This window comes from Priestia sp. JV24, assembly GCF_025910025.1.
GTDB classification, from domain to species: Bacteria; Bacillota; Bacilli; order Bacillales; family Bacillaceae_H; genus Priestia; species Priestia megaterium.
Map to the genome: position 1 here is coordinate 1 of NZ_JAPCIN010000003.1, position 55,556 is coordinate 55,556.

Here is a 55,556-nt window from a genome sequence, read left to right on the forward strand (position 1 = left end):
TTTTAGCTAGTCCTTTTTTGTTTACAATTTATTTGTTTTATGAAAAAGTATAGTAAGGACAATAAAATTCACGATTTGCAGGTTTTGAAATAAATTTTAGTGGCAACGATAAAAGTAAAGAATAAACTTTAATAGTACATAGTTGAAAATTTTTTCGTTTCCTTTTATATTTAAATTAAGGTCAAATATAGTCAAAGTCAGAAGGAGGGGGCAGTGTGCCAAATATCTCTGACATTATCGAACAGTATTTAAAACAAGTACTTGAATTAAGTGAAAGAGAAATTGTTGAAATAAGGCGCAGTGAGATTGCTGATAAATTTCAATGCGTTCCGTCGCAAATTAATTACGTTATCAATACCCGTTTTACAGTTGAGAGAGGTTATCTTGTAGAAAGTAAGCGAGGCGGCGGCGGTTTTATTCGTATTGCAAAAGTAAAAATGCATGATGCAGCGGATTTGTTTCAGCAAGTAATTGAGATGATTCAAAATGAAATTTCACAAGTAAGTGCTGAAAACGTCATTATTAGGTTAGTTGAAGAAAAAGTCATCACAGAACGAGAAGCAAAAATCATGTTGAGTGTTATCAATCGTTCAGTTATTAATATTGAACTTCCTTATCGTGATGAGCTAAGGTCTAATCTTTTAAAAGCAATGCTTAATTCATTACGCTACCGATAAGCTCATGATCTATTTTATTTAGAACAGGGAGTGATGACAGGATGATTTGTCAGCAATGTGAAACGAGACCTGCAACTCTTCACTTCACAAAAATCATTAATGGTGAAAAGACGGAGATGCATGTATGTGAACAATGCGCTTCAGAAAATGGAGATGCATTTTCTTTTTCAAATCAGCAAGGTTTTTCAATCAATAACTTACTAGCTGGCCTACTTAACCTAGATCCAGCAGTAACTGAAAATTATAAGCAACAAAGTCAGGAGATTCTTTCTTGTCCTACTTGTGGCATGACATATCAAAAATTTGCTAAAATCGGCAGGTTTGGATGTGCAGATTGCTACAAAACATTCGAGCGACCTCTTATTCCTTTCTTGAAGAGGCTGCATGGAGGTAATTATCTGCATCATGGAAAAATACCAGCAAGAATTGCAAGTAATCTTCATTTAAAAAAGGAATTACAGGCATTAAGATTGAACTTAAAAGAGTATATCGAAAAAGAGGAGTTTGAGAAAGCAGCCGAACTCCGAGATCACATTCGGTTACTAGAAAAGAAGATGAACGAATCGAGAGAGGAGGAAGCGTAATTCATGTCCCAGGATTTGTTCTTTTCCCAGCCTGTTAGCTCTTGGATGCGTCAAGAAGCTTCGAATTCAGATATTGTTCTAAGCAGTCGAATCAGGCTGGCTCGAAATTTAACTCATTATCTTTTTCCAACTCTCTTTTCTAAAGAACAAGCAGTTGAAGTGGTTCGAGTATTCGAGCAAGTTTTTCAAAAAAGTGAAAACACCAATCAGTGGAATTTGCATTTACTAAAGATGAACGAATTACAACCTCTTCAAAAGCAAGTGTTGGTTGAAAAGCATCTTATCAGTCCTAACTTGGCTGAAGGAGATAACAACGGAGCTTGTTTTTTATCAGAAAAAGAAGATTTGAGTATTATGGTTAATGAAGAAGATCATTTACGCATACAATGTTTATTTCCAGGTCTTCAATTATCTGAAGCTTTAAGCACAGCGAATAAAGTAGATAATTGGATTGAGAAATACGTAGATTATGCGTTTGATGAAAATAGAGGGTATTTAACCAGCTGTCCCACAAATGTGGGTACTGGGCTACGTGCATCTGTGATGATGCATCTGCCGGCTTTAGTGATGACCCGTCAAATTCATCGTATTATTCCCGCTATTAACCAGCTTGGCTTAGTGGTGAGAGGAATTTATGGAGAAGGTAGCGAAGCCTTAGGGAATATCTTTCAAATTTCTAATCAGATAACCTTAGGGAAATCTGAAGAAGATATTGTGGCAGATTTAAATAGTGTCGTACAGCAGTTGATTACACAAGAGCACTCTGCAAGAGACGCGCTGTTTAAAACATCTCATGTAGAGTTAGAAGATCGAGTGTATCGTTCATATGGAGTATTGGCCAATAGCCGTATTATTGAGTCAAAAGAAGCTTCGCAATGTTTATCAGATGTTCGATTAGGAATCGATTTAGGGTATATAAAAGGACTGAGTCAAAATATATTGAATGAACTTATCATTATGACGCAGCCAGGCTTTTTACAAAAGTATTCGGGAGGTCCTCTAAAGCCTCAAGAACGTGACATTAAAAGAGCCACCTTAATTCGAGAACGTCTCACTATAAATAAAAACACAAATTAAACGTGGAGGGTGACGATTATATGATGTTTGGTAGATTTACAGAGCGCGCACAAAAAGTATTAGCTTTAGCACAGGAAGAAGCACTACGCCTAGGTCACAACAACATTGGAACGGAGCATATTTTATTAGGTATCGTTCGTGAAGGTGAAGGAATTGCAGCAAAAGCTCTTTCTGCTCTAGGCCTAAGCACTGAAAAAATTCAAAAAGAAGTGGAAGCATTAATTGGCAGAGGCCAAGAATTAACGCAGACCATTCATTATACACCTCGAGCGAAAAAAGTCATTGAACTTTCAATGGATGAAGCCCGAAAGCTTGGTCATTCTTATGTAGGAACAGAACATATCTTACTAGGCTTAATTCGTGAAGGTGAAGGCGTTGCAGCACGCGTTTTAAATAATTTAGGTGTCAGCCTAAATAAAGCTCGTCAGCAAGTGCTTCATTTATTAGGTAGTAATGAAGCTGCTTCAAGTCATCAAGGCGGAGGCTCTTCAAACGCTAATACACCTACGCTAGACAGCTTAGCACGCGATTTAACAGTTGTAGCGCGCGAAGGAAGCTTAGACCCTGTTATCGGACGTGGGAAAGAAATTCAGCGTGTTATTGAAGTGTTAAGCCGACGTACAAAAAACAATCCTGTATTAATTGGGGAGCCAGGTGTCGGTAAAACGGCAATCGCTGAAGGTTTGGCTCAGCAAATCGTCAACAATGAAGTTCCAGAAATTTTACGTGACAAACGCGTTATGACTTTGGATATGGGAACGGTCGTTGCTGGTACAAAATACCGCGGAGAATTTGAAGACCGCTTGAAGAAAGTAATGGATGAAATTCGTCAAGCAGGTAATATCATTCTCTTTATCGATGAGTTACACACATTAATTGGCGCTGGTGGCGCAGAAGGTGCTATCGATGCTTCTAATATTTTAAAACCGTCTCTTGCTCGTGGAGAACTTCAGTGTATCGGTGCTACGACTTTAGATGAATACAGAAAGTACATTGAAAAAGATGCAGCGTTAGAGCGTCGCTTCCAGCCAATTCAAGTGGATGAACCAACGTTGGAAGAGTCTGTTCAAATCTTAAAAGGGCTTCGTGACCGTTATGAAGCGCATCACCGAGTATCTATTTCTGATGAGGCAATCGAGCAAGCGGTGAAACTATCAGATCGCTACATTTCCGATCGTTTCTTACCGGATAAAGCAATCGATTTAATTGATGAAGCTGGTTCAAAAGTGCGTTTACGTTCATTTACAACGCCGCCAAATTTAAAGGAATTAGAGCAAAAATTAGAATCAGTACGCAATGAAAAAGATGCGTCTGTTCAAAGTCAAGAATTTGAAAAAGCAGCATCTTTACGAGATACAGAGCAACGCCTACGCGAAGAATTAGAAGACACAAAGAAAATTTGGAAAGAGCAGCAAGGTAAAGAAAACTCAGCTGTAACCGTAGAAGATATTGCGATGGTGGTATCTAGCTGGACGGGTGTACCGGTCTCTAAACTGGCACAGGAAGAGACAGAAAGACTGCTGAACATGGAAGAGATTCTTCACTCTCGTGTAATTGGGCAAGAAGAAGCGGTAAAAGCAGTTGCAAAAGCTGTGCGCCGTGCTAGAGCAGGCTTGAAAGATCCAAAACGTCCAATTGGTTCATTCATTTTCTTAGGACCAACAGGGGTTGGTAAAACAGAGCTTGCACGTGCATTAGCGGAGTCAATCTTCGGGGATGAAGATGCAATGATTCGTATCGATATGTCTGAGTACATGGAGAAACATTCTACTTCCCGATTAGTAGGTTCACCTCCAGGATATGTTGGATACGAAGAAGGCGGCCAGTTAACGGAAAAAGTAAGAAGAAAACCTTACTCAGTTGTTCTTTTAGACGAAATTGAAAAAGCGCATCCGGATGTATTTAACATTTTATTACAAGTGTTAGAAGATGGACGCTTAACAGATTCAAAAGGCCGTACAGTTGATTTCCGTAATACGATTTTAATTATGACATCAAACGTAGGTGCTGATACATTAAAACGAAGCAAGCACTTAGGGTTCACAGTAGAAGCAGAAGGGCAAGACTACAAAGATATGAAAGGAAAAGTAATGGCGGAAATGAAGCGCGCTTTCCGTCCGGAGTTCCTAAACCGTATCGATGAAATTATCGTCTTCCATTCATTAGAGAAACCTCACTTAGCTGAAATCGTTAAATTAATGGCGGATCAGTTAACAAAACGCTTAAAAGAGCAAGAAATTGATCTTGAGTTAACAAAAGAGGCAATTGATAAGATTGCAGAGGAAGGTTTTGATCCAGAATACGGTGCTCGTCCACTTCGTAGAGCAATTCAAAAACATATTGAAGACCGTTTATCTGAAGAGCTGCTAAAAGGAGTTGTTCAAAAAGGTCAGAAAGTGACGCTAGATGTAGACAAAGGAGAATTTGTTGTTAAATCCTCCGCTCCAAGCAGCATCAGCTAAATTTACTCAAACCAAGACGAGGCATACGAAAAAACACGTATGCCTCCCTTTTTATTTTAGCTTAGGAAATAGTGTACAATAGAGATAGAAATCGATTGAATGAACGGAGAGATTGATAACATAATGGCGAAACGAAAAACAAAATTTGCATGTCAGCATTGCGGATATGAATCAGCAAAATGGATGGGGAAATGTCCTGGATGCGGAAGCTGGAATTCTATGGTAGAAGAAATGGAAGAAACGAAATCATCACGCCGAGGAGCTTTTTCCGGAGCTACTGCTTCTAAAGTTCAAAAACCTCAGCCAATTACAGCGATTGAATCTACAACAGAACCACGAATTTTTACACCTTCTGCAGAGTTAAATCGTGTATTAGGTGGAGGTATTGTCCGAGGCTCACTCGTTTTAATAGGGGGAGATCCGGGTATCGGAAAGTCTACTTTACTTTTGCAAACCTCTGCGCAGTTAGCAATGAAACAAAATAAAGTACTATATATTTCGGGAGAGGAATCAACCAAGCAAACGAAGTTAAGAGCGGACAGGTTAGGTGTAAAAGCTGAAGAGCTTTATGTTCACGCAGAAACAAACTTAGAATTAATACTAGAGGCCATCTCAAGCATGCAGCCTGATTTTGTGGTGATTGATTCAATTCAAACCATTTACCATGCTGATGTCACATCAGCGCCAGGAAGCGTCTCACAGGTGCGAGAGTGTACGGCTGAACTAATGCGTGTTGCTAAAACGAATGGAATTGCCATCTTTATTGTGGGGCATGTAACGAAAGAAGGGGCCATTGCAGGTCCAAGACTTCTTGAACATATGGTGGATACGGTTCTTTATTTTGAAGGAGAGCGTCATCATACGTATCGTATATTAAGAGCGGTTAAGAACCGGTTTGGGTCTACAAATGAAATGGGCATTTTTGAAATGAAAGAAAGTGGGCTAGAAGAAGTATTGAATCCGTCTGAAATCTTTCTAGAAGAACGGTCTCAGGGAGCAGCAGGGTCGGTTGTTGTCGCTTCAATGGAGGGGACAAGACCTGTATTAGTAGAGCTGCAGGCGCTAATCAGTCCAACGAGCTTTGGAAACCCTAGAAGAATGGCGACGGGAGTAGATCATAATCGCGTTTCGCTTATCATGGCTGTTTTAGAAAAGCGTGTAGGAATGCTGCTGCAGAATCAAGATGCTTATTTAAAAGTAGCAGGTGGAGTGAAATTAGATGAACCAGCAATTGATTTAGCTGTAGCCGTTAGCATTGCTTCAAGTTTCAGAGATGCTGCTTCTAGCGCTACAGATGTTATTGTAGGAGAGGTAGGATTAACAGGTGAAGTACGCCGAGTATCTAGAATTGAACAGCGCGTTCAAGAAGCGGTAAAATTAGGGTTCCAACGAATTATTATCCCAGAGAAAAATTTAGGAGGATGGAAAGTCCCAGATGGTATTGATGTGATTGGGGTATCAACAGTAGCGGAGGCTCTGCAATATACATTAGGAGGATAAGCAGTGGAAGGAGAAAAAACAACAGTTAGTCAAAAACAAATATCAGAAATTCTGCAGTTTGTAGCACCAGGAACCCCTATTCGTGACGGTATCGATAACGTCTTGCGGGCAAAGACGGGCGGCTTAATTGTTATGGGCTACAATGAACAAGTCAAAAAGATGGTAGATGGAGGATTTTCGATTAATTGTGCATTTACACCTGCGCATTTATACGAGTTAGCCAAAATGGATGGAGCGCTTATTTTAAACGACAGTGGAAGCAAGATATTATTTGCTAATGCTCAGCTCATGCCAGACCCCTCTACTCCTTCTTCACAGACAGGAATGCGACACCGTACAGCAGAGCGCGTAGCTAAGCAGTCAGGTGTATTGGTGATAGCCATTTCACAAAGAAGAAATGTGATTACGCTTTACAAAGGGTCTCTGCAGTATGTATTGAAAGACATTAGCGTTATTTTAGCAAAAGCGAATCAAGCGCTTGGAACACTTGAGAAGTACAAGGCGGTATTAGACGAATCGATTACAAGTCTCAGTGCATTAGAGTTTGAAGAGCAAGTAACTCATACAGACGTGCTGCAGTCGCTTCATCGTACAGAAATGGTTCTGCGTATTAAAAATGAAATTTTGAGCTATATTAGCGAGTTAGGAACAGAAGGAAGACTAATCCGTCTCCAAATGAATGAACTACTTTCCCACTTAGAGGAAGAAGCAACTTTATTAATCAAAGATTATATGTATGACCTCAGCTTTGACCCTTACCGAGTAATTGAACGCATGCAGCAGCCATCAAATAATGTTCTTCTCGATGACCAGACGCTTCTTCGCTTAATGGGATATCCCATGTATACAAGCTTTGAAGACAGCGTTATTCCTAGAGGGTATCGAATGCTTCATAAAATTCCAAGACTTCCATCGATTATTATTGAAAATCTCATTGATGAATTAGGGGATTTAAAAACGATAGCAGATGCGTCGGTAGAAGAATTGGATGAGGTAGAAGGCATCGGTGAAATTCGAGCACGGAAAATCAGAGAAGGCCTAAAAAGACTAAAAGAGCAGCATCTTACAAACCGTCAGCTATAGGATATTAATTGACATTAAATGTTTGATTCATTAAGATATTGTGAAAATACAAAAAAAGTGACAGTTTGTTTACAAATTCTGTTTTTTGGTAAAATAACAGGTTTCAATCATTGTAAACTGTTTATAATGATAAAAGGAGGTGAAGGCGTGTTAAAACGTTTTGTACAGTTATTTTTTATTATTACAGGTGGTACATTGGGCGTCTTTTTTATACCTGAACTTATTCAATTATTAAATCTGCAAGATGTAGCATTTCTAGAAAAGCCTTACGTCGATGCAATACTGGGAGCCATTTTGTTTTTCCTTGTCACGTTTTGGATTGTTGATTATATAGTTGAATTAATTCGCCGAGTGGAAGAGGCGTTACTGAAGGCGCCTGTAACGGATGTGCTTTTTGGGAGCTTAGGATTGATTTTAGGGCTTATTGTAGCCTACTTGGTCGGAGCTTTTTTAGGCAGAATTCAACTTCAAGTAGTAAGTACCATTTTACCAATCTTTCTAAGTATTCTTTTAGGTTACTTAGGGTTTCAAGTCGGATTTAAAAAACGTGATGAACTTGTAAGCGTGTTTTCGATGCCAGCTCGAATTGGGAAGAAAAAAGGACAAGAAGAAGAAACAGATAACGAAGAATCATTAAAGTCTCTTAAGATTTTAGATACAAGCGTTATTATTGACGGCCGTATCGCAGATATTTGTCAAACAGGATTTTTAGACGGAACGATTGTTATTCCGCGCTTTGTGCTTGAGGAACTTCAGCATATTGCTGATTCGTCGGATGTTCTAAAACGAAACAGAGGTAGACGAGGTCTAGATATTCTAAACCGTATTCAAAAAGAACTGGCAATGAAGGTAGAAATTTATGAAGGCGATTTCGAGGACATTCAAGAAGTAGACAGCAAGCTGGTTAAACTAGCAAAGCTGACTTCCGGTTTGGTCGTGACAAACGATTTTAATTTAAATAAAGTATGTGAACTTCAAAATGTTGGCGTTTTAAATATCAATGACTTAGCAAATGCCGTCAAGCCAATTGTACTTCCAGGAGAAGAAATGAACGTATTGGTTATAAAAGACGGTAAAGAGCACAATCAAGGTATTGCCTATCTTGATGACGGTACAATGATCGTGGTAGAAGAAGGAAGAAATTATATTGGAAAGCAAATTGATGTACTGGTGACGAGCGTACTCCAAACCTCAGCAGGCCGTATGATTTTTGCGAAACCTAAGTTATTAGAAAAAGCACTGTGACGTAACAGGTAAAGGGAGTATACCTATGAAGTATGAAATTATCGTGTTAGCTGCAGGTCAGGGGAAGCGAATGAAAGCGGGGCGGAACAAACAATTTTTAACTATTCAAAACGTTCCGCTTATCATTCATACGCTGCAAAAATTCGAACAAGATCCTTGGTGCAGTGGAATTGCACTAGTCGTAAACGAAAAAGAAGTAGAGATTTTTGAAGAGTTATTAATCGAATATCCAATTCAAAAGGTTCAATCATTGACAGTTGGAGGCGATGAACGTCAACATAGCGTTTATAACGGTCTTAAAAGTTTAAAGCAGGCTCAGATGGTATTAATTCATGATGGCGCTCGTCCATTTGTTCAACAAAACACAATCCATGAGTTAGTAGAAAAAGCTGCTAGTGATAAGGCTGCTGTGCTGGCTGTTCCAGTAAAAGACACAATTAAGCGTGTGGAACAGGGTACTGTCATTGAAACAGTTGAGCGCTCTAGCTTGTGGGCTATTCAAACGCCGCAGGCTTTTCTTTTTGATGTAGTAATGGATGCACACGAAAAAGCAAAAACAAATGAATACTTAGGCACCGATGATGCAAGCTTAGTAGAAAAAGCGGGGCAAAAAGTATCGATTGTAGAGGGGAATTACGATAATATAAAACTAACAACACCAGAAGATTTGTTATATGCAGAAGCTATATTAACAAAGCTAAACAGGACTGAAGGAGTGGAAAAATGAACATTCGAGTAGGACAAGGTTTCGACGTACATGAATTTGCAGAAGGAAGACCTTTAATCATCGGCGGTTTAGAAATTCCGTATGAAAAAGGATTATTAGGCCATTCAGATGCAGATGTGCTGTTACATACAATCGCAGATGCCTTATTAGGAGCGGCGGCTAAAGGAGATATCGGAAAGCATTTTCCAGATACAGACCCTGAATTTAAAGATGCTGATTCAGCAAAGCTTCTTCAACATGTATGGAAACTACTAAAAGATGAAGGTTATGAATTAAGCAATGTAGATTGCACGATTATTGCGCAAAAACCTAAAATGGCTCCTTACATTGAACCAATGAGAGAGCGTATTGCGCAGCTGTTAGAAGCAAGCATTTCTCAAATTAACGTCAAGGCAACAACAACAGAAAAGTTAGGCTTCACGGGACGTGAAGAAGGAATTGCCGCCCAAGCAGCCGTTTTAGTTTATCAAAAATAAAAACAGTTGACTTTGACAGATACCTATTTGGTGATAAAATTAGAACATGTCTAAAACATATAAATACATACTATAAGTAATATTAAATTGGAGGTCATCTTAGTTATGTCAAGCGAAGTAAGAGTTCGTTATGCCCCGAGTCCAACTGGACATCTTCATATAGGGAATGCAAGAACAGCACTATTTAATTATTTATTTGCACGAAATCAAAACGGTAAATTTATTATCCGTATTGAAGATACAGATCAAAAGCGTAATATCGAAGGCGGAGAAGAAAGTCAGCTGCGCTATTTAAAATGGTTAGGTATTGAATGGGATGAGAGTATCGACGTAGGCGGCGAGTACGGTCCTTACCGCCAGTCTGAACGTACGGAAATCTATCAAAAATATACGGAAGAACTTCTTGAAAAAGGATTAGCTTATCACTGTTACTGTACGTCAGAAGAGCTTGAAAAAGAGCGTGAAGAACAGCAGGCGAACAGTCAAATGCCGCGCTATTCAGGTAAGTGCCGTAACTTAACAGCTGAACAGCGTGCTGAACTAGAAGGAGAAGGCCGCGAGCCAAGCATTCGCTTCCGTGTTCCTAGTAACACAGAAATTAAATGGAATGATATTGTCAAAGATGAAGTATCATTTGAGTCTGAAGGCATTGGTGACTTCGTTATTGTGAAAAAAGACGGTACACCCACATATAATTACGCTGTAGCCATTGATGATTATCTAATGAAGATGACACATGTTCTACGCGGAGATGACCATATCTCTAATACACCGAAGCAAATTCTTGTGTATGAAGCTTTAGGCTGGACGCCTCCTGTATTTGGTCATATGACATTAATCGTAAATGAAAATCGCCGTAAGCTAAGTAAACGTGATGAGTCAATCATTCAGTTTATTGAGCAATATAAAGAATTAGGCTACTTGCCGGAAGCACTGTTTAATTTTATTACAATGCTTGGTTGGTCACCTGTGGGAGAAGAAGAAATCTTCTCTAAAGAACAGTTCATTGAAATTTTTGACCCAGCTCGTTTATCAAAATCTCCAGCACTATTTGATACAAGCAAATTACGTTGGATGAACAACCAATACATGAAAAAATTGGATTTAGACGAGGTAGTAGCTTTATCAGTTCCGCACTTAGTGAAAGCTGGAAAAGTTGAAGAAGCGCGCGATGCAGAAACAGAACAATGGGTACGTGACTTAGTTGCTCTATACCAAGAACAAATGAGCTTTGGCGCTGAGATTGTTGAACTTACTGAAATGTTCTTTAAGAAAGAAATTGATTACAGTGAAGAAGCAAAAGCAGTGCTTGCTGAAGAACAAGTACCGGAAGTGTTAAAAGCATTTGCTGAAGAGATTTCTTCCTTAGAAGAATTCAGCGCTGATGAAATTAAGGCAGCAACAAAGGCTGTACAAAAAGCAACAGGTCAAAAAGGTAAAAAACTATTTATGCCAATTCGTGTAGCAACAACAGGCGAAACACATGGTCCTGAGCTTCCAAAAGCTATTTCTCTTTTAGGAAAAGAAACAGTTTTAGCTCGTTTAGAAAGCATTTATAGTTAACAAATTTCTATTTTGCCCATATGATAAAATAATCAAATATGGATATCGTTGAGAAGGAAGAGTAGGCAAGTTCATTGCATATCAGAGAGGGTTATCACCGGCTGAAAGTAACCTATGACAAAACTTGTTGAAGTGCGCCTTTGAGTCTTTTGTTGAATGCTACTAAGTAAGTAGGCAAAAGCGGGTACTTTCACGTTATGAGAGAAGAGTTGGGATCGTTTGTTGATCCAAACAGAGTGGAACCGCGTATATACGTCTCTGTGTCATTTGACATAGGGGCGTTTTTTTATACAATCAATGAGTAGATAGAGAAATAGCGGAATTGGGGTGAGATGATGCTAAAGTTGTTAAAGGAAGACATTGAGGCCATATTTGAACAAGATCCTGCAGCAAGAAGTTATATTGAAGTGATATTAACCTATTCAGGGTTGCATGCTATTTGGGCACATAGATTAGCTCATGGGCTTTTTAAAAGAAAGTGGTTTTTTCTGGCACGTGTAATCTCACAAATTAGCCGATTCTTCACAGGGATTGAAATTCATCCGGGTGCGAAAATTGGCCGCCGATTTTTTATTGACCACGGGATGGGAATTGTTATTGGGGAAACGTGCGAAATTGGAGATAATGTAACAGTATATCAAGGAGTAACACTCGGAGGAACAGGGAAAGAAAAAGGAAAGCGTCACCCGACGATCGAAGACAATGTCTTAATTGCAACAGGTGCTAAAGTGCTAGGGTCGATTACGATTCATGCGCACTCCAAAATTGGAGCGGGCTCAGTTGTGTTAAATGACGTCCCAGAAAACTCAACGGTTGTTGGTATCCCTGGCCGAGTCGTCATTCAAAATGGCGTCCGGATTCCAAAAGATTTGAATCATCAAGATTTGCCAGATCCAGATGCAGAGCGTTTTAAACAGCTAGAGAAAGAAATTTTACACCTGCAAAATCAATTAAAGGAATTAAAAGAAGGGAAGATTCACCATGGCAATTAAGCTATATAACACGTTAACACGTCAAAAAGAGACGTTTGTACCGCTGGAAGAAAACAAAGTCAAAATGTACGTGTGCGGACCGACCGTGTATAACTATATTCATATTGGAAATGCGCGTCCTGCAATCGTATTTGATACGGTGCGCCGCTATTTAGAATTTAGAGGTTACGATGTAGAGTATGTCTCAAACTTCACAGATGTGGATGATAAATTAATTAAGGCAGCAAAAGAGTTAGGAGAAGATGTTCCAACGATCGCAAACCGCTTTATCGATGCCTACTTTGAAGATACGTCAGCTCTTGGATGCAAGCATGCCGATGTGCATCCACGCGTAACTGAAAATATGGATATCATTATTGAGTTCATTGATGAACTGGTGAAAAAAGGATATGCATATGAGTCAGAGGGTGATGTATACTATCGTACACGTAAGTTTGAAGGATACGGAAAATTATCACATCAATCTATTGATGAATTGCAATCCGGTGCTCGTATCGAAGTTGGAGAAAAGAAAGAAGATCCATTAGACTTTACTCTTTGGAAAGCAACCAAAGATGGGGAGATCGCATGGGATAGCCCTTGGGGTCAAGGAAGACCAGGCTGGCATATCGAGTGCTCTGCGATGGCACGCAAGTATTTAGGTGATACAATTGATATCCACGCAGGCGGTCAGGATTTAGCTTTCCCTCATCATGAAAATGAAATCGCCCAATCAGAAGCGCTCACTGGGAAATCGTTTGCGAAATACTGGCTTCATAACGGATATATCAATATTGATAATGAAAAGATGTCTAAATCACTAGGGAACTTCGTGTTAGTTCATGACATTATTAAAAAGCATGATCCGTCCCTACTTCGATTCTTTATTTTATCTGTTCACTATCGTCACCCGATTAACTATAACGAAGAAATTTTAGAGAATACGCGCAAAGGGTTTGAGCGTCTGCAAACAGCTTACGGCAACTTAACTCACCGTCTAGAGGCAGCAACAAATCTTCAAGAAGATGCTTCAGAATGGTTCGAAAAGCTAAAAGAGCTTCGCGAAACGTTTGTTGAAGAGATGGATGATGATTTTAATACGGCAAATGCCATTTCTGTTCTGTTCGAGCTAGCAAAGCAAGCTAACTTGTATTTATTAGAACAAACAACGTCTACAGATGTAATTGAAGCCTTTATTAAAGAGTTTAAAGAATTAGGTGCTGCAATAGGCATTACGTTTGGAGAAGCTGAACTTCTAGACGAAGAAATTGATCAATTGATCCAAGATCGTATTCAGGCTCGTAAAGATCGTAATTTCCAATTAGCAGATCAAATTCGAGATGAATTAAAGGCTAAAAATATTATTTTAGAAGATACCGCACAAGGAACAAGATGGAAAAGAGGATAATAGTGTTATGAGCAGCAGTAAATTAGATGTAAAACAGCTAAATAGCTTAGCTCTTGCTTATATGGGTGATGCGGTGTTTGATTTACATGTTCGCCGCCACCTGCTGGTGTTAGGGACAGTGCGCCCTAACCAGCTTCATAATAAAGCTAAAAAATATGTATCAGCAAAAGCACAAGCGCAAATCGTATATTATTTTAAAAATGAAAACTTTTTTACTGAAGAAGAAGAAGGTGTACTGCGCCGAGGACGCAATGCAAAGTCCGGTACAGTCCCTAAAAACACAGATGTGCAAACGTATCGCTACAGTACAGCATTTGAAGCGGTCGTAGGCTATTTGTATCTTTTAGGTGAAGAAGAAAGAATGATGGAACTTATTACTAAAGCTATCTCTTTCGTCGATGAAGGAGAGGGAGGAATGAATCATGGAACATGAATTTATTATTGGACGTAATCCGGTCCTAGAAGCCCTAAAGTCTGGGCGTGACATTAACAAACTATGGATTGCCGAAGGATCGCAAGGCGGTTCTATGGGGCAAATCACGCAGTTAGCAAAACGTAATGGTGTATTAGTGCAGTTTGTACCGAAAAAGAAAATTGAACAAATGGTAGACGGTATTCATCAAGGAGTAGCTGCACAAGTTGCTGCTTATCAATATGCAGAGTTAGATGATTTATTTAACTTAGCGGAAAAACGTAATGAAAGTCCGTTTTTTCTTCTGCTAGATGAGCTTGAAGATCCCCATAATTTAGGTTCTATTATGCGAACAGCCGATGCCGTTGGCGCACACGGTATTATTATTCCAAAGCGCCGTTCAGTTGGATTAACGGCCACTGTAGCTAAGGCCTCTACAGGAGCGATTGAACATGTTCCCGTAGCAAGGGTAACAAACCTATCAAGGACGATTGATGAATTAAAAGATCGAGGCGTATGGATTGTTGGAACAGATGCGAAAGAAAGCGATGATTATCGCAACTTAGATGGAGGTATGCCGCTTACGTTAGTGATTGGAAGCGAAGGAAAAGGCATGAGTCGTTTGATTCGTGAAAAATGCGACTTCCTTGTACAACTTCCAATGGTTGGGCATGTTACATCGTTAAATGCATCTGTAGCAGCTAGTCTTCTCATGTATGAGGTTTACCGAAAACGCCATCCTCTAGGTGAATAAGAATGGATATTCTACTGGTGGATGGTTATAACATGATAGGTGCGTGGCCCGACCTAAGAAAGCTTAGAGATAATGATTTAGCCGGTGCTCGAGACCTGTTAATCGAAAAGATGGCAGAGTATCAAGCATATATGGGGTACCGTGTCATTATTGTCTTCGATGCTCATATGGTCGAAGGAATTGAAAAGAAGGCAAAAAATCATAAGGTTGACGTTGTATTTACAAGAGAAAATGAAACAGCGGATGAGTACATTGAAAAGCTGGCTCAAGAGCTAAGCAATGTAAAGACACAGATTCATGTTGCTACATCTGATTTCACGGAGCAGTGGGCAATCTTTGGACAAGGTGCGCTCAGAATTTCTGCTCGAGAATTGTACAACGAAATTGAGCAGATTGAGAAACATATTAATCTTGATGTGAAGTCTATTCAAAATCAAAAGCCAGCGGCACGCATTCAACTTTCCAATCAAGTAGCCGAAATTTTCGAAAAATGGCGTCGGGGACAGCGGTGAGGTTATTGACGGTACGGAATTAGCTACTGTATAATATTTCTATCTACTGTGCGGTCGGGGGGATCGATATGGGCGATAATTATGGGAGAAAACTGCATGCTCATTTCGAACAACAAGAGGATGAAACAGTTGTCGATCTTGTGCATAAAGGCGATATTGACGCATTAGAGTATTTGATTCATAAATACAAAAACTTTGTGCGAGCAAAGGCGCGGTCATATTTTTTAATTGGGGCAGACCGTGAAGATATTGTACAAGAAGGTATGATAGGGTTATATAAGGCAATTAGAGATTTTAGAGAAGATAAGCTAACTTCGTTTAAAGCTTTTGCTGAACTTTGCATTACCAGGCAAATTATTACCGCTATTAAAACCGCAACAAGGCAAAAACATATTCCATTAAACTCTTATGTATCATTGGACAAGCCAATATATGATGAAGAGTCCGACCGAACCTTAATGGATGTTATTTCGGGGACAAAAGTAGCAAATCCAGAAGAGTTGCTCATTAATCGAGAGAAGTTTGATGATATTGAATTAAAGATGGCTGAACTTTTAAGTGATCTTGAGCGAAAAGTTCTCGTTCTTTATTTAGATGGTCAATCTTATCAAGAGATTTCAGAAGAGTTAAACCGCCACGTCAAATCCATCGATAATGCACTTCAGCGTGTGAAAAGGAAATTAGAGCGCTACCTCGAGATTCGTGAAATCACAATGTAGCCTTCTATCCTCATATTGACATGCTAAGAAAGTCTGTGATACTTTTTTATAGACATTATCACTCTATAGGTGGTTGACATTATGCGTAAAAAAGTTGTACTTGCGTGTGTGCAATGCGCTAGTCGTAACTATACGACTATGAAAAACACACAGCAAAACGAAGAGCGTTTAGAAATGAAGAAGTTTTGCAAAACGTGTAACGCACATACGATTCATCGTGAAACAAAGTAGATCAATAATCTGCACAGACTAATACCCCTTTTAATTTATTGGAGGTTACAAACATGAACCGTGTAGGAAATTTCTTACGTGATGTTGGGCGTGAGATGAAGAAGGTAAGTTGGCCTAAAAAAAATGAGCTAACTCGTTATACAATTACTGTTATTTCTACAGTTGTATTTATGACACTCTTTTTTGTAGTAGTTGATTACGGAATTTCGTCACTTATTCGTTTAATCCCTTGAATAAATTGACTTAAATCATGGTATAATAAAGCTAAATTATGTTTTTTTCAGAAAAGCCCGGAGACGGGTTTTTTAATTTGCTTTAAGAATGATTGTGCTAGGAGTCAACTATTTTCCTAGTGCGTTGTCTGTGCAATAGATTAGGACATCTTATTTTATAGTGAGCTGGGAGGGAAGGACGTATAGTCCTCAGAAATGGAGAAAAATTGGTATGTAGTCCATACTTATTCTGGATATGAAAATAAAGTAAAAACAAATTTAGAAAAGCGCGTAGAAACAATGGGTATGCAAGATAAAATTTTCCGCGTTGTTGTTCCTGAAGAAGAAGAAAGAGAAATTAAGAACAACAAAGAAAAGATTACAAAGAAAAAAGTATTTCCAGGGTACGTGTTAGTTGAAATCATCATGACGGATGATTCATGGTATGTAGTTCGTAATACACCTGGCGTTACAGGCTTTGTAGGTTCAGCAGGTTCTGGCTCAAAGCCAACTGCTCTTCTACCAGAAGAAGTAGAAATGATCTTAAAACAAATGGGCATGGACGAGAAGCATGCTGACTTTGACTTTGAACTAAAAGAAACAGTATTGGTTCAAGAAGGTCCGTTTGCAAACTTCGAAGGTACCATTGAAGAAATCGATACAGATAAACGTAAAGTTAAGGTTCATGTGGATATGTTCGGAAGACAAACGCCAGTAGAGCTAGACTTTACACAAATTGAAAAAATATAATCTGTAAGACCTTGCAATTCATGAAGTTTAATGTTAATATTTCATAAGTCAGTATGTCTCAAAACTAGAGACTAAAACAACTATTTCTTTATTTTATATATAAAGAACATTGAGTGGGAGGGCATCGCCCTATTACCACATCACGGACTTAAGGAGGTGTGTCTCGTGGCTAAAAAAGTAATTAAACTTGTTAAGTTACAAATTCCTGCAGGTAAAGCAAATCCAGCGCCACCAGTTGGTCCTGCATTAGGTCAAGCCGGTGTTAACATCATGGGTTTCTGTAAGGAGTTTAACGCTCGCACAGCTGATCAAGCTGGTCTTATCATTCCTGTTGAAATCACGGTATTTGAAGACCGTTCATTTACATTTATTACGAAAACTCCACCTGCTGCTGTACTACTTAAGAAAGCGGCTGGTATTGAGTCTGGTTCTGGTGAACCAAACCGTAATAAAGTTGCAACAGTCAAGCGTGACAAAGTGCGTGAGATTGCTGAAACTAAAATGCCTGACTTAAACGCTGCTAGCGTTGAATCTGCAATGCGCATGGTAGAAGGTACAGCGCGCAGTATGGGAATCGTAGTTGAAGACTAATTCCATTTGATTGGGTGTTAGAAGGTTGCGAGAAATGGAAGTTTTCCTATGCTCGCAACCTTTATTAGTGGGAGGTTATTCCGTTAAAACCACATAAGGAGGAAACAAAAATGGCTAAAAAAGGTAAAAAGTACGTTGAAGCTGCTAAGCTTGTAGATCGTACACAAACTTATTCAGTACAAGAAGCGATTGAATTAGTAAAGAAAACAAACACAACTAAATTTGATGCAACTGTAGAAGTAGCATTCCGTTTAGGAGTTGACCCTAAGAAAGCTGACCAACAAATTCGTGGTGCAGTAGTACTACCAAACGGTACAGGTAAAACTCAACGTGTATTAGTATTCGCTAAAGGCGAAAAAGCTAAAGAAGCTGAAGCTGCAGGCGCTGACTACGTTGGCGATGCTGACTACATCAACAAAATCCAACAAGGTTGGTTCGAGTTCGATGTAATCGTAGCTACTCCAGATATGATGGGTGAAGTTGGTAAACTTGGTCGTGTATTAGGACCTAAAGGTTTAATGCCAAACCCTAAAACTGGTACAGTAACATTTGATGTTCAAAAAGCAGTTAACGAAATCAAAGCTGGTAAAGTAGAATACCGCGTTGATAAAGCTGGTAACATCCACGTACCAATCGGTAAAGTATCTTTCGAAGAGAGCAAGTTAGTTGAAAACTTCACTACAATCTTCGAAACTATGGTAAAAGCTAAGCCGGCAGCAGCAAAAGGCACATACATGAAGAACGTAGCTGTTACTTCAACAATGGGCCCTGGTATCAAAGTTGATACTGCTTCATTCTCTGCTTAATAAATTTGGAAATAAATCGGTGTTGACTTTTTGAAAGTCCCTGATTATAATAGATAATGTTGTTAAAAAGAATAACATTTGTACCGTAGACAGTAGGTGCTGCAAAGCTTAATTTCCTACCGAGGTGTGTGAGATAAATTAGTGAAACGTTATGGTTCGCTTACTACACCTCCATGTCTTTATTGTCATGGGGGTTTTTTATTGCACCTTGTCTGAGTGTACGGAAGGAAATCTACAGGAGGTGTAAAGATGAGCAACGTAATTGAACAAAAGAAACAAGTCGTAGACGAAATTGCTGAAAAACTTCAAGCGAGTAACTCAATAGTTGTCGTTGACTACCGTGGTTTGAATGTTGCTGAAGTTACTGAACTTCGTAAGCAATTACGTGAAGCAGGCATTGAGTTCAAAGTTTACAAAAACACTTTAACTCGCCGTGCTGTAGAAAAACTTGAACTAACAGATCTTAATGATGCGTTAGTAGGTCCAAATGCAATCGCATTTGGTGGAGAAGATGTTGTTGCTCCAGCTAAAATTCTAAACAACTTCGCGAAAGAACACGAAGCGTTAGAAATCAAAGCTGGTGTAATTGAAGGTAATGTTGCATCTGTTGAAGAAATTAAAGCACTTGCAGAACTACCATCTCGCGAAGGCTTACTTTCTATGTTGCTTAGCGTGCTTCAAGCTCCAATTCGCAACCTTGCTCTTGCTACAAAAGCTGTGGCAGATCAAAAAGAAGAACAAGGTGCATAATCTAGTCTGTTATATATAACACAATCACAAGGAGGAAATTAACAATGACTCAAGAACAAATCATTGAAGCAGTTAAAAATATGACTGTTTTAGAACTTAACGATTTAGTAAAAGCAATCGAAGAAGAATTTGGCGTAACTGCTGCTGCTCCTGTAGCTGTAGCTGGCGGTGCTGCTGGTGAAGCTGCTGCTGAGAAAACTGAATTTGACCTAGTACTTGAAAGTGCTGGCGGACAAAAAATCAAAGTTATCAAAGTAGTACGTGAAATCACTGGTCTTGGCTTAAAAGAAGCTAAAGAAATCGTTGATAACGCTCCAAAAGCTCTTAAAGAAGGTATTTCTAAAGAAGAAGCTGAAGAAGCAAAAGCTAAACTTGAAGAAGTTGGCGCTTCTGTAGAAGTTAAGTAATTATTGCTTAACAACTGATATAAAAAAGCTCGCTTGTACAAGCGAGCTTTTTTGCTTCTGTCATCCTTTTCATTTATAGTAAAGAAGAACATATTGATTAGGAGGTTCTATTTTGACAGAACATTATTTTTCTAATACACCATCGTCTGCAAGTAATGAAGAGCGCTTTTCATTTGAATTGAGAGGAACCTCTTTTTCATTTACGAGTGACCGCGGTGTTTTTTCAAAAAAAGAGATCGATTTTGGATCGCGTCTGTTAATTGAAACGTTTCAAATGCCCGAGAGTCCCGGCCCGCTTCTGGATGTTGGATGCGGATATGGCCCAATTGGGTTGGCACTTGCAAAAGAGGACAGCCAAAGAAACGTCCATATGGTTGATGTTAATGAACGTGCATTAGCACTAGCTCAAAAAAATGCTGAAGTTAATTCAGTATCAAATGTTTCAATCTATCAAAGCTCTTGCTATGAAAATGTGAAGGAAACGAATTTTGCAGCTATTCTTAGTAATCCGCCGATCCGTGCGGGTAAAAAAGTTGTTCATGAAATTCTAGAAAAATCATTAGATCACCTTGCTGACCAAGGAGAACTTTGGATTGTGATTCAGAAAAAGCAAGGAGCGCCATCTGCTCTTGCGAAATTAGAATCTCTATTTAATGAAGTAGAAGTAGTAGAAAAGAAAAAAGGGTATTATATCATATGTGCTAAAAAATGTTGACTAATATTTTTTAGTATGTTAGCATTATAAAATGCCAATATATAAATATTCCATATAAGCTCGGGTTATACATAAAATAAAAGGTATAATTTTGAATTATATGGGAAAAACTAATAAAATCAATAGTACGTTTTTATGAAATTGTGGTTTTCTATTTAAAGAGACCATTTTTCTTTTGTTCAATAATAAACATATGGTTTATTATATATTTTGAATAATAACGCTTGATTTGAGGGGTGAATCAGTTGACAGGTCAACTAGTTCAGTATGGACGCCACCGCCAACGCAGAAGTTATGCTCGTATTAGTGAAGTTTTAGAGTTACCGAACTTAATCGAGATTCAAACGGCTTCATACCAATGGTTTTTAGATGAAGGTTTACGAGAAATGTTCCAAGATATTTCTCCGATTGATGATTTTACAGGTAACTTATCACTAGAATTTATTGATTACAGCTTAGGTGAGCCAAAGTATTCAGTAGGAGAGTCCAAAGAACGTGATGTAACTTATGCAGCACCTCTTCGTGTTAAGGTGCGGTTAATTAATAAAGAAACAGGTGAAGTAAAAGACCAAGATGTGTTCATGGGAGATTTCCCATTGATGACCGAAACAGGTACCTTTGTGATTAATGGTGCTGAGCGTGTTATCGTATCACAGTTGGTTCGTTCACCAAGTGTTTACTATAGTGGAAAGCTTGATAAAAACGGTAAAAAAGGATATACAGCAACTGTTATCCCTAACCGTGGTGCATGGCTAGAATATGAAACTGATGCAAAAGATGTAGTATACGTGCGTATTGATCGTACTCGTAAACTGCCAGTAACAGTGCTGTTACGCGCGCTAGGTTTCGGTTCTGACCAAGAGATTATCGATTTAATCGGTGATAATGAATACATCCGTAATACGCTTGAAAAAGATAATACGGAAACAACGGAAAAAGCGCTATTAGAAATCTATGAGCGTTTACGTCCGGGTGAACCACCGACAGTTGAGAATGCGAAGTCTCTATTAGTATCTCGCTTCTTTGATCCAAAACGATATGACTTAGCGAACGTAGGTCGCTATAAAATTAATAAAAAGCTTCATATCAAACATCGCTTATTTAATCAAAAGCTAGCTGAAACATTAGTTGATCCTGAAACAGGTGAAATTATTGCAGAAAAAGGCGCAATGATTGACCGCCGTCTGCTAGATCGCTTGATTCCGATGCTTGAAGGTGGAGTAAACTTCAAAACTTATAGTCCGGTTGGTGGAGTAGTAGAAGACGATGTTACATTACAATCTATTAAGATTTATGCGCCAAATGATCCAGAAGGTGAAAAAATCATCACTGTATCAGGTAACGCATATGTAACAGAAGAAGTTAAAAATATCACACCTGCTGATATTTTAGCATCAATCAGTTACTTCTTTAACTTGCTTCATCAAGTAGGAGACACAGATGATATCGACCACTTAGGTAACCGTCGTCTGCGTTCTGTAGGTGAATTGTTACAAAACCAATTCCGTATCGGTTTATCTCGTATGGAACGTGTTGTTCGTGAAAGAATGTCAATTCAAGACACGAATACAATCACACCTCAACAATTAATTAATATTCGCCCAGTTATTGCGGCGATTAAAGAGTTCTTTGGAAGTTCTCAATTATCACAGTTCATGGATCAAACGAATCCATTAGGCGAATTGACGCACAAACGTCGTCTTTCAGCTCTAGGACCTGGTGGTTTAACGCGTGAGCGCGCTGGTTTTGAAGTGCGTGACGTTCACTACTCCCACTATGGCCGTATGTGTCCGATTGAAACGCCAGAGGGTCCGAATATCGGGTTAATCAACTCACTATCTTCTTATGCAAAAGTAAACAAATTCGGTTTCATCGAAACACCTTACCGTCGTATCGATCCTGAAACAGGTAAAGTGACAGAGCGAATTGACTACTTAACAGCTGATGAAGAAGATAACTATGTTGTAGCCCAAGCGAACGCTCGTCTAGGTGATGATGGTTCATTCTTAGATGAAAATGTCGTTGCACGTTTCCGTGGAGAAAACACGGTTATCCGTCGCGATCGTTTAGATTATATGGATGTATCACCAAAACAAGTTGTATCTGCCGCTACAGCATGTATCCCATTCTTAGAGAACGATGACTCTAACCGTGCATTAATGGGTGCGAACATGCAACGTCAAGCAGTACCTTTATTAAATCCTGAAGCACCAATCGTAGGTACAGGTATGGAATACGTATCTGGTAAAGACTCTGGTGCAGCCGTGATTTGTAAATATCCTGGCGTTGTAGAGCGCGTAGAAGCAAAACAAATTTTTGTTCGCCGCTATGAAGAAGTAGACGGACAAAAAGTTAAAGGTAACTTAGATCAATACAAATTATTAAAATTTGTTCGTTCTAACCAAGGTACTTGTTACAACCAGCGTCCAATTGTTTCAGTTGGCGACGAAGTAGTAAAAGGTGAGATCTTAGCCGACGGTCCTTCAATGGAAAAAGGTGAGCTTGCTTTAGGACGAAACGTAATGGTTGGTTTCATGACATGGGATGGTTACAACTATGAGGATGCCATCATCATGAGTGAACGCCTTGTGAAAGATGATGTATATACGTCTGTTCATATTGAAGAATATGAATCTGAGTCTCGTGATACGAAGCTTGGACCTGAAGAAATTACGCGTGACATTCCAAACGTAGGTGAAGATGCGCTTCGCAACTTAGATGAGCGTGGAATCATCCGCATTGGTGCAGAAGTAAAAGACGGAGATCTTTTAGTTGGTAAAGTAACGCCAAAAGGTGTAACAGAACTAACAGCTGAAGAACGTCTTCTACACGCTATTTTCGGTGAAAAAGCGCGTGAAGTTCGTGATACTTCTCTTCGTGTACCGCACGGCGGCGGTGGAATCATTCTTGATGTTAAAGTCTTCAACCGTGAAGATGGCGACGAATTACCACCAGGTGTAAACCAATTAGTCCGTGTATATATTGTTCAGAAGCGTAAAATTTCTGAAGGTGACAAAATGGCCGGTCGTCACGGTAACAAAGGTGTAATTTCACGTATTTTACCTGAAGAAGATATGCCTTATCTACCAGACGGTACGCCAATTGACATCATGTTAAACCCATTAGGGGTACCATCTCGTATGAACATCGGTCAGGTGCTAGAGCTTCATTTAGGTATGGCTGCTCGTAAGCTTGGCATTCACGTTGCGTCTCCAGTATTTGATGGTGCGCGTGAGGAAGATGTGTGGGCAACAATCGAAGAAGCTGGCATGTCTCGTGATGCTAAAACAGTTCTATATGATGGTCGAACAGGTGAACCATTCGATAACCGTGTATCAGTAGGAATCATGTACATGATCAAACTTGCTCACATGGTAGACGATAAACTTCACGCTCGTTCTACTGGACCATACTCACTTGTTACACAACAACCACTTGGTGGTAAAGCGCAGTTCGGTGGACAGCGTTTTGGTGAGATGGAGGTATGGGCACTTGAAGCATACGGTGCTGCTTACACATTACAAGAGATCTTAACAGTGAAATCAGATGACGTAGTAGGTCGTGTGAAAACATACGAAGCAATTGTTAAAGGTGAAAACATTCCAGAACCTGGCATACCTGAATCGTTCAAAGTATTAATTAAAGAACTACAAAGTTTAGGTATGGATGTGAAGATGCTTTCTGCTGACGAGCAAGAAATTGATATCATGGACTCAGAAGAGGACCATGAGCAACCAACAGAATCAATTATTGCTGATAACGAAGAAAGCCTTTCTGAAGGACAAAAAGATCCTGTCACAAAAGAGTAAGGAATTACTTTCATATAAACGTTAAGGGAAAAAACCTGTAGATTAAAAGGGAGGTAGGCTCCTTGCTAGATGTAAATAACTTTGAGTATATGAAAATCGGTCTAGCTTCGCCAGATAAAATTCGTTCTTGGTCGTACGGTGAGGTAAAAAAACCTGAAACGATCAACTATCGTACGTTAAAACCTGAAAAAGACGGCTTATTCTGTGAGCGTATTTTTGGTCCACAAAAGGACTGGGAATGTCACTGCGGAAAATATAAGCGCGTTCGTTATAAAGGTGTTGTATGTGATCGTTGCGGCGTAGAAGTTACGCGCGCAAAAGTTCGTCGTGAACGCATGGGTCATATCGAACTAGCTGCACCTGTTTCTCATATTTGGTACTTTAAAGGTATTCCTAGCCGCATGGGACTTGTCTTAGACATGTCCCCTCGTGCGCTAGAGGAAATCATTTATTTTGCTTCTTATGTAGTAACAGATGCTGGTGATACACCACTTGAAAAGAAACAGCTTTTATCAGAGAAAGAATACCGTGCGTATCGTGAGAAGTACGGACAAACTTTCCATGCAGCAATGGGTGCTGAAGCTGTTAAGAAATTATTGCATGACATCGATCTTGATAAAGAAGTAGATGCTTTGAAAGAAGAATTGAAAACTGCTCAAGGTCAACGTCGTACACGTGCCATTAAACGTTTAGAAGTACTAGAGGCTTTCCGTCATTCTGGTAACGAACCTTCTTGGATGATTTTAGACGTTCTACCGGTTATTCCGCCAGAACTTCGTCCAATGGTTCAATTAGATGGTGGACGCTTTGCTACGTCTGATCTAAATGATTTATATCGCCGTGTAATTAACCGTAACAACCGCTTAAAGCGTTTATTAGACCTTGGAGCTCCTAGCATTATCGTTCAAAACGAAAAGCGTATGCTTCAAGAAGCTGTAGATGCATTAATCGATAATGGTCGTCGCGGACGTCCGGTAACAGGACCAGGTAACCGTCCATTAAAATCTCTTTCTCACATGTTAAAAGGTAAGCAAGGTCGCTTCCGTCAAAACTTATTAGGTAAACGTGTTGACTACTCTGGCCGTTCGGTAATCGTTGTAGGTCCGAACTTAAAGATGTATCAATGTGGTCTTCCAAAAGAAATGGCGTTAGAGCTTTTCAAACCTTTCGTAATGAAAGAGCTTGTTGAACGCGGTTTAGCTCATAACATCAAGAGTGCAAAACGTAAAATTGAACGCGTGCAACCTGAAGTATGGGACGTATTAGAATCGGTTATTAAAGAGCATCCAGTTCTTTTAAACCGTGCACCAACGCTACACAGACTAGGTATTCAAGCATTTGAACCTACGCTTGTAGAAGGTCGCGCTATCCGTCTTCACCCGCTTGTATGTACAGCATATAACGCTGACTTTGACGGTGACCAAATGGCGGTTCATGTTCCATTATCTGCAGAAGCACAAGCAGAAGCACGTATCTTAATGCTTGCTGCTCAAAATATCTTGAACCCTAAAGATGGTAAACCAGTTGTTACACCTTCACAGGATATGGTATTAGGTAACTACTACTTAACGCTTGAGCGTGAAGAGGCAGTTGGAGAAGGTATGGTATTCAAGGATACAAATGAAGCACTATTAGCGTACCAAAACGGTTATGTGCATCTTCATACACGTGTAGGTGTGTATGCAGGTTCTTTAAACAACGAAACGTTTACAGAAGCACAAAATCAACAGTTGCTTGTTACAACGGTTGGTAAATTAGTTTTCAACGAAATTTTACCAAAATCGTTCCCATACATTAACGAACCAACAAGAGAAAACTTAGAAGTGAAAACTCCTGAGAAGTACTTTGTTGAAAAAGGTGCAGATGTGAAGGAATTCATCAAGAATCAACCGGCTATCGCACCGTTTAAGAAAAAAATCTTAGGTAATATTATCGCTGAAGTATTTAAACGTTTCAAAATTACTGAGACTTCTAAAATGCTTGACCGTATGAAAGACCTAGGTTTCAAATATTCTACTAAAGCCGGTATTACAGTTGGTGTAGCTGATATCGTGGTTTTAGGAGAAAAAGAAGTTATCTTAACAGAAGCGCAAGCTAAAGTAGATAACGTACTAAAACAATTCCGTCGCGGTTTAATTACTGAAGATGAGCGTTATGAGCGTGTTATCTCTGTATGGAGTAGCGCGAAAGACGTTATCCAAGGTAAATTAATGGCGTCATTGGACAAACGCAATCCAATCTTCATGATGAGTGACTCTGGTGCCCGTGGTAATGCATCTAACTTCACTCAGCTTGCAGGTATGCGTGGACTAATGGCCAACCCGTCTGGTCGTATCATTGAGTTACCAATCAAATCTAGTTTCCGTGAAGGTTTAACAGTATTAGAGTACTTTATCTCTACCCATGGTGCACGTAAAGGTCTTGCCGATACGGCTCTTAAAACAGCTGACTCAGGTTACCTTACTCGTCGTTTGGTTGACGTGGCACAAGACGTTATCGTACGTGATGACGACTGTGGTACAGACCGCGGTATTCTGGCTGTTGCAATCAAAGAAGGAACAGAAGAAATTGAGAAACTTGATGAGCGTCTAATTGGACGTTATGCAAGAAAAACACTACTTCACCCAGGAACAAACGAAGTGTTAGTGAAAGAAAACGAACTAATTACAGAAGACCTAGCTGAAACAATTGTGGATGCTGGTGTTGAAGAAGTATGGATTCGTTCTGCATTCACTTGTAACACTCGCCACGGTGTATGTAAAAAATGTTACGGTCGTAACCTTGCAACTGGTTCAGAAGTTGAAGTGGGTGAAGCAGTTGGTATCATCGCTGCTCAATCTATCGGTGAGCCAGGTACACAGTTAACGATGCGTACATTCCATACAGGTGGGGTTGCTGGAGACGATATCACTCAAGGTTTACCGCGTATCCAAGAGATCTTCGAAGCGCGTAACCCTAAAGGTCAAGCCGTTATTTCTGAAATTGAAGGTACAATTGCCGGCATTTCTGAAGGACGCGATCGTCAACATGAAATTACTGTTCAAGGAGAGATTGAAACTCGTTCTTACACAGCTCCGTACAGTGCACGTCTGAAAGTTATTGAAGGACAGCGCATTGCACGTGGTCAAGAATTAACAGAAGGTTCAATTGATCCTAAAGAATTACTAAAAGTAAAAGATATCACGGCTGTACAAGAGTACTTGCTTCGTGAGGTGCAAAAAGTATACCGTATGCAAGGGGTAGAAATTGGAGATAAACACGTAGAGGTAATGGTTCGCCAAATGCTTCGTAAAGTGCGTGTAATGGATTCAGGAGATACAGATGTATTACCAGGTTCATTACTTGATATTCACCAATTCACTGATGCAAATGAAAAAGTATTACTTGAAGGCAATCGTCCAGCGACGGGCCGTCCTGTATTACTTGGTATTACAAAAGCATCTCTTGAAACTGATTCCTTCTTATCTGCTGCGTCATTCCAAGAAACAACGCGTGTTCTTACGGATGCTGCAATTAAAGGAAAACGTGATGAGTTGCTTGGACTTAAAGAGAATGTTATCATTGGTAAGCTAGTTCCGGCTGGTACAGGTATGACGAGATATCGTAATGCTGAACCGATCAAAAACCAAGCTGAAGAAACGGTAACAATCGACTAATTATAAAATCATTACTCTAGAATGGATGTTTTTTTAAAAAACTACAAAACGTTAGTTGACATCCATTCTAGGGAATGATACTATATCAAAGGTGCTCCTATAAACTACCTGTTACTTTGGAGGATATGATAATGTCTTATGAAAAAGTATTACAGGCTGATCATATTATTGTAGGAACAAAGCAGACGGTGAAAGCATTAAAAAAAGGTACAGTAAAGGAAGTCATCATTGCTGAAGACGCTGATTTTTATGTCACATACATTGTGGCAAAAACGGCACAGCAAGAAAACGTTCCGTATACGTATGTCCCTTCTATGCGAAAGCTTGGTCAAGCTTGTAGGATAGAAGTTAACGCTGCAACTGTTGCAATTATTAGTTAACACGTTTTTGAACTTTTAGTTTCAAAGACTTTGTTTTTTGCTAAAAAATGAACCACCTGGATGTGTGGTCTTACAAAAGGCGAAAGGAGGAAAATTTAAATGCCTACTATTAACCAATTAATCCGTAATGGTCGTGTGAGTAAAGGTAAAAAATCTGACTCACCTGCTTTAAACAGAGGTTACAACAGCTTCAAAAAAGCTCAAACTAATCAATCTTCTCCACAAAAACGTGGTGTATGTACACGTGTGGGTACTATGACACCGAAGAAACCGAACTCGGCTCTTCGTAAATATGCTCGTGTACGTTTAACAAACGGTATCGAGGTAACAGCTTATATCCCAGGTATTGGTCACAACTTACAAGAACACAGCGTGGTACTTATCCGCGGTGGACGTGTAAAAGATTTACCAGGGGTACGTTACCATATCGTACGTGGTGCACTTGATACTGCTGGTGTGGATGGCCGTATGCAAGGTCGTTCTAAATATGGTACTAAGCGACCAAAAGCAGCTAAAAAATAATAGCTTAACAATTAATAGATAAACTTTTAAAAGTGAAAGGAGGAAGTAGAATGCCACGTAAGGGACCTGTTGCAAAAAGAGACGTATTACCAGATCCGATTTACAATTCTAAGCTTGTATCTCGCTTAATCAACAAAATGATGCTTGATGGAAAGCGCGGTAAGTCACAAGCTATTCTTTATAGAGCATTCGATTTAGTACAAGAGCGCAGTGGTAAAGAAGCTATGGAAGTATTCGACCAAGCTCTTAAAAACATCATGCCTGTACTAGAAGTTAGAGCACGCCGTGTAGGGGGTTCTAACTACCAAGTTCCTGTAGAAGTACGTCCAGAGCGTCGTACTACTTTAGGTCTTCGTTGGTTAGTAAACTATGCTCGTCTTCGTGGAGAAAAAACGATGGAAGAGCGTTTAGCTAACGAAATCCTTGATGCAGCTAACAACACTGGTGCTGCAGTTAAGAAACGTGAAGATACTCACAAAATGGCAGAAGCTAACAAAGCATTTGCTCATTACCGTTGGTAATCTTTTAACGAAACTTTTTAAAAAACAAATTATAATATGGAAGGAGAAATACCTAAGATGGCAAGAGAGTTCTCCTTAGAAAACACTCGTAATATTGGAATCATGGCTCACATTGATGCTGGTAAAACAACAACAACTGAGCGTGTTCTTTATTATACTGGCCGTATCCATAAAATTGGTGAAACTCATGAAGGAGCTTCACAAATGGACTGGATGGAGCAAGAGCAAGAACGTGGTATCACTATCACGTCTGCTGCGACAACTGCTGCTTGGAAAGGTCACCGCGTTAACATCATCGATACTCCTGGACACGTAGACTTCACTGTTGAAGTTGAGCGTTCATTACGTGTACTTGATGGCGCTGTGGCAGTTCTTGATGCTCAATCTGGTGTTGAGCCTCAAACAGAAACAGTATGGCGTCAAGCGACTACGTACGGTGTTCCCCGTGTCGTATTCGTTAACAAAATGGACAAAATTGGTGCTGACTTCTTGTACTCTGTAAAAACGATCCACGATCGTTTAGGTGCAAATGCTCACCCAATTCAGTTGCCAATTGGTGCTGAAGATGAGTTCGAAGCAATCATTGACCTAGTGGAAATGAAAGCATACTTCTACGAAGATGACTTAGGTACTCGTTCAGAGTCTCGTGAAATTCCTGAGGAATACAAAGAGCAAGCTGAAGAATACCGTGCAAGCTTAGTAGAAGCTGTTGCAGAACTTGATGAAGAATTAATGATGAAGTACTTAGACGAAGGCGAGCTTACAGTTGAAGAACTAAAAGCTGGTATCCGTAAAGGTACTTGTGACGTTGAATTCTACCCAGTTATCTGTGGTTCAGCATTCAAAAACAAAGGTGTACAATTAATGCTAGATGCAGTAATTGACTACCTACCATCTCCAGTTGATGTACCAGCAATCCAAGGTATCGTACCTGACACAGAAGAAGAAGTTACGCGTGAGTCTAGCGACAACGCTCCTTTCTCAGCATTAGCGTTCAAAGTTATGACGGACCCTTATGTTGGTAAATTAACGTTCTTCCGTGTGTACTCTGGTGTACTAAGCTCTGGTTCATACATCAAAAACTCTACAAAAGGTAAGCGTGAGCGTGTAGGTCGTATCCTACAAATGCATGCTAACTCTCGTGAAGAGATTTCTGAAGTATACGCTGGAGATATCGCGGCAGCTGTAGGATTAAAAGATACTTCTACTGGTGATACTCTATGTGACGAAAAGAGTCTTGTAATTCTTGAGTCTATGGAATTCCCAGAGCCAGTTATCTCTTTATCTGTTGAGCCAAAATCAAAAGCTGACCAAGATAAAATGACTACAGCTCTTCAAAAGTTACAAGAAGAAGATCCAACTTTCCGTGCGGAAACTAATACAGAGACTGGTCAAATCATCATCTCTGGTATGGGTGAGCTTCACCTTGATATCATCGTTGACCGTATGCGTCGCGAATTCAAAGTAGAAGCAAACGTTGGTGCTCCTCAAGTAGCTTACCGTGAAACTTTCCGCGCTGGTGCGAAAGTTGAAGGTAAATTCGCTCGTCAATCTGGTGGTCGTGGACAATTCGGTCACGTTTGGATTGAGTTCGAACCTAACGAAGAAGGAAAAGGCTTTGAATTTGAGAACAAAATCGTTGGTGGTGTAGTTCCACGTGAATACATCCCTGCAGTTCAAGCTGGTCTTGAAGATGCATTACAAAACGGTGTTCTTGCTGGTTATCCATTAATCGATATCAAAGCTGCTTTAGTTGATGGATCTTACCATGACGTTGACTCAAGTGAGATGGCGTTTAAAATTGCCGCTTCTATGGCTCTTAAAAACGCAGTATCAAAATGTAACCCAGCTATCCTTGAACCAATGATGAAGGTTGAAGTTGTTATCCCTGACGAATACTTAGGAGATATCATGGGTGACATTACGTCTCGCCGTGGACGTGTAGAAGGTATGGAAGCACGCGGTAACGCTCAAGTTGTACGTGCATTCGTTCCACTTTCTGAAATGTTTGGTTATGCAACTGCATTACGTTCAAACACTCAAGGTCGCGGAACATATTCTATGCACTTCGATCACTACGAAGAAGTTCCTAAATCAATTTCAGAAGAAATTATTAAAAAAAATAAAGGTGAATAATTGATTTTCACTCTTTATTGAAGTATAACTACTTATGTACGCTGTGAAAGTGGAGCTCATTCCCTTTCACGGCCTCATAAAACATAAACTACATGAATTTTAAGGAGGATTTTCGAATGGCTAAGGAAAAATTCGACCGTTCAAAAACACATGCCAATATCGGTACAATTGGTCACGTTGACCATGGTAAAACAACTTTAACAGCTGCTATCACTACTGTTCTTGCTAAGAAAAGTGGTAAAGGTGCAGCAATGGCTTACGACATGATCGACGCTGCTCCAGAAGAGCGCGAGCGTGGAATCACAATCTCAACTGCACACGTTGAGTATGAAACTGACACTCGTCACTATGCACACGTTGACTGCCCAGGACATGCTGACTATGTTAAAAACATGATCACTGGTGCTGCTCAAATGGATGGCGGTATCTTAGTAGTATCTGCTGCTGATGGTCCAATGCCACAAACTCGTGAGCACATCCTTCTTTCTCGTCAAGTAGGTGTACCTTACCTAGTTGTATTCTTAAACAAATGTGACATGGTAGACGACGAAGAGCTACTTGAATTAGTAGAAATGGAAGTACGTGACCTTCTTTCTGAATACGACTTCCCTGGTGACGATGTACCAGTAATCAAAGGTTCTGCTCTTAAAGCTCTTGAAGGCGACGCTGATTGGGAAGCTAAAATCATCGAGCTTATGGACGCTGTTGATGAGTACATCCCAACTCCAGAACGTGACACTGAAAAACCATTCATGATGCCAGTTGAGGACGTATTCTCAATCACTGGTCGTGGTACAGTTGCTACAGGTCGTGTAGAGCGTGGACAAGTTAAAGTTGGTGACGTTATCGACATCATCGGTTTAACTGAAGAGCCAAAATCTACTACTGTAACAGGTGTAGAAATGTTCCGTAAGCTTCTTGACTATGCTGAAGCTGGCGACAACATCGGTGCTTTACTTCGTGGTGTAGCACGTGAAGAAATCCAACGTGGACAAGTATTAGCTAAACCAGGCTCAATCACTCCACACACTAAATTTACTGCTGAAGTATACGTTCTTTCTAAAGACGAAGGTGGACGTCACACTCCATTCTTCACAAACTACCGTCCACAGTTCTACTTCCGTACAACTGATGTAACTGGTATTTGTAACTTACCTGAAGGCGTAGAAATGGTAATGCCTGGCGACAACATCGAAATGACTGTTGAACTTATCGCTCCAATCGCGATTGAAGAAGGTACTAAATTCTCAATCCGTGAAGGTGGACGTACAGTAGGCGCTGGCGTTGTAGCTAAAATCAGCGAGTAATTTCTCGTTCAGTAAAAGGAGTAGGGTAACCTACTCCTTTTTTATTTGGTGATAAAAGGTAAAGATAGTTTTTACTATTACACTTGCAAAATGATCTCCTTTTATATATAATGAAAAAAGTGTGCGACACATGAAAAAGTTTTTTAACTTTATTGTTGCAATATGAACCCATTTTTAGTATAATAAAAATGTTGGTCTTTGACTGCGATGATGCGGAAGGTTGCCGACACACCCGGCCGCTTTGCCATGGCGAGTGTGGGGAAATTTCCGCGGAGAATGTCTATTGTGAAATAGGCGAAAAAGGAGGGAAAATAATGGCAAAAGAAAAAATTCGCATTCGTTTAAAAGCATATGATCACAGAATTCTTGATCAATCTGCTGAGAAAATCGTAGAAACTGCAAAACGTTCTGGTGCGGCTGTATCTGGTCCGATTCCATTACCGACTGAAAAATCAATTTATACAATTCTACGTGCAGTACACAAATATAAAGATTCTCGTGAGCAGTTCGAAATGCGCACGCATAAACGCTTAATTGATATCGTGAATCCAACACCACAAACTGTTGATTCATTAATGCGTTTAGACTTACCATCTGGTGTAGATATCGAAATTAAACTTTAATTTAAAATAAAGAATGAAAAGATACTTAGGAGGTGTGACTAATGGCCAAAGGAATCTTAGGAAGAAAGATCGGTATGACTCAAGTATTTGCTGAAAATGGTGACTTGATCCCAGTAACAGTAATTGAAGCTTCTGCTAACGTAGTTCTTCAAGTTAAAAACGCTGAGACAGACGGTTACGAAGCAATCCAATTAGGTTTCGAAGATATCCGTGAAAAACTATCTAACAAACCTGCAAAAGGACATGCTACTAAAGCTAATACTGCTCCTAAGCGCTTCATCCGTGAGTTACGCGGTGTGGACGCTTCAGCATATGAAGTTGGTCAAGAAGTCAAGGTTGATATTTTCGCAGAAGGCGATGTAATTGATGTAACAGGAATCTCAAAAGGTAAAGGTTTCCAAGGTGCTATTAAACGCCACGGACAATCTCGCGGACCTATGTCTCATGGTTCTCGCTACCACCGTCGCCCAGGTTCAATGGGTCCTGTAGCTCCAAACCGCGTATTCAAAGGTAAATTATTACCAGGACGCATGGGTGGAGAGCGCATCACTGTGCAAAACTTATCAATCGTTAAAGTTGACGCAGAACGCAATCTTTTATTAGTAAAAGGTAACGTGCCAGGAGCTAGAAAATCTCTAGTTACTGTTAAATCTGCAGTTAAATCTAAATAATAATTCTTCGAGAAAGGAGGAATAACCAATGCCAAAAGTAGCATTGTTTAACCAAAACGGTGAAAACGTTGGAGAAATCGAACTTCAAGATGCCGTTTTCGGTATCGAACCAAACAACAAAGTACTTTTCGACGCGATCGTAATGCAACGCGCATCTCAACGTCAAGGTACTTCTAAAGTTAAAAATCGTTCTGAAGTAAGAGGCGGTGGCCGTAAGCCATGGCGTCAAAAAGGTACTGGTCGTGCTCGTCAAGGATCTATCCGTTCTCCACAATGGCGTGGTGGTGGCGTAGTATTTGGTCCAGTTCCAAGAAGCTATAGCTACAAATTACCTAAAAAAGTTCGTCGTTTAGCAATTAAGTCTGCATTATCAACTAAAGCTCAAGATAACAGCATCGTTGTTCTTGAAGCTCTTTCTTTTGACGCTCCAAAAACAAAAGAAATGGTAGCAGTTCTTAAAAACCTAACAGTAGAACGCAAAGCATTAGTAGTAACTGCGGATCTTAACGAAAATGTTGCACTTTCAGCACGTAATATTCCTGGTGTAACAGTTGTTGCAGCTAATGGTTTAAGCGTATTAGACGTTATGAACCATGACAAGCTTGTAATCACTAAAGACGCAGTTGAAAAAGTAGAGGAGGTGCTTGCATAATGAAAGATCCTCGTGATATTATTAAGCGCCCCGTAATTACAGAACGTTCAACAGACTTAATGGCTGAGAAAAAATATACGTTTGATGTTGATGTAAGAGCTAATAAAACTGAGGTTAAAGATGCTATCGAAAAAATCTTTGACGTAAAAGTTGAAAAAGTAAACATCATGAACTACAAAGGTAAATTCAAGCGTGTAGGTCGCTACAGTGGTCTTACTAACCGTCGTCGTAAAGCGGTAGTAACACTAACTCAAGAGAGCAACGAAATCGAATTCTTCGAAGCTTAAGATTAATAGAGAAGGAGGGAAATTGAGATGGCGATTAAAAAGTATAAACCAACCTCAAATGGTCGTCGTGGTATGTCAGTTTCTGATTTCGCTGAAATTACTACTGACAAACCAGAAAAATCGTTACTTGCACCTGTCAAGAGAAAAGGTGGTCGTAACAACCAAGGTAAATTGACTGTTCGTCACCAAGGTGGTGGGCACAAGCGTCAATACCGTATCATCGATTTTAAACGCGATAAAGATGGAATACCTGGACGCGTTGCTACAATCGAATATGATCCAAACCGTTCAGCTAACATCGCATTAATTCATTATGCTGATGGTGAAAAACGTTACATCCTTGCTCCTAAAAACCTAAAAGTAGGTTTAGAAGTTATGTCAGGTCCTGAAGCTGACATCAAAGTAGGTAACGCGCTTCCTTTAGCTAACATTCCTGTTGGTACAGTAGTACACAACATCGAATTGAAACCTGGTAAAGGTGGACAATTAGTTCGTTCTGCAGGTACATCTGCTCAAGTACTTGGTAAAGAAGGTAAATACGTATTAGTACGTTTAACTTCTGGTGAAGTACGCATGATCCTTGCAACTTGTCGTGCAACTGTAGGTCAAGTTGGTAACGAACAACACGAGTTAATCAACATCGGTAAAGCCGGTCGTTCTCGTTGGTTAGGTATCCGTCCAACTGTACGTGGTTCTGTAATGAACCCTAACGATCACCCACACGGTGGTGGTGAAGGACGTTCTCCAATCGGACGTAAGTCTCCAATGAGTCCATGGGGTAAACCAACACTTGGTTACAAAACTCGTAAGAAGAAAAACAAATCCGATAAATTTATCGTTCGTCGTCGTAAAAAATAACGGGATTGAGCTACGGTTCAAACGAACCGTAGGACAATCACGAAGGGAGGTTCATTTATGGGTCGCAGCTTAAAGAAAGGACCTTTTGTAGATGACCATTTAATCAACAAAATTGAGAAGTTAAACGAAACTGACAGCAAGCAAGTAGTAAAAACTTGGTCTCGTCGTTCAACTATCTTCCCTCAGTTCATTGGTCATACAATTGCTGTATATGACGGTCGTAAACATGTACCAGTTTATGTTACTGAAGACATGGTAGGTCACAAACTTGGTGAATTCGCACCATCTCGTACTTACAAAGGTCACGCAAGTGATGATAAGAAAACAAGACGCTAATATGAGAGGAGGCTTTTAAATGCAAGCTAAAGCTGTCGCGAGAACAGTACGTATTGCTCCTCGTAAAGTTCGTTTAGTTGTAGATTTAATTCGAGGTAAGCAAGTGGGTGAAGCGCTAGCAGTGCTACTTCACACGCCAAAGGCTGCTTCTCCAGTCGTTGAGAAAGTATTAAAATCTGCTATTGCCAATGCAGAACACAATTATGAAATGGACGCTAACAATTTAGTTATTACTGACGCTTTTGTTAACGAAGGTCCAACTTTAAAACGTTTCCGTCCACGCGCTATGGGACGTGCAAGCCAAATTAACAAGCGCACAAGCCACATCACAATCGTGGTATCAGAAAAGAAGGAGGGATAATTCATGGGTCAAAAGGTAAATCCGGTCGGTCTTCGCGTCGGTGTCATCCGTGATTGGGAATCAAGATGGTTCGCTGGCAAAGACTACGCTGACTTATTACATGAAGACTTAAAAGTACGTGAATATATCGCTAAACGTTTAAACGATGCAGCTGTTTCTAAAGTTGAAATCGAACGCGCTGCTAACCGCTTAAACGTAACGATCCACACTGCAAAACCTGGTATGGTAATTGGTAAAGGTGGTACTGAAGTAGAATCACTTCGTAAAGCTCTTAACCAATTAACAGGCAAGCGTGTACACATTAACATCCTTGAAATTAAACGAGCAGATTTAGATGCTAAACTAGTAGCTGAAAACATCGCTCGCCAACTTGAGAACCGTGTATCATTCCGTCGTGCTCAAAAGCAAGCTATCCAACGTAGCATGCGTGCTGGCGCACAAGGTATCAAAACAATGGTATCTGGTCGTTTAGGCGGAGCTGATATCGCTCGTTCTGAATATTACAGTGAAGGTACAGTTCCACTTCATACACTTCGCGCTGATATTGACTATGCTCACGCTGAAGCAGATACTACTTATGGTAAACTTGGTGTGAAAGTATGGATCTATCGTGGAGAGGTTCTTCCTACTAAAAAGAAAACTGAGGAAGGAGGAAAATAATTATGTTATTACCAAAACGCGTTAAATATCGTCGCGAACACCGCGGAAAAATGCGTGGACGCGCTAAAGGTGGTACGGAAGTACATTTCGGTGAATTCGGTTTACAAGCTACTGAAGCTTCTTGGATTACAAACCGTCAAATCGAAGCTGCTCGTATCGCAATGACTCGTTACATGAAACGTGGCGGTAAAGTATGGATTAAAATTTTCCCTTCTAAACCTTATACTGCTAAGCCTCTAGAAGTCCGAATGGGTTCTGGTAAAGGTGCTCCTGAAGGTTGGGTAGCAGTTGTTAAACCTGGAAAAGTAATGTTTGAAATTTCAGGTGTATCTGAAGAGGTTGCACGTGAAGCTTTACGTTTAGCTGCACACAAGCTACCTGTAAAATGTAAGTTTGTAAAACGTGAAGAAATTGGTGGTGATTCTAATGAAAGCTAATGAAATTCGTGACCTTACCACTGCTGAAATTGAACAAAAAGTTAAGGCTTTAAAAGAAGAGTTGTTTAACCTTCGTTTCCAATTAGCGACTGGACAATTAGAGAATACTACTCGTATTCGCGAAGTGCGCAAATCGATCGCTCGTATGAAAACTGTAGTTCGTGAAAGAGAGATTGCTGCTAATAAATAATTAAGTCTGAGAGGAGGCTTTCAGAATGAGTGAACGCAACCAACGTAAAGTTTACACTGGCCGCGTAGTTTCTGACAAAATGGATAAGACTGTTACTGTTCTTGTTGAAACTTACAAAAAGCATTCGCTTTATGGCAAGCGTGTAAAATACTCAAAGAAATTCAAAGCTCACGATGAAAACAATACAGCTCAACTAGGCGATATCGTGAAGATCATGGAAACTCGTCCGTTATCAGCTACTAAACGTTTCCGTCTAGTAGAAGTTGTAGAAAAAGCTGTTATCATCTAATAGTTAAGATAGATCGGATAAGAATGATTCATCCGAAGGGAGGTTTCGTACATGATTCAACAAGAATCTCGTTTAAAAGTTGCAGACAACTCTGGTGCACGTGAGGTACTTACTATTAAAGTACTTGGTGGTTCAGGTCGTAAGACAGCAAACATTGGTGATGTTATCGTTTGTACGGTGAAACAAGCAACACCAGGAGGCGTTGTTAAAAAAGGTGACGTTGTTAAAGCTGTTGTTGTACGTACAAAAAGTGGTGTTCGCCGTACTGACGGTTCTTACATCCGTTTCGACGAAAATGCTTGCGTAATCATCCGTGACGACAAAGGACCACGTGGTACTCGTATCTTCGGACCAGTTGCTCGTGAATTACGTGATAACAACTTCATGAAGATCGTATCATTAGCTCCAGAAGTTATCTAATTGATATATAGAACAAATACAAAATGCCTTTTAAGGAGGTGCGAATAGGATGCATGTTAAAAAGGGCGACAAAGTAGTGGTTATCTCTGGTAAAGACAAAGGTAAGCAAGGTGAAGTACTTGCAGCTTTCCCAAAGAAAGACCGTGTACTTGTTGAAGGTGTGAACGTTGTGAAAAAACACTCTAAACCTTCTCAAGTAAATCCACAAGGTGGAATCGTTAGCCAAGAGGCACCTATCCACGTATCAAACGTAATGCCGTTGGATCCTAAATCTGGTGAGCCAACTCGTGTTGGGTACCAAGTTATCGATGGCAAAAAGGTACGTGTAGCAAAAAAATCTGGTGAAACTTTAGATAAATAATTAATGAAATGTGAAGGGAGGTTTAGTTCACATGAACCGTCTTAAAGAGAAATTTACAAAAGAGATTACTCCTGCTCTAGTTAGCAAGTTTAATTATGAATCTGTAATGCAAGTGCCAAAAATCGACAAGATCGTAATCAACATGGGTATCGGTGATGCTGTTTCTAACTCAAAAGCTTTAGATAACGCTGTTGAAGAACTAGCTGAAATCACTGGTCAAAAACCTGTTGTAACTCGTGCGAAAAAATCTATCGCTGGTTTCCGTCTTCGTGAAGGTATGCCAATCGGTGCGAAAGTTACTTTACGCGGCGAGCGTATGTACGAATTCTTCGATAAACTAGTATCAGTATCACTTCCACGTGTGCGCGATTTCCGTGGTGTATCTAAAAAAGCATTTGATGGTCGTGGAAACTACACGTTAGGTGTTAAAGAACAATTGATCTTCCCAGAGATCGATTATGATAAAGTAACTAAAGTTCGTGGTATGGATATCGTTATTGTTACAACAGCAAACACTGATGAAGAAGCTCGTGAGCTTTTAACTCAGTTCGGTATGCCATTCCAGAAGTAATAACTGCCAACGTTAAGCAGAGGAGGCGAAAATGTGGCTAAAAAATCAATGATTGCGAAGCAAAAACGCCAGCAAAAATTCCAAGTACAAGAGTATACACGTTGCGAACGTTGTGGACGTCCACACTCAGTACTACGTAAATTCAAGCTTTGCCGTATTTGTTTCCGTGAGCTTGCTTATAAAGGTCAAATTCCTGGTGTTAAAAAAGCTAGTTGGTAAAACCCAAGTTTGGGAAGGAGGTAAATTAATATGGTAATGACTGATCCTATTGCAGATTTACTAACTCGTATCCGCAATGCGAACATGGTTCGTCATGAGAAAATTGAAGTTCCTGCTTCTAACATTAAGAAGCAAATTGCAGAAATCCTTAAGCGTGAGGGTTTCGTACGTGATGTAGAATACATCGAAGACAACAAACAAGGTATTATCCGTATCTTCTTAAAATACGGTTCAAATAACGAACGTGTAATTACAGGCTTAAAACGTATCAGTAAACCTGGTCTACGTGTTTATGCAAAAAATAACGAAGTACCACGTGTACTTAACGGTTTAGGTATCGCAATCGTTTCTACTTCTCAAGGTGTTTTAACTGACAAAGAAGCTCGTCAAAAGCAAACTGGTGGAGAAGTATTAGCGTACGTTTGGTAATAAGTTTTAAATGTGAATGGAGGTGTAACTATGTCACGTGTTGGTAAAAAGCCTTTAGAACTTCCAGCAGGTGTTACAGTTACGAACGAGAGCAACACTGTAACTGTAAAAGGACCAAAGGGTGAATTAACTCGTACATTCCACCCTGAAATCGAAATTAAAGTTGAAGACAACGTATTAGTTGTTAATCGTCCTAGTGACAATAAAGAGCACCGCGCTCTTCACGGAACTACTCGTAGCCTTTTAGGTAACATGGTTGAAGGTGTTACTAAAGGATTCGAACGTGGTTTAGAATTAGTCGGTGTAGGTTACCGTGCACAAAAATCTGGTAGCAAATTAGTATTGAGCGTTGGATACTCTCACCCAGTTGAGATTACTCCTGAAACAGGAATCGAAATCGAAGTTCCTTCTCAAACTAAGATCGTTATTAAAGGTATTGATAAAGAACGCGTAGGTGCATTAGCTGCAAATATTCGTGACGTTCGTCCACCAGAGCCTTACAAAGGTAAAGGTATTCGTTACGAAGGCGAATATGTACGTCGTAAAGAAGGTAAAACTGCTAAGAAGTAATGCCGGTTAGGTAAAAGAAAGGAGTGCCCGAAATGATCACGAAGCTTGATAAAAACAAAGTTCGTAAAAAAAGACATGCTCGTGTTCGTGCGAAGTTATCTGGAACTGCAACTCGTCCGCGTTTAAACGTGTTCCGTTCTAATCAACATATTTACGCACAAGTTATCGACGATTTAAATTCAGTAACAATCGCAAGTGCTTCAACGTTAGATAAAGACCTGACTTTAGAAAGCACTGGTAACACTGAAGCTGCTATCAAAGTTGGCGAATTAGTCGCTAAACGCGCAGTAGAAAAAGGTGTAAACGAAGTAGTATTCGACCGTGGCGGTTATTTATATCATGGCCGTGTTAAAGCATTAGCTGACGCTGCTCGTGAAGCTGGATTACAATTCTAATTGTAAAAGGAGGGAAAATCATGCGTCGTATTGATCCAAATAAATTAGAGCTTGAAGAACGTGTTGTTACCGTTAACCGCGTAGCTAAAGTTGTGAAAGGTGGACGTCGTTTCCGCTTCGCTGCATTAGTTGTAGTTGGTGACAAAAACGGTCACGTTGGATTCGGTACTGGTAAAGCACAAGAGGTACCAGATGCAATCCGTAAAGCAATTGAAGATGCGAAGAAAAACTTAATTACTGTACCTATGGTTGGTACAACTATTCCACACGAAATCCTTGGACAATTTGGTGCAGGTCAAATTTTCTTAAAACCTGCTTCTGAAGGTACAGGAGTTATCGCTGGTGGCCCAGTTCGTGCGGTACTAGAATTGGGTGGAGTAAGTGATATTCTATCTAAATCTTTAGGTTCAAACACTCCAATCAACATGGTACGTGCAACTCTTAACGGTTTAGCTAACCTAAAACGTGCTGAAGATGTTGCAAAACTACGTGGCAAGACTGTAGAAGAACTGTTAGGATAAGGGAGGGATATGGAATGGCAAACAAACTAGCAATTACCCTTACTCGTAGCGTAATTGGTCGTCCAGAAGATCAACGTGTAACTGTTCGTACACTTGGCCTACGTAAGTTAAATCAAACTGTCGTTCAAGACGATAATCCTGCAATTCGCGGAATGATTAACAAAGTAGCTCACCTTGTTACAGTAAAAGAGCAATAAGTATAAATTGTCACTCTAAGGAGGTGCTCCGGAATGAAACTTCATGAATTGAAACCAGCTGAAGGTTCACGTAAAGTACGTAACCGTGTAGGTCGTGGTACTGGTTCAGGTAACGGAAAGACTTCAGGTAAAGGTCACAAAGGGCAAAACGCTCGCTCTGGCGGTGGCGTAAGACCTGGCTTCGAAGGTGGTCAAACTCCTTTATTCCGTCGTCTTCCAAAACGTGGGTTCACTAATATCAATCGCAAAGAATACGCGATCGTTAATTTAGAAGCTCTTAACCGTTTTGAAGATGGAACTGAAGTAACACCAGAATTATTAATCGAAACTGGTTTAGTAAGCAAAGCAAAAGCTGGCGTTAAAGTACTAGGAAACGGTACATTAAACTCTAAGCTAACTGTTAAAGCTGCTAAATTCTCTTCAACTGCTAAAGAAGCTATCGAAGCTGCTGGCGGTACAGTTGAGGTGATCTAATGTTTCAAACAATCTCCAATTTAATGCGCGTGCGTGAAATAAGACAAAAAATCTTTTTCACTTTGTTAATGTTAATTGTCTTCCGAATTGGTACATTTATTCCTGTACCTAGTGTTAATACGGATGTACTAAAATTGCAAGATGGGTTAAATGTATTCGGGGTTCTGAATACATTTGGCGGCGGCGCGTTAAAAAACTTCTCCATTCTTGCTATGGGCATTATGCCTTATATTACAGCATCCATCATCGTCCAATTATTACAGATGGATGTTGTACCTAAGTTTACAGAATGGTCAAAGCAGGGAGATGTTGGGCGCCGTAAATTAGCTCAAGTAACTCGTTATGGAACAATTGTGCTTGGATTTATCCAGGCTTTAGGTATGTCTATAGGATTCAACAATATTTCGGGCGGACAATTGATCGCTAATCCAGGAATTTCTACGTATCTTCTAATTGCTACAGTGTTAACGGCAGGTACTGCCTTCTTAATGTGGTTAGGAGAGCAGATTACTGCAAAAGGCGTAGGTAACGGTATTTCTATCATTATCTTTGCTGGGATTGCAGCTGGTATTCCGACAACATTAAATCAAATTTATGCACAGCAATTTGAAGACGTTGGGGATCAATTATTCATTCGTATCGTAACGGTAGTTTTAATTGCGATTGCAGTTTTAGCTATTATTGTTGGGGTTATTTACTTCCAACAAGCGCTACGAAAAATTCCTATTCAATATGCAAAGGGTTCAGCTGGTCGTAATCCTGTTGGAGGTCAATCCACTCATTTGCCGTTAAAAGTAAATGCAGCTGGGGTTATTCCTGTTATCTTTGCAGTTTCATTTATTATTACACCACCAACAATTGCATCATTTTTCGGTCCAAATGATGTAACGGCGTGGATTCAGAATACATTTGACTATACTAAGCCAATTGGTATGATAGTGTATGTAGCGTTAATCATTGCTTTTTGTTACTTCTATACTTTTGTTCAAGTTAACCCTGAACAAGTAGCAGAGAACTTGAAAAAGCAAGGTGGCTACATCCCAGGCATCCGTCCTGGTAAAAGCACACAAGCTTATTTAACGAAAGTGTTATATCGTCTGACATTAATCGGTTCGATATTCCTTGCGTTAATTGCTGTGTTGCCGGTTCTGTTCATCAAAATTGCAAACTTACCATCATCTGCTCAGATCGGCGGTACTAGTTTGTTAATTGTTGTCGGTGTAGCTCTTGAGACAATGAAACAGCTTGAGAGTCAATTAGTGAAACGCCATTATAAGGGATTTATTAAGTAAAGCTGTTTAGTGGGAAGCAAGCTGCTTTCCCATTAAACGGATAAGATACTGAGGGGGAAGCAAGAAATGAATTTAGTGTTAATGGGCCTTCCTGGTGCTGGGAAAGGTACTCAAGCAGAAAAAATCGTTGAGCATTACGATATCCCTCATATCTCAACAGGAGATATGTTCCGAGCTGCAATTAAAGAAGGAACGCAACTAGGTTTAAAAGCTAAATCATTTATGGATCAAGGTAACCTTGTTCCTGATGAAGTAACAATTGGAATTGTGCGCGAGCGTTTAAACAAACAAGATTGTGAAAACGGCTTTTTACTTGATGGCTTCCCAAGAACAGTAGCCCAAGCAGAAGCTCTTGAAACAATTACAAAAGAACTAAACAAGCAAATTGATTATGTGATTAATATTGATGTAGATCAAAGCATTTTAATGGAGCGTCTTACTGGACGCCGCATTTGTAAAGATTGCGGAGCTACTTACCACTTAGTATTCAATCCTCCTGCGAAAGAAGGAGTTTGTGACAAATGTGGCGGAGAGCTTTACCAACGTGCAGATGACAATGCTGAGACGGTTTCAACTAGACTTTCAGTTAATGTTAAACAATCTCAACCTCTACTTGATTTCTATCAAGAAAAAGGTTATCTACGCAATATTAATGGTAATCAAGATATTAACATTGTGTTTGAGGATGTTCGTCAATTACTTGCTGGGGTTAAGCAATGATCATTTGCAAGACACCAGAGGAAATTGAGGTCATGCGTGAAGCTGGAAGAATTGTGGCTTTAACTCATCAAGAGTTAAAAAAGCATATCGCTCCAGGTATTACGACTATAGAATTGGATGCAATTGCTGAAAATTTTATTCGTCAACATGATGCAATTCCGTCTTTTAAAGGGTATAATGGTTTTCGCGGCAGTGTATGTGCTTCTGTGAATGAAGAATTAGTTCATGGTATTCCGGGTGAACGCAAGCTTAATGAAGGAGATATCATCAGTTTAGACATCGGAGCTAAATTCGGTGGCTATCACGGTGATTCAGCTTGGACATATGGAGTAGGAAAGATTTCATTAGAAAATCAAGAGCTGCTTAATGTGACTGAGCAATCTCTCTACAAGGGATTAGCAGAAGCTAAGCCGGGTGAGCGTTTGTCGAATATTTCACATGCTATTCAACAGTACGCAGAATCACGTAACTTTTCGATTGTAAGAGAATATGTTGGCCATGGGGTCGGCAAAGACTTACATGAAGATCCGCAAGTACCTCATTATGGTCCACCGAATAAAGGACCGCGTCTACGTCCAGGCATGGTATTGGCAGTTGAGCCAATGGTGAATGCTGGTATGCGATATGTAAAAACATTACCTGATAACTGGACAGTTGTCACAGTAGATGGTAAAATGTGTGCGCACTTCGAACATACTATTGCAATTACTGAGACGGGATATGAAATTCTGACAGCATTGTAATGTTAAAGGATGTTATCTCTATCCATTCCTCGCTAGATGCACTGGACAGTAAACAGTAATTATCTAAATTCACGATGATCGTTTTTCGTCTGAATTGCTGTTAAAATGGTAAAGATGTATATTAGCGTCAATCATCTTGAATTTAATGATTACGATCTCCGGATGTTCAGAACAGGTTCTTTTTAAGTCGTTTAATGATAGCTTGTTACTGTTTCAAAGAAAGGAGAGCACTTTAATGGCAAAAGACGATGTAATTGAAGTTGAAGGTACAGTTGCTGAAACTTTACCTAACGCTATGTTCAAGGTAGAATTAGAAAATGGTCATACAGTACTTGCTCACGTATCAGGAAAAATTCGCATGCATTTCATTCGAATCTTACCTGGTGATAAAGTAACTGTAGAATTGTCACCATACGATTTAACTCGCGGTAGAATTACGTACCGTTTCAAATAAAACCTATGCACTCCGTACTATCAAGGAGGTATGAAACATGAAAGTCAGACCATCAGTTAAACCAATCTGCGAAAAATGTAAAGTTATCCGTAGAAAAGGTAAAGTAATGGTAATTTGTGAAAACCCTAAGCATAAACAAAAACAAGGTTAATCAATAAGGAGGTGCACTATTCATATGGCACGTATTGCTGGTGTTGATATTCCTCGTGACAAGCGTGTAGTAATTTCATTAACATACATTTTCGGTATTGGTCGTCCAACTGCTGAAAAAGTTCTAGCTGAAGCTGGAGTTTCTGAAGATACTCGCGTTCGTGACTTAACAGAAGAAGAATTAGGTAAAATTCGTGATATTTTAGATAGCTATAAAGTAGAAGGCGATCTTCGTCGTGAAGTTTCTTTAAACATCAAACGTTTAATTGAGATTGGTTCATACCGTGGTATCCGCCACCGTCGTAGTTTACCAGTTCGTGGTCAAAACAGTAAAAACAATGCTCGTACACGTAAAGGCCCACGCCGTACTGTAGCGAACAAGAAGAAATAATTAGTAAGGGAGGTCATTAACAGATGGCACGTAAAACTAATACACGTAAACGTCGCGTGAAAAAGAATATTGAAGCTGGTGTAGCTCATATTCGCTCAACGTTTAACAACACTATTGTAACAATTACAGATGTTCACGGTAATGCGATTGCTTGGTCTAGTGCAGGCGCACTTGGCTTCAGAGGTTCTCGTAAATCTACTCCATTTGCTGCGCAAATGGCTGCTGAAGCTGCTGCAAAAGTTTCTATGGATAACGGAATGAAAACTCTTGAAGTTACAGTTAAAGGCCCTGGTGCTGGTCGTGAAGCAGCTATCCGTGCTCTTCAAGCTGCAGGTTTAGAAGTAACAGCTATTAGAGATGTTACTCCTGTACCTCACAACGGATGCCGCCCACCAAAACGTCGTCGTGTATAATTAATATGTATAGATTCTATTTCGTTGTCTATAATGATGATGGTGTAGAATTTATTCATGCAACGAAATGTTTTCCATTTGTTGTGCACATTCGGGAACTGTCTAATAGGGAATTTCGGTTAGGCATTTGAGAAATCAGCCGTCTAGCCGAGGTTTCGACGTTTTGAAGGAGGGTTTATATTGATAGAGATTGAAAAGCCAAAAATCGAAACGGTAGAAATCAGCGATGATAGAAAGTACGGTAAATTCGTCGTCGAACCACTTGAGCGTGGATATGGTACTACTTTGGGTAACTCCTTACGTCGTATCCTATTATCCTCACTCCCTGGTGCAGCTGTAACATCTATTCAAATTGAAGGTGTATTACATGAATTTTCAACAGTTCCTGGAGTTGTTGAAGATGTAACAAACATCATTTTAAACGTTAAAAAGTTAGCGTTAAAGATTTACTCTGATGAAGAGAAAACACTTGAGATCGATGTTAAAGGTCCTGGTACAGTAACGGCTGCTGACATTCAAGCAGACAGCGATATCGAAGTTCTAAATCCGGATCTTCATATTGCAACACTTGAGTCAGATGCTCATTTCCGTATGAGACTTACTGCTCGCACAGGTCGAGGTTATAATCCTGCCGATGCTAACAAGCGTGAAGACCAACCAATTGGTGTACTTCCAATTGATTCAATCTATACGCCTGTTACTCGCGTATCGTATTATGTAGAGAATACTCGTGTTGGTCAAATGACAAATTACGATAAGTTAACGTTGGATGTTTGGACTGACGGTAGCATTGAGCCAGAAAAAGCTGTTGCTTTAGGTGCAAAGATTCTAACTGAACACTTAAATATCTTCGTTAACTTAACAGATGAAGCTCAAAAAGCAGAGATTATGGTAGAAAAAGAAGAAGACCAGAAAGAAAAAGTTCTAGAGATGACGATCGAGGAACTGGATTTATCTGTTCGTTCTTACAACTGCTTAAAACGAGCAGGCATCAATACTGTACAAGAGCTTGCTAATAAAACAGAAGAAGATATGATGAAAGTTCGTAACTTAGGCCGTAAATCTTTAGAAGAAGTTAAAGCTAAACTTGAAGAATTAGGTTTGGGTCTACGTAAGGACGACTGATTATATCTACCTGTTTAACTACTTAACAAAGGAGGGGACCTCACATGTCTTACCGTAAATTAGGTCGTACAAGCGCACAACGCAAGGCGCTTCTTCGTGATTTAACAACTGATTTAATCATCAGTGAACGCATTGAGACAACTGAAGCTCGTGCAAAAGAATTACGTTCAACTGTTGAAAAAATGATTACTTTAGGTAAACGTGGAGATCTACACGCTCGTCGTCAAGCTGCATCTTACATCCGTAATGAAGTAGCTAACGAAGAAGCTGGTCAAAGCGCTTTACAAAAACTATTCAGCGATATTGCTACTCGCTACGAAGATCGCCAAGGCGGTTACACTCGTATCTTAAAAGTTGGACCTCGCCGTGGTGACGGTGCTCCAATGGTTATCATTGAATTAGTTTAATATTTTTAATACAGATAGAAAAGGGCGAGACAGTGTGTAACTAGTCGTTGCCCTTTTTTTATACCTAAAACCGGGTAAATAGCGTAAAAAATCAATGTAGGTAATGCTGCAATAGAAAAAGCTGAGAGGAAGATAGCGTTGAAAGAAATGTCTTTAGAGGTAAAAGATTTATGCTTTCGATACGATCCTGAAGCAGACCTAACATTAGATCACCTTTCTCTCTCTGCTTATAAAGGTGAATGGTTAGCGATAGCTGGACATAATGGATCTGGTAAGTCGACGCTGGCACGAATTCTAAACGGCCTTTTGCTACCTGAAAAAGGAACGGTTCGAGTGGGCGATACTCTTTTATCTGAAGAAACAATATGGGATGTGCGCAAGCAGATTGGAATGGTGTTTCAAAATCCAGATAATCAATTTGTTGGCTCAACCGTTCAAGACGATATTGCGTTTGGGCTTGAAAACAACGGGATTCCATTTGAGATTATGGAAAAACGTATACCTGAAGCAATCGAAATGGTCAATATGAGTGCTTTTCTGGATCAAGAGCCTCATCAGCTATCAGGTGGACAAAAACAGCGTGTGGCCATTGCGGGTATAATTGCCGTACAGCCATCTGTCATCATTCTAGATGAAGCAACATCTATGTTAGATCCTATTGGGCGAACTGAAGTACTTGAAACTGTTAGAAAATTAAAAGAAGAAAAACAACTGACGGTTATTTCAATTACTCACGATTTAGATGAAGTAGCAATGGCTGACAGAGTCGTTGTGATGAACAAAGGGAAGATCTATGCAACAGGTACTCCACGCGAAGTATTTGCATTAGGTTCCAAGTTAACGGATATTGGACTAGACTTGCCGTTTTCCGTTAAACTAAGCCATCGTTTTGCTTCCGTAGGAATTCCTTTATCAAAAATTCATTTAACAGATGAGGACTTGGTGGACGAACTATGGACATTATATTCAAAGAAGTAGAGCACCGTTATCAAGTTAATACACCATTTGAACGAATTGCTCTACATGACTTAAATTTAAACATTCAATCAGGTACATTTTTGGCTGTTATTGGCCATACTGGTTCTGGGAAATCAACAATCATACAGCATCTGAATGCCTTATTGAAGCCAACTGCTGGTGAAATTCAAATCGGTGAGCGCACCATTAAAGCCAATCGAAAAGAAAAGAATTTAAAAGCTATTCGGCAGCAAGTAGGCGTGGTGTTTCAATTTCCAGAACATCAGCTTTTTGAAGAAACGGTGGAAAAAGATATAGCTTTTGGACCAATGAATTATGGCGTTTCGGAAGAAGAAGCAAAGCAAAAAGCAAGAGAGCTTATCAAGTTAGTAGGGTTGCCAGAAGACATTCTCGCCAGATCTCCTTTTGATTTGAGTGGTGGACAAATGCGTCGTGTAGCGATAGCAGGTATTCTAGCGATGAATCCTAATGTGCTAATTTTAGATGAGCCAACTGCTGGATTGGACCCTAGAGGGCGTCAAGAAATTATGAATATGATTTATCGTCTTCATAAAGAAAAAGGCTTGACGACGATTCTCGTGACTCACAGCATGGAAGATGCAGCTATGTACGCAGATGAGCTAATTGTGATGAATAAGGGAACGATTGCGATGAAAGGGTCACCTAGAGAAGTATTTGGTCAGCATACGCAGTTAAAAGAATATGGATTGGATGTTCCAGAATCGCTTCGCTTTATGCTGAAGCTGCAAGAGAAATTTCAGCTTGAAGCATCGGATACGGTTATTACCTTTTCTGAGGTGGTAGAGAAAGTGCAGCACCTTATGCAGCAAGGTGAACGATTATGATGAACTCAATCATTATTGGTAAGTATGTGCCGGGTCATTCGGTTGTCCATCGAATGGATCCTCGGGCCAAGCTGCTTCTCGTATTTGCGTATGTATTAATTGTGTTTTTAGCAAATAACCCTATTGGCTATGCTTTTTTAGGTGTGTATACCCTCATGATAGTGGCCATGAGTAAAGTGCCCGTTTCGTTTATTTTAAGAGGGTTAAAGCCCGTTATGTTTATTATTATCATCACGTTTCTATTGCACATTTTTATGACAAAGGAAGGTCCTCTTTTGTTTGAATGGGGATGGTTTTCTGTCTATAAAGGCGGCCTTATTCAAGGTGTTTTAATTTCCTTGCGCTTCTTGTTCTTAATTTTAATTACGACGATGCTAACTTTAACGACTACGCCTATTGAAGTAACAGATGGAATGGAAAGCTTGCTGAATCCATTTAAAAAGCTTAAGCTTCCCGTACACGAATTAGCTTTAATGATGTCCATTTCTCTTCGCTTTATTCCTACATTGATGGAAGAGACAGATAAAATTATTAAAGCGCAGACAGCACGAGGAGTGGACTTTAGCAGCGGCCCCGTTACGGATCGTTTGAAAGCTGTCGTTCCTTTACTTGTTCCTCTATTTATAGGTTCATTTAAGCGTGCTGAAGAGCTGGCTATTGCCATGGAGGCAAGGGGTTATAAAGGCGGAGAAGGGCGTACAAAGTATCGTCAATTGAAATGGGGAAGCATAGATACAATTATGCTTTTACTTCTGCTGGCAGTAGCAGTTGTTTTAGTGCTGATTAGAACGTAAAGATTGTTTGGTGAAAAGATGAAACGTTTAAAATGTATAGTTGCATACGATGGCACACACTTTTCAGGTTATCAAGTTCAGCCCAATAAGCGAACTGTTCAACTGGAGATTGAAGCCGTTTTAGAGAAAATGCATAACAAAAAAGTGCCGATTTACGCCTCTGGACGAACGGACACAAATGTTCATGCACAGGGGCAAGTCATTCATTTTGATACAAACCTAAATATTCCATGTGATAAGTGGAAAAAAGCATTGAATTCAATGCTACCAGATGATATTGTAATGAAGAATGTATGTGAAGTTGATGCACATTTTCACGCCCGGTATGACGTTACTTCAAAAGAGTATCGCTATCATATTTTGCGCGGCGAAGATCGAAATCCTTTCACTCGTTCTTATGCATACCATTACCCTTATCCATTAGACTACTCAAAAATGAAAAAAGCCATCACATATTTACTCGGTACACACGACTTTACAAGCTTTTGTTCAGCGAGAACAGAAGTGGAAGATAAGATTCGTACGATTTACAAGATTGATATGTATGAAGAGAATAGTCAGCTTGTGTTTAGATTCGTTGGAAGTGGCTTTCTGTATAATATGGTTCGTATTCTTGTTGGAACGCTTTTAGAAGTAGGACAAGGCCGTATTGAACCAGATGCTATAAAAGATATTCTAGAAAGCAAATCACGTCCTCGTGCAGGGAAAACTGCGCCTTCGCAAGGACTATATTTATGGCGCGTTTTCTATGACAACTAAACCTGGTGTAACATTTTCTTGACATTAGTAGCTTAAAGATATAATATATCATATGGTATGTATTTTAACCCCACGGTTAGCCCCGGAAATTAATCGTGTTGAAATAGAAGGTTGAAATAATTTTATAATTGATGATGAAAATTAGGAGGGAAACTCATGCGTACAACTTTCATGGCGAAAGCAAACGAAGTAGAGCGTAAATGGTATGTTGTCGATGCTGAAGGTAAAACTTTAGGTCGTTTAGCAAGTGAAGTAGCATCAATCTTACGCGGTAAACATAAACCAACTTTTACACCACATGTTGATACTGGTGATCACGTGATCCTTATCAATGCGTCAAAAATCGAACTAACAGGTAAGAAATTAACTGATAAAATTTATTACCGTCACAGCATGCACCCAGGTGGTTTGAAACAACGTACAGCATTAGAAATGCGTACTAACTACTCTGAGAAAATGCTTGAATTAGGAATCAAAGGCATGCTTCCAAAAGGTAGCCTAGGCCGTCAAATGTTCAAAAAATTACATGTGTATGCTGGTGAAGCACATCCACATGAAGCACAAAAACCAGAAGTTTACGAACTTCGCGGATAATTAATAAGAGGAGGTTATTATCTTGGCACAGGTACAATATTACGGAACTGGTCGTCGTAAAAGCTCTGTTGCTCGTGTACGTTTAGTACCAGGTAACGGTCGCGTAACAATCAACGGTCGTGAAATCGAAGAATACATTCCATTTGCTGCACTACGTGAAGTAGTAAAACAACCACTTGCTTTAACTGAAACTGTAGGTAACTATGACGTATTTGTAAACGTTAATGGTGGAGGTTATGCAGGTCAAGCTGGCGCTATTCGTCACGGAATCTCTCGTGCTTTATTAGAAGCAGACCCTGAATACCGTGGAACATTAAAACGTGCTGGTCTATTAACTCGTGACGCTCGTGCGAAAGAACGTAAAAAATACGGTCTTAAAGGCGCTCGTCGTGCACCACAATTCTCAAAACGTTAATTTTATATTACGTTTCAAGCCTTGGTCTTTGGACCGAGGCTTTTTTTATTTGTTGTTTGCGTATGAGACGAAGGCTTGTGCAGACAATATGTAAAAAAGGGAGGCGTTATGGTGAACGAGGTTACATATTTAAAAGAAAAACGTTATGAAAAAGAAATGAAATATGAACGCAAAGTCCTAAGAGAACTGTCGTTTGATTTGCTTCAAGAGAGGCTGCGTCGTTATTTTCATCCCATGTTTCAGTGGAATATGCTAGGAGACGAACATGTGGAGGAGTACTGTCTTGATATTGCCATCGAATCATTTTTATTAGGTGCCCGGGTGAGTAAACGTGGTAAAGGCTACGAAGACTTTCAGAAGCACAGTAAGCAAGAAGAGTCTCTTTTAATTGATACATTGTACGGAGCCGTCAGCATGTCTGTAACAGATCTTTATCAAGACGGTCTGTATTATTTGTGTCAAGGATATGTGCAAGACTGGTGGAAAGAAGGTTATCGTACCGCAGAAAAAAGACGTCGGTTACGTTTGCATTAAAAAGTACTCATAATTCCCGTTCTTGTCCCATATAGAAATAAATAGGTGAGGCAAGAAGGGAAGGGATAAAATGTCTAAAGTAAAAATAATGAGCACAATTATAGCGCTTCTCGTTCTTTTTGTCATTGTACAATATCAGATAGATCATAGAACATCATCCGGTTCGCTTTCACTCCCTCTTAGCGGGAAAGTTATTGTACTAGATCCTGGACATGGCGGTGTTGATGGAGGAGCCGTAGGAGAGGATGAAGTGCTTGAAAAAGAAATAACTCTTAAAATTTCGTTGATGCTTCGGGACTATCTGCAAGAGCAAGGAGCACTTGTTATTATGACGAGAGAAAAAGACGAAGACCTAGCGGCCAAAGACACAAGAGGATACAGTCGCAGAAAAGTAGAGGACTTAAAAAATCGCTTAACGATGATTAATAAATCCAATGCTGATTTGTACTTAAGTATTCATTTGAATGCTATTCCATCCTCTGCATGGAGAGGGGCTCAAACTTTCTATTACGGGTCCCTAAAAGAAAACGAGCAAGTGGCTAAACTCATTCAACAAGAGTTAAGAAATAATCTGGATAATACGAGTCGTGAAGCAAAAGCTATTCAAACTCTTTACCTTCTTAAGCATTCTAAGCCACCAGGTGCTCTGGTTGAAGTAGGATTCTTATCAAATCCTACAGAACGTAAAATGCTTCAATCGAAACGCTATCAAAAAAAGTTAGCTGAATCCATTTATGAAGGAGTCAGCCGGTATTTTACTGGAGAAAAGCCTAAATAAAAAGCATAGCATCCTTCTATTCAGAAAAATCTAATATGTATGATATACTTGATAGTATAAATAAATAGATTTTAACATGGTGGTGGGAGTATGCTAACGGAAAAGCAAGTAAAAGAAGTAGTAGGGGAAATTACAGATCCATTTTTAAATAAAAAACTATCAGAAACAGATGCGATTAAAGAAATAACAATTAAATCTGAAAAACAGCATATAAGCCTGAAGATTGCTGTTGCAAAAACAGGTACTAGTGAACAGCTGAGCCTTCAAGGCACAATTGTAGAAGAATTAAAAAAAGCAGGTGTACAGTCGGTCGGACTGCGATTTGTTGAGTTTACGCCTGAAGAACTTCAGCAGTACCGCGCTGAGCAACCGAATACTGGCAACTTACTAACTAGTCCGAATGCACCTGAATTTATTGCTATTGCCAGCGGTAAAGGAGGCGTTGGTAAATCAACAGTCTCTGTTAACTTGGCCGTTTCTCTAGCTCGTTTAGGAAAGAAAGTTGGTTTAATTGATGCTGACATTTATGGATTCAGCGTTCCAGATATGATGGGAATCACACAGCGTCCTGTAGTAGAAGGTGAAAAGATTATTCCAGTTGACCGTTTCGGAGTAAAAGTTATTTCCATGGGCTTCTTTGTAGAAGATAATTCACCTGTTATCTGGCGAGGACCTATGCTTGGAAAAATGTTGACAAGCTTTTTTACAGAAGTTGAATGGGGAGAATTAGATTATCTTTTACTAGACTTACCTCCCGGAACAGGTGATGTCGCATTAGACGTTCACTCTATGCTTCCTGCTTGTAAAGAAGTGATTATTACAACACCACATCCTACAGCGGCATTTGTTGCAGCTAGAGCGGGTGCTATGGCTTTGAAAACCGATCATGAGGTAATTGGAGTTGTAGAAAATATGGCCTACTTTGAAAGCCAGCTAACAGGGGAAAAAGAGTATGTATTTGGTAAAGGCGGAGGTCCAAAACTTGCTGAGGAACTTCAGACAGAGCTGTTAGGACAGCTTCCGTTAAGTCAGCCTGACTGGAATGAAGAAGATTTTGCACCTTCCATTTACGATGAATCGCATCGTTTAGGTAAAATATATGGAGAGATTGCAAGCAAGATTGCATTTATTTGCGAAAATGAAAAAGCAGCAACAGGAAAATAACAAAAAGCACGCGCTGTTCGAGCGCGTGCTTTTTGCTATTATACAGAGAGTTCAATCTGCGCCTTTTTTAAATCAAATGCAAGGTTTTGTTTTAAGAGAGCTAAAAATGTTTTTCCAGCTGTACTTACGGTGTGAGACTGGTGCTTTAAAATGCCGATTGCAGGCCCCTCATGCAAGTCATGAATCGTTTTAACCACCACTTGATCTGGCGGAAGAGTTGCGCTTATTTGTGGAACAACGGCTACTCCTAAGTTTTCTTTTACAAAATGCTGAAGTGTGCTAATAGTGCCTAACTGTACTTTAGCAGGCAGTTGGCCTGTTCGTTCAAAGATTAGCTGCTCAATTTTCTTTTGAACGGAAGATTGCCCAGCTGTAATTAGCGTTTCGTGTATTAAATCTTTTGCAAAGATTGTTTTTCTTTTTGTTAGAGCATGATTGAATGGTAGTAGCAGCACAAGTTTTTCCGTTAGTAATGCTTCAAATTCTATATCTCTGAACGATTCTGAGACAGTGCCA

At 39.8% G+C, this 55,556-nt stretch carries 71 protein-coding genes and 2 other annotated features (1 of these 73 running past the window's edge); of the genes, 70 read left to right on the plus strand and 1 reads right to left on the minus strand.

Going from position 1 to position 55,556, the window contains the following annotated elements; all coding sequences use genetic code 11:
• Positions 1 to 215 precede the first annotated feature (215 nt).
• The 70 genes from OK414_RS00365 (at position 216) to OK414_RS00710 (ending at position 55,040) form a co-directional block, all read left to right on the plus strand.
• Positions 216 to 677, plus strand: coding sequence for a CtsR family transcriptional regulator (locus OK414_RS00365; RefSeq protein WP_263046084.1), 462 nt, complete (start codon positions 216 to 218; stop codon positions 675 to 677).
• Positions 678 to 718: 41 nt separating this feature from the next.
• On the plus strand, positions 719 to 1,261 hold the full coding sequence (locus OK414_RS00370) for a UvrB/UvrC motif-containing protein (RefSeq protein ID WP_016762716.1): 543 nt from the start codon (positions 719 to 721) through the stop codon (positions 1,259 to 1,261).
• A gap of 3 nt (positions 1,262 to 1,264) precedes the next feature.
• Positions 1,265 to 2,338 carry a protein arginine kinase gene (locus OK414_RS00375; RefSeq protein WP_013054897.1) on the plus strand — a complete coding sequence of 358 codons (1,074 nt, stop codon included), beginning with the start codon at positions 1,265 to 1,267 and terminating at the stop codon, positions 2,336 to 2,338.
• A 20-nt stretch (positions 2,339 to 2,358) separates the two neighbouring features.
• Positions 2,359 to 4,800: an ATP-dependent protease ATP-binding subunit ClpC gene (gene clpC / locus OK414_RS00380; RefSeq protein WP_016762717.1), complete on the plus strand. Its 2,442-nt coding sequence runs from the start codon at positions 2,359 to 2,361 to the stop codon at positions 4,798 to 4,800.
• 123 nt (positions 4,801 to 4,923) lie between these two features.
• Positions 4,924 to 6,300, plus strand: a complete 1,377-nt coding sequence (radA, locus tag OK414_RS00385) for a DNA repair protein RadA (RefSeq protein WP_057275202.1) — start codon at positions 4,924 to 4,926, stop codon at positions 6,298 to 6,300.
• Between the two features lie 3 nt (positions 6,301 to 6,303).
• Positions 6,304 to 7,383: a DNA integrity scanning diadenylate cyclase DisA gene (disA, locus tag OK414_RS00390; protein ID WP_013054900.1), complete on the plus strand. Its 1,080-nt coding sequence runs from the start codon at positions 6,304 to 6,306 to the stop codon at positions 7,381 to 7,383.
• A 147-nt stretch (positions 7,384 to 7,530) separates the two neighbouring features.
• Entirely contained in the window at positions 7,531 to 8,628 is a 1,098-nt protein-coding gene (locus OK414_RS00395; protein ID WP_013054901.1) for a PIN/TRAM domain-containing protein, read from the plus strand.
• Positions 8,629 to 8,653: 25 nt separating this feature from the next.
• Positions 8,654 to 9,355, plus strand: a complete 702-nt coding sequence (ispD, locus tag OK414_RS00400) for a 2-C-methyl-D-erythritol 4-phosphate cytidylyltransferase (RefSeq protein ID WP_016762719.1) — start codon at positions 8,654 to 8,656, stop codon at positions 9,353 to 9,355.
• Complete coding sequence (gene ispF, locus OK414_RS00405) at positions 9,352 to 9,831, plus strand: 2-C-methyl-D-erythritol 2,4-cyclodiphosphate synthase (RefSeq protein WP_013054903.1); 480 nt, start codon at positions 9,352 to 9,354, stop codon at positions 9,829 to 9,831. Before ispD ends, ispF begins: the two co-directional genes overlap by 4 nt.
• A 105-nt stretch (positions 9,832 to 9,936) precedes the next feature.
• A complete protein-coding gene (gene gltX / locus OK414_RS00410; protein WP_047932570.1) occupies positions 9,937 to 11,394 on the plus strand; it encodes a glutamate--tRNA ligase in 1,458 nt (485 codons plus the stop codon).
• Positions 11,395 to 11,433: 39 nt separating this feature from the next.
• Positions 11,434 to 11,657 (plus strand) — a binding site (T-box leader).
• Between the two features lie 72 nt (positions 11,658 to 11,729).
• Positions 11,730 to 12,386: a serine O-acetyltransferase gene (gene cysE / locus OK414_RS00415; RefSeq protein ID WP_013054905.1), complete on the plus strand. Its 657-nt coding sequence runs from the start codon at positions 11,730 to 11,732 to the stop codon at positions 12,384 to 12,386.
• Complete coding sequence (gene cysS / locus OK414_RS00420) at positions 12,376 to 13,773, plus strand: cysteine--tRNA ligase (RefSeq protein WP_025753194.1); 1,398 nt, start codon at positions 12,376 to 12,378, stop codon at positions 13,771 to 13,773. The genes cysE and cysS overlap by 11 nt, the downstream gene beginning before the upstream one ends.
• 7 nt (positions 13,774 to 13,780) lie before the next feature.
• On the plus strand, positions 13,781 to 14,206 hold the full coding sequence (locus OK414_RS00425; protein ID WP_013054907.1) for a Mini-ribonuclease 3: 426 nt from the start codon (positions 13,781 to 13,783) through the stop codon (positions 14,204 to 14,206).
• Positions 14,196 to 14,939, plus strand: a complete 744-nt coding sequence (gene rlmB, locus OK414_RS00430; protein WP_013054908.1) for a 23S rRNA (guanosine(2251)-2'-O)-methyltransferase RlmB — start codon at positions 14,196 to 14,198, stop codon at positions 14,937 to 14,939. Before OK414_RS00425 ends, rlmB begins: the two co-directional genes overlap by 11 nt.
• Before the next feature lie 2 nt (positions 14,940 to 14,941).
• Positions 14,942 to 15,451, plus strand: a complete 510-nt coding sequence (locus OK414_RS00435) for an NYN domain-containing protein (protein ID WP_016762723.1) — start codon at positions 14,942 to 14,944, stop codon at positions 15,449 to 15,451.
• A 68-nt stretch (positions 15,452 to 15,519) separates the two neighbouring features.
• Positions 15,520 to 16,170, plus strand: coding sequence for an RNA polymerase sporulation sigma factor SigH (gene sigH / locus OK414_RS00440; protein ID WP_013054910.1), 651 nt, complete (start codon positions 15,520 to 15,522; stop codon positions 16,168 to 16,170).
• 81 nt (positions 16,171 to 16,251) lie between these two features.
• Positions 16,252 to 16,401, plus strand: a complete 150-nt coding sequence (rpmG, locus tag OK414_RS00445) for a 50S ribosomal protein L33 (RefSeq protein WP_013081365.1) — start codon at positions 16,252 to 16,254, stop codon at positions 16,399 to 16,401.
• 53 nt (positions 16,402 to 16,454) lie between these two features.
• A complete protein-coding gene (gene secE, locus OK414_RS00450) occupies positions 16,455 to 16,634 on the plus strand; it encodes a preprotein translocase subunit SecE (RefSeq protein WP_013054912.1) in 180 nt (59 codons plus the stop codon).
• Between the two features lie 195 nt (positions 16,635 to 16,829).
• Positions 16,830 to 17,363, plus strand: a complete 534-nt coding sequence (gene nusG / locus OK414_RS00455) for a transcription termination/antitermination protein NusG (RefSeq protein ID WP_013054913.1) — start codon at positions 16,830 to 16,832, stop codon at positions 17,361 to 17,363.
• A gap of 165 nt (positions 17,364 to 17,528) precedes the next feature.
• Complete coding sequence (gene rplK / locus OK414_RS00460; RefSeq protein ID WP_013054914.1) at positions 17,529 to 17,954, plus strand: 50S ribosomal protein L11; 426 nt, start codon at positions 17,529 to 17,531, stop codon at positions 17,952 to 17,954.
• A gap of 110 nt (positions 17,955 to 18,064) precedes the next feature.
• Complete coding sequence (gene rplA / locus OK414_RS00465; protein WP_013054915.1) at positions 18,065 to 18,760, plus strand: 50S ribosomal protein L1; 696 nt, start codon at positions 18,065 to 18,067, stop codon at positions 18,758 to 18,760.
• A gap of 65 nt (positions 18,761 to 18,825) precedes the next feature.
• Positions 18,826 to 18,969, plus strand: a sequence feature (ribosomal protein L10 leader region).
• A 40-nt stretch (positions 18,970 to 19,009) separates the two neighbouring features.
• On the plus strand, positions 19,010 to 19,510 hold the full coding sequence (gene rplJ / locus OK414_RS00470) for a 50S ribosomal protein L10 (protein WP_013054916.1): 501 nt from the start codon (positions 19,010 to 19,012) through the stop codon (positions 19,508 to 19,510).
• Between the two features lie 44 nt (positions 19,511 to 19,554).
• A complete protein-coding gene (gene rplL, locus OK414_RS00475; protein WP_013054917.1) occupies positions 19,555 to 19,917 on the plus strand; it encodes a 50S ribosomal protein L7/L12 in 363 nt (120 codons plus the stop codon).
• Between the two features lie 112 nt (positions 19,918 to 20,029).
• On the plus strand, positions 20,030 to 20,632 hold the full coding sequence (locus tag OK414_RS00480) for a class I SAM-dependent methyltransferase (protein ID WP_013081367.1): 603 nt from the start codon (positions 20,030 to 20,032) through the stop codon (positions 20,630 to 20,632).
• A gap of 245 nt (positions 20,633 to 20,877) precedes the next feature.
• Positions 20,878 to 24,441, plus strand: a complete 3,564-nt coding sequence (gene rpoB / locus OK414_RS00485) for a DNA-directed RNA polymerase subunit beta (RefSeq protein WP_013081368.1) — start codon at positions 20,878 to 20,880, stop codon at positions 24,439 to 24,441.
• A 62-nt stretch (positions 24,442 to 24,503) separates the two neighbouring features.
• Positions 24,504 to 28,097: a DNA-directed RNA polymerase subunit beta' gene (gene rpoC, locus OK414_RS00490; protein ID WP_013081369.1), complete on the plus strand. Its 3,594-nt coding sequence runs from the start codon at positions 24,504 to 24,506 to the stop codon at positions 28,095 to 28,097.
• A gap of 131 nt (positions 28,098 to 28,228) precedes the next feature.
• The gene (locus OK414_RS00495) at positions 28,229 to 28,477 is read left to right on the plus strand and encodes a 50S ribosomal protein L7ae-like protein (RefSeq protein WP_263046083.1); all 249 of its coding nucleotides are present in this window, start codon (positions 28,229 to 28,231) and stop codon (positions 28,475 to 28,477) included.
• Between the two features lie 99 nt (positions 28,478 to 28,576).
• A complete protein-coding gene (gene rpsL / locus OK414_RS00500; protein ID WP_013054922.1) occupies positions 28,577 to 28,999 on the plus strand; it encodes a 30S ribosomal protein S12 in 423 nt (140 codons plus the stop codon).
• 50 nt (positions 29,000 to 29,049) lie between these two features.
• Positions 29,050 to 29,520, plus strand: coding sequence for a 30S ribosomal protein S7 (gene rpsG, locus OK414_RS00505; protein WP_013054923.1), 471 nt, complete (start codon positions 29,050 to 29,052; stop codon positions 29,518 to 29,520).
• Positions 29,521 to 29,577: 57 nt separating this feature from the next.
• On the plus strand, positions 29,578 to 31,656 hold the full coding sequence (gene fusA, locus OK414_RS00510) for an elongation factor G (RefSeq protein ID WP_016762724.1): 2,079 nt from the start codon (positions 29,578 to 29,580) through the stop codon (positions 31,654 to 31,656).
• Between the two features lie 116 nt (positions 31,657 to 31,772).
• Positions 31,773 to 32,963 carry an elongation factor Tu gene (gene tuf / locus OK414_RS00515; protein WP_013054925.1) on the plus strand — a complete coding sequence of 397 codons (1,191 nt, stop codon included), beginning with the start codon at positions 31,773 to 31,775 and terminating at the stop codon, positions 32,961 to 32,963.
• 314 nt (positions 32,964 to 33,277) lie between these two features.
• Entirely contained in the window at positions 33,278 to 33,586 is a 309-nt protein-coding gene (gene rpsJ, locus OK414_RS00520) for a 30S ribosomal protein S10 (RefSeq protein WP_013054926.1), read from the plus strand.
• A gap of 41 nt (positions 33,587 to 33,627) precedes the next feature.
• Positions 33,628 to 34,257, plus strand: a complete 630-nt coding sequence (gene rplC / locus OK414_RS00525) for a 50S ribosomal protein L3 (RefSeq protein WP_013054927.1) — start codon at positions 33,628 to 33,630, stop codon at positions 34,255 to 34,257.
• Between the two features lie 28 nt (positions 34,258 to 34,285).
• The gene (gene rplD, locus OK414_RS00530) at positions 34,286 to 34,909 is read left to right on the plus strand and encodes a 50S ribosomal protein L4 (RefSeq protein ID WP_013081372.1); all 624 of its coding nucleotides are present in this window, start codon (positions 34,286 to 34,288) and stop codon (positions 34,907 to 34,909) included.
• Complete coding sequence (gene rplW, locus OK414_RS00535) at positions 34,909 to 35,196, plus strand: 50S ribosomal protein L23 (RefSeq protein WP_013054929.1); 288 nt, start codon at positions 34,909 to 34,911, stop codon at positions 35,194 to 35,196. Before rplD ends, rplW begins: the two co-directional genes overlap by 1 nt.
• 27 nt (positions 35,197 to 35,223) lie before the next feature.
• Positions 35,224 to 36,054: a 50S ribosomal protein L2 gene (gene rplB, locus OK414_RS00540; RefSeq protein ID WP_013081374.1), complete on the plus strand. Its 831-nt coding sequence runs from the start codon at positions 35,224 to 35,226 to the stop codon at positions 36,052 to 36,054.
• Positions 36,055 to 36,111: 57 nt separating this feature from the next.
• Positions 36,112 to 36,390 (plus strand): 30S ribosomal protein S19, encoded by a 279-nt coding sequence (gene rpsS, locus OK414_RS00545; protein ID WP_013054931.1) that lies wholly within the window; start codon positions 36,112 to 36,114, stop codon positions 36,388 to 36,390.
• 19 nt (positions 36,391 to 36,409) lie between these two features.
• Positions 36,410 to 36,751 carry a 50S ribosomal protein L22 gene (rplV, locus tag OK414_RS00550; protein WP_013054932.1) on the plus strand — a complete coding sequence of 114 codons (342 nt, stop codon included), beginning with the start codon at positions 36,410 to 36,412 and terminating at the stop codon, positions 36,749 to 36,751.
• A gap of 3 nt (positions 36,752 to 36,754) precedes the next feature.
• Positions 36,755 to 37,411 (plus strand): 30S ribosomal protein S3, encoded by a 657-nt coding sequence (gene rpsC, locus OK414_RS00555; RefSeq protein WP_013054933.1) that lies wholly within the window; start codon positions 36,755 to 36,757, stop codon positions 37,409 to 37,411.
• Between the two features lie 2 nt (positions 37,412 to 37,413).
• Entirely contained in the window at positions 37,414 to 37,848 is a 435-nt protein-coding gene (gene rplP / locus OK414_RS00560) for a 50S ribosomal protein L16 (RefSeq protein ID WP_013054934.1), read from the plus strand.
• Positions 37,838 to 38,038 (plus strand): 50S ribosomal protein L29, encoded by a 201-nt coding sequence (gene rpmC, locus OK414_RS00565; protein ID WP_013054935.1) that lies wholly within the window; start codon positions 37,838 to 37,840, stop codon positions 38,036 to 38,038. The genes rplP and rpmC overlap by 11 nt, the downstream gene beginning before the upstream one ends.
• Positions 38,039 to 38,063: 25 nt before the next feature.
• Positions 38,064 to 38,327, plus strand: a complete 264-nt coding sequence (gene rpsQ, locus OK414_RS00570; protein WP_013054936.1) for a 30S ribosomal protein S17 — start codon at positions 38,064 to 38,066, stop codon at positions 38,325 to 38,327.
• 51 nt (positions 38,328 to 38,378) lie between these two features.
• The gene (rplN, locus tag OK414_RS00575; RefSeq protein ID WP_013054937.1) at positions 38,379 to 38,747 is read left to right on the plus strand and encodes a 50S ribosomal protein L14; all 369 of its coding nucleotides are present in this window, start codon (positions 38,379 to 38,381) and stop codon (positions 38,745 to 38,747) included.
• 49 nt (positions 38,748 to 38,796) lie between these two features.
• Positions 38,797 to 39,108, plus strand: a complete 312-nt coding sequence (gene rplX / locus OK414_RS00580; RefSeq protein WP_013054938.1) for a 50S ribosomal protein L24 — start codon at positions 38,797 to 38,799, stop codon at positions 39,106 to 39,108.
• Positions 39,109 to 39,139: 31 nt separating this feature from the next.
• Complete coding sequence (gene rplE / locus OK414_RS00585; RefSeq protein WP_013054939.1) at positions 39,140 to 39,679, plus strand: 50S ribosomal protein L5; 540 nt, start codon at positions 39,140 to 39,142, stop codon at positions 39,677 to 39,679.
• A gap of 33 nt (positions 39,680 to 39,712) precedes the next feature.
• Positions 39,713 to 39,898: a type Z 30S ribosomal protein S14 gene (locus OK414_RS00590; RefSeq protein WP_013054940.1), complete on the plus strand. Its 186-nt coding sequence runs from the start codon at positions 39,713 to 39,715 to the stop codon at positions 39,896 to 39,898.
• Between the two features lie 30 nt (positions 39,899 to 39,928).
• Positions 39,929 to 40,327 carry a 30S ribosomal protein S8 gene (gene rpsH, locus OK414_RS00595; protein ID WP_013081375.1) on the plus strand — a complete coding sequence of 133 codons (399 nt, stop codon included), beginning with the start codon at positions 39,929 to 39,931 and terminating at the stop codon, positions 40,325 to 40,327.
• 30 nt (positions 40,328 to 40,357) lie between these two features.
• Positions 40,358 to 40,897 (plus strand): 50S ribosomal protein L6, encoded by a 540-nt coding sequence (gene rplF, locus OK414_RS00600; protein WP_013054942.1) that lies wholly within the window; start codon positions 40,358 to 40,360, stop codon positions 40,895 to 40,897.
• A 32-nt stretch (positions 40,898 to 40,929) separates the two neighbouring features.
• On the plus strand, positions 40,930 to 41,292 hold the full coding sequence (rplR, locus tag OK414_RS00605; protein WP_013054943.1) for a 50S ribosomal protein L18: 363 nt from the start codon (positions 40,930 to 40,932) through the stop codon (positions 41,290 to 41,292).
• A gap of 20 nt (positions 41,293 to 41,312) precedes the next feature.
• Positions 41,313 to 41,813, plus strand: coding sequence for a 30S ribosomal protein S5 (gene rpsE / locus OK414_RS00610; protein ID WP_013054944.1), 501 nt, complete (start codon positions 41,313 to 41,315; stop codon positions 41,811 to 41,813).
• 14 nt (positions 41,814 to 41,827) lie between these two features.
• Entirely contained in the window at positions 41,828 to 42,010 is a 183-nt protein-coding gene (gene rpmD, locus OK414_RS00615) for a 50S ribosomal protein L30 (RefSeq protein ID WP_013054945.1), read from the plus strand.
• Positions 42,011 to 42,043: 33 nt separating this feature from the next.
• The gene (gene rplO, locus OK414_RS00620) at positions 42,044 to 42,484 is read left to right on the plus strand and encodes a 50S ribosomal protein L15 (RefSeq protein ID WP_013054946.1); all 441 of its coding nucleotides are present in this window, start codon (positions 42,044 to 42,046) and stop codon (positions 42,482 to 42,484) included.
• Positions 42,484 to 43,776 (plus strand): preprotein translocase subunit SecY, encoded by a 1,293-nt coding sequence (gene secY / locus OK414_RS00625; RefSeq protein ID WP_013081376.1) that lies wholly within the window; start codon positions 42,484 to 42,486, stop codon positions 43,774 to 43,776. The genes rplO and secY overlap by 1 nt, the downstream gene beginning before the upstream one ends.
• A gap of 66 nt (positions 43,777 to 43,842) precedes the next feature.
• Positions 43,843 to 44,496, plus strand: coding sequence for an adenylate kinase (locus tag OK414_RS00630; protein ID WP_013054948.1), 654 nt, complete (start codon positions 43,843 to 43,845; stop codon positions 44,494 to 44,496).
• Positions 44,493 to 45,239: a type I methionyl aminopeptidase gene (gene map, locus OK414_RS00635; RefSeq protein WP_016762725.1), complete on the plus strand. Its 747-nt coding sequence runs from the start codon at positions 44,493 to 44,495 to the stop codon at positions 45,237 to 45,239. Before OK414_RS00630 ends, map begins: the two co-directional genes overlap by 4 nt.
• A gap of 235 nt (positions 45,240 to 45,474) precedes the next feature.
• Positions 45,475 to 45,693: a translation initiation factor IF-1 gene (gene infA, locus OK414_RS00640; RefSeq protein ID WP_010285101.1), complete on the plus strand. Its 219-nt coding sequence runs from the start codon at positions 45,475 to 45,477 to the stop codon at positions 45,691 to 45,693.
• 37 nt (positions 45,694 to 45,730) lie between these two features.
• Complete coding sequence (gene rpmJ, locus OK414_RS00645) at positions 45,731 to 45,844, plus strand: 50S ribosomal protein L36 (RefSeq protein WP_003156543.1); 114 nt, start codon at positions 45,731 to 45,733, stop codon at positions 45,842 to 45,844.
• Positions 45,845 to 45,868: 24 nt separating this feature from the next.
• The gene (rpsM, locus tag OK414_RS00650; RefSeq protein ID WP_013054950.1) at positions 45,869 to 46,234 is read left to right on the plus strand and encodes a 30S ribosomal protein S13; all 366 of its coding nucleotides are present in this window, start codon (positions 45,869 to 45,871) and stop codon (positions 46,232 to 46,234) included.
• Positions 46,235 to 46,257: 23 nt separating this feature from the next.
• Positions 46,258 to 46,647: a 30S ribosomal protein S11 gene (gene rpsK / locus OK414_RS00655; protein WP_028412666.1), complete on the plus strand. Its 390-nt coding sequence runs from the start codon at positions 46,258 to 46,260 to the stop codon at positions 46,645 to 46,647.
• Positions 46,648 to 46,827: 180 nt separating this feature from the next.
• Positions 46,828 to 47,772 (plus strand): DNA-directed RNA polymerase subunit alpha, encoded by a 945-nt coding sequence (locus OK414_RS00660; protein WP_013054952.1) that lies wholly within the window; start codon positions 46,828 to 46,830, stop codon positions 47,770 to 47,772.
• 44 nt (positions 47,773 to 47,816) lie between these two features.
• Positions 47,817 to 48,179, plus strand: a complete 363-nt coding sequence (gene rplQ / locus OK414_RS00665; protein WP_013054953.1) for a 50S ribosomal protein L17 — start codon at positions 47,817 to 47,819, stop codon at positions 48,177 to 48,179.
• A gap of 138 nt (positions 48,180 to 48,317) precedes the next feature.
• A complete protein-coding gene (locus OK414_RS00670; protein ID WP_013054954.1) occupies positions 48,318 to 49,157 on the plus strand; it encodes an energy-coupling factor ABC transporter ATP-binding protein in 840 nt (279 codons plus the stop codon).
• Positions 49,133 to 50,002: an energy-coupling factor ABC transporter ATP-binding protein gene (locus tag OK414_RS00675; RefSeq protein ID WP_013081379.1), complete on the plus strand. Its 870-nt coding sequence runs from the start codon at positions 49,133 to 49,135 to the stop codon at positions 50,000 to 50,002. The genes OK414_RS00670 and OK414_RS00675 overlap by 25 nt, the downstream gene beginning before the upstream one ends.
• Entirely contained in the window at positions 49,999 to 50,796 is a 798-nt protein-coding gene (locus OK414_RS00680) for an energy-coupling factor transporter transmembrane component T family protein (protein ID WP_016762726.1), read from the plus strand. Before OK414_RS00675 ends, OK414_RS00680 begins: the two co-directional genes overlap by 4 nt.
• An 18-nt stretch (positions 50,797 to 50,814) precedes the next feature.
• Positions 50,815 to 51,555, plus strand: a complete 741-nt coding sequence (gene truA / locus OK414_RS00685) for a tRNA pseudouridine(38-40) synthase TruA (RefSeq protein ID WP_013054957.1) — start codon at positions 50,815 to 50,817, stop codon at positions 51,553 to 51,555.
• A 156-nt stretch (positions 51,556 to 51,711) separates the two neighbouring features.
• The gene (gene rplM, locus OK414_RS00690) at positions 51,712 to 52,149 is read left to right on the plus strand and encodes a 50S ribosomal protein L13 (protein ID WP_013081381.1); all 438 of its coding nucleotides are present in this window, start codon (positions 51,712 to 51,714) and stop codon (positions 52,147 to 52,149) included.
• A gap of 22 nt (positions 52,150 to 52,171) precedes the next feature.
• On the plus strand, positions 52,172 to 52,564 hold the full coding sequence (gene rpsI / locus OK414_RS00695; protein ID WP_013054959.1) for a 30S ribosomal protein S9: 393 nt from the start codon (positions 52,172 to 52,174) through the stop codon (positions 52,562 to 52,564).
• Positions 52,565 to 52,672: 108 nt separating this feature from the next.
• On the plus strand, positions 52,673 to 53,098 hold the full coding sequence (locus tag OK414_RS00700; protein ID WP_013081382.1) for a DUF2521 family protein: 426 nt from the start codon (positions 52,673 to 52,675) through the stop codon (positions 53,096 to 53,098).
• A 70-nt stretch (positions 53,099 to 53,168) separates the two neighbouring features.
• Positions 53,169 to 53,876: an N-acetylmuramoyl-L-alanine amidase CwlD gene (gene cwlD / locus OK414_RS00705; RefSeq protein ID WP_034654901.1), complete on the plus strand. Its 708-nt coding sequence runs from the start codon at positions 53,169 to 53,171 to the stop codon at positions 53,874 to 53,876.
• A 90-nt stretch (positions 53,877 to 53,966) separates the two neighbouring features.
• Complete coding sequence (locus tag OK414_RS00710; RefSeq protein ID WP_034654900.1) at positions 53,967 to 55,040, plus strand: Mrp/NBP35 family ATP-binding protein; 1,074 nt, start codon at positions 53,967 to 53,969, stop codon at positions 55,038 to 55,040.
• Between the two features lie 38 nt (positions 55,041 to 55,078).
• On the opposite strand, the gene OK414_RS00715 is transcribed toward OK414_RS00710, so the two are convergent.
• Positions 55,079 to 55,556, minus strand: the 3' portion of a protein-coding gene (locus tag OK414_RS00715) for a LysR family transcriptional regulator (RefSeq protein ID WP_013081385.1). It continues 431 nt past the right edge of the window; the window shows 478 of its 909 coding nt (coding positions 432–909); its start codon lies beyond the right edge, outside the window; its stop codon occupies positions 55,079 to 55,081.

Excerpts from the sequence above, each read along its gene's own strand:
- OK414_RS00370 (WP_016762716.1), top strand. The coding sequence starts at position 719 with ATGATTTGTCAGCAATGTGAAACGAGACCTGCAACTCTTCACTTCACA.
- OK414_RS00375 (WP_013054897.1), top strand. The coding sequence starts at position 1,265 with ATGTCCCAGGATTTGTTCTTTTCCCAGCCTGTTAGCTCTTGGATGCGT.
- clpC (WP_016762717.1), top strand. The coding sequence starts at position 2,359 with ATGATGTTTGGTAGATTTACAGAGCGCGCACAAAAAGTATTAGCTTTA.
- radA (WP_057275202.1), top strand. The coding sequence starts at position 4,924 with ATGGCGAAACGAAAAACAAAATTTGCATGTCAGCATTGCGGATATGAA.
- ispD (WP_016762719.1), top strand. The coding sequence starts at position 8,654 with ATGAAGTATGAAATTATCGTGTTAGCTGCAGGTCAGGGGAAGCGAATG.
- ispF (WP_013054903.1), top strand. The coding sequence starts at position 9,352 with ATGAACATTCGAGTAGGACAAGGTTTCGACGTACATGAATTTGCAGAA.
- gltX (WP_047932570.1), top strand. The coding sequence starts at position 9,937 with ATGTCAAGCGAAGTAAGAGTTCGTTATGCCCCGAGTCCAACTGGACAT.
- cysE (WP_013054905.1), top strand. The coding sequence starts at position 11,730 with ATGCTAAAGTTGTTAAAGGAAGACATTGAGGCCATATTTGAACAAGAT.
- cysS (WP_025753194.1), top strand. The coding sequence starts at position 12,376 with ATGGCAATTAAGCTATATAACACGTTAACACGTCAAAAAGAGACGTTT.
- OK414_RS00425 (WP_013054907.1), top strand. The coding sequence starts at position 13,781 with ATGAGCAGCAGTAAATTAGATGTAAAACAGCTAAATAGCTTAGCTCTT.
- rlmB (WP_013054908.1), top strand. The coding sequence starts at position 14,196 with ATGGAACATGAATTTATTATTGGACGTAATCCGGTCCTAGAAGCCCTA.
- OK414_RS00435 (WP_016762723.1), top strand. The coding sequence starts at position 14,942 with ATGGATATTCTACTGGTGGATGGTTATAACATGATAGGTGCGTGGCCC.
- sigH (WP_013054910.1), top strand. The coding sequence starts at position 15,520 with ATGGGCGATAATTATGGGAGAAAACTGCATGCTCATTTCGAACAACAA.
- rpmG (WP_013081365.1), top strand. The coding sequence starts at position 16,252 with ATGCGTAAAAAAGTTGTACTTGCGTGTGTGCAATGCGCTAGTCGTAAC.
- secE (WP_013054912.1), top strand. The coding sequence starts at position 16,455 with ATGAACCGTGTAGGAAATTTCTTACGTGATGTTGGGCGTGAGATGAAG.
- nusG (WP_013054913.1), top strand. The coding sequence starts at position 16,830 with ATGGAGAAAAATTGGTATGTAGTCCATACTTATTCTGGATATGAAAAT.
- rplA (WP_013054915.1), top strand. The coding sequence starts at position 18,065 with ATGGCTAAAAAAGGTAAAAAGTACGTTGAAGCTGCTAAGCTTGTAGAT.
- rplJ (WP_013054916.1), top strand. The coding sequence starts at position 19,010 with ATGAGCAACGTAATTGAACAAAAGAAACAAGTCGTAGACGAAATTGCT.
- rplL (WP_013054917.1), top strand. The coding sequence starts at position 19,555 with ATGACTCAAGAACAAATCATTGAAGCAGTTAAAAATATGACTGTTTTA.
- OK414_RS00495 (WP_263046083.1), top strand. The coding sequence starts at position 28,229 with ATGTCTTATGAAAAAGTATTACAGGCTGATCATATTATTGTAGGAACA.
- rpsL (WP_013054922.1), top strand. The coding sequence starts at position 28,577 with ATGCCTACTATTAACCAATTAATCCGTAATGGTCGTGTGAGTAAAGGT.
- rpsG (WP_013054923.1), top strand. The coding sequence starts at position 29,050 with ATGCCACGTAAGGGACCTGTTGCAAAAAGAGACGTATTACCAGATCCG.
- fusA (WP_016762724.1), top strand. The coding sequence starts at position 29,578 with ATGGCAAGAGAGTTCTCCTTAGAAAACACTCGTAATATTGGAATCATG.
- tuf (WP_013054925.1), top strand. The coding sequence starts at position 31,773 with ATGGCTAAGGAAAAATTCGACCGTTCAAAAACACATGCCAATATCGGT.
- rpsJ (WP_013054926.1), top strand. The coding sequence starts at position 33,278 with ATGGCAAAAGAAAAAATTCGCATTCGTTTAAAAGCATATGATCACAGA.
- rplC (WP_013054927.1), top strand. The coding sequence starts at position 33,628 with ATGGCCAAAGGAATCTTAGGAAGAAAGATCGGTATGACTCAAGTATTT.
- rplD (WP_013081372.1), top strand. The coding sequence starts at position 34,286 with ATGCCAAAAGTAGCATTGTTTAACCAAAACGGTGAAAACGTTGGAGAA.
- rplW (WP_013054929.1), top strand. The coding sequence starts at position 34,909 with ATGAAAGATCCTCGTGATATTATTAAGCGCCCCGTAATTACAGAACGT.
- rplB (WP_013081374.1), top strand. The coding sequence starts at position 35,224 with ATGGCGATTAAAAAGTATAAACCAACCTCAAATGGTCGTCGTGGTATG.
- rpsS (WP_013054931.1), top strand. The coding sequence starts at position 36,112 with ATGGGTCGCAGCTTAAAGAAAGGACCTTTTGTAGATGACCATTTAATC.
- rplV (WP_013054932.1), top strand. The coding sequence starts at position 36,410 with ATGCAAGCTAAAGCTGTCGCGAGAACAGTACGTATTGCTCCTCGTAAA.
- rpsC (WP_013054933.1), top strand. The coding sequence starts at position 36,755 with ATGGGTCAAAAGGTAAATCCGGTCGGTCTTCGCGTCGGTGTCATCCGT.
- rplP (WP_013054934.1), top strand. The coding sequence starts at position 37,414 with ATGTTATTACCAAAACGCGTTAAATATCGTCGCGAACACCGCGGAAAA.
- rpmC (WP_013054935.1), top strand. The coding sequence starts at position 37,838 with ATGAAAGCTAATGAAATTCGTGACCTTACCACTGCTGAAATTGAACAA.
- rpsQ (WP_013054936.1), top strand. The coding sequence starts at position 38,064 with ATGAGTGAACGCAACCAACGTAAAGTTTACACTGGCCGCGTAGTTTCT.
- rplN (WP_013054937.1), top strand. The coding sequence starts at position 38,379 with ATGATTCAACAAGAATCTCGTTTAAAAGTTGCAGACAACTCTGGTGCA.
- rplX (WP_013054938.1), top strand. The coding sequence starts at position 38,797 with ATGCATGTTAAAAAGGGCGACAAAGTAGTGGTTATCTCTGGTAAAGAC.
- rplE (WP_013054939.1), top strand. The coding sequence starts at position 39,140 with ATGAACCGTCTTAAAGAGAAATTTACAAAAGAGATTACTCCTGCTCTA.
- rpsH (WP_013081375.1), top strand. The coding sequence starts at position 39,929 with ATGGTAATGACTGATCCTATTGCAGATTTACTAACTCGTATCCGCAAT.
- rplF (WP_013054942.1), top strand. The coding sequence starts at position 40,358 with ATGTCACGTGTTGGTAAAAAGCCTTTAGAACTTCCAGCAGGTGTTACA.
- rplR (WP_013054943.1), top strand. The coding sequence starts at position 40,930 with ATGATCACGAAGCTTGATAAAAACAAAGTTCGTAAAAAAAGACATGCT.
- rpsE (WP_013054944.1), top strand. The coding sequence starts at position 41,313 with ATGCGTCGTATTGATCCAAATAAATTAGAGCTTGAAGAACGTGTTGTT.
- rpmD (WP_013054945.1), top strand. The coding sequence starts at position 41,828 with ATGGCAAACAAACTAGCAATTACCCTTACTCGTAGCGTAATTGGTCGT.
- rplO (WP_013054946.1), top strand. The coding sequence starts at position 42,044 with ATGAAACTTCATGAATTGAAACCAGCTGAAGGTTCACGTAAAGTACGT.
- secY (WP_013081376.1), top strand. The coding sequence starts at position 42,484 with ATGTTTCAAACAATCTCCAATTTAATGCGCGTGCGTGAAATAAGACAA.
- OK414_RS00630 (WP_013054948.1), top strand. The coding sequence starts at position 43,843 with ATGAATTTAGTGTTAATGGGCCTTCCTGGTGCTGGGAAAGGTACTCAA.
- map (WP_016762725.1), top strand. The coding sequence starts at position 44,493 with ATGATCATTTGCAAGACACCAGAGGAAATTGAGGTCATGCGTGAAGCT.
- infA (WP_010285101.1), top strand. The coding sequence starts at position 45,475 with ATGGCAAAAGACGATGTAATTGAAGTTGAAGGTACAGTTGCTGAAACT.
- rpmJ (WP_003156543.1), top strand. The coding sequence starts at position 45,731 with ATGAAAGTCAGACCATCAGTTAAACCAATCTGCGAAAAATGTAAAGTT.
- rpsM (WP_013054950.1), top strand. The coding sequence starts at position 45,869 with ATGGCACGTATTGCTGGTGTTGATATTCCTCGTGACAAGCGTGTAGTA.
- rpsK (WP_028412666.1), top strand. The coding sequence starts at position 46,258 with ATGGCACGTAAAACTAATACACGTAAACGTCGCGTGAAAAAGAATATT.
- rplQ (WP_013054953.1), top strand. The coding sequence starts at position 47,817 with ATGTCTTACCGTAAATTAGGTCGTACAAGCGCACAACGCAAGGCGCTT.
- OK414_RS00675 (WP_013081379.1), top strand. The coding sequence starts at position 49,133 with ATGGACATTATATTCAAAGAAGTAGAGCACCGTTATCAAGTTAATACA.
- OK414_RS00680 (WP_016762726.1), top strand. The coding sequence starts at position 49,999 with ATGATGAACTCAATCATTATTGGTAAGTATGTGCCGGGTCATTCGGTT.
- truA (WP_013054957.1), top strand. The coding sequence starts at position 50,815 with ATGAAACGTTTAAAATGTATAGTTGCATACGATGGCACACACTTTTCA.
- rplM (WP_013081381.1), top strand. The coding sequence starts at position 51,712 with ATGCGTACAACTTTCATGGCGAAAGCAAACGAAGTAGAGCGTAAATGG.
- OK414_RS00700 (WP_013081382.1), top strand. The coding sequence starts at position 52,673 with ATGGTGAACGAGGTTACATATTTAAAAGAAAAACGTTATGAAAAAGAA.
- cwlD (WP_034654901.1), top strand. The coding sequence starts at position 53,169 with ATGTCTAAAGTAAAAATAATGAGCACAATTATAGCGCTTCTCGTTCTT.
- OK414_RS00710 (WP_034654900.1), top strand. The coding sequence starts at position 53,967 with ATGCTAACGGAAAAGCAAGTAAAAGAAGTAGTAGGGGAAATTACAGAT.